This is a genomic window from Nocardia wallacei (genome assembly GCF_029868745.1).
Taxonomy (GTDB): Bacteria; Actinomycetota; Actinomycetes; order Mycobacteriales; family Mycobacteriaceae; genus Nocardia; species Nocardia wallacei_B.
The window spans coordinates 1-57010 of the sequence record NZ_JARWOP010000120.1; the positions used below are offsets into that span (position 1 = coordinate 1).

56 protein-coding genes, 2 tRNA genes and 1 pseudogene (1 of these 59 cut by a window edge) are annotated in these 57010 nt (G+C 67.3%); 27 read left to right on the forward strand and 32 right to left on the reverse strand.

Going from position 1 to position 57010, the window contains the following annotated elements; translation table 11 throughout:
- Positions 1–332: 332 nt before the first annotated feature.
- Together QH470_RS38105 and QH470_RS09250 are read right to left on the reverse strand one after the other, a co-directional pair.
- Positions 333–845 carry a serine hydrolase gene (locus QH470_RS38105; protein ID WP_342228428.1) on the reverse strand — a complete coding sequence of 171 codons (513 nt, stop codon included), beginning with the start codon at positions 843–845 and terminating at the stop codon, positions 333–335.
- A 173-nt stretch (positions 846–1018) separates the two neighbouring features.
- The gene (locus QH470_RS09250; protein WP_280271874.1) at positions 1019–1666 is read right to left on the reverse strand and encodes a LysM peptidoglycan-binding domain-containing protein; all 648 of its coding nucleotides are present in this window, start codon (positions 1664–1666) and stop codon (positions 1019–1021) included.
- A gap of 337 nt (positions 1667–2003) precedes the next feature.
- Between QH470_RS09250 and arfB the strand changes: the two genes are divergently transcribed.
- A complete protein-coding gene (gene arfB / locus QH470_RS09255) occupies positions 2004–2432 on the forward strand; it encodes an alternative ribosome rescue aminoacyl-tRNA hydrolase ArfB (RefSeq protein ID WP_280271875.1) in 429 nt (142 codons plus the stop codon).
- 199 nt (positions 2433–2631) lie between these two features.
- Here the strand turns inward: arfB and QH470_RS09260 are convergent, their stop codons facing one another.
- On the reverse strand, positions 2632–3630 hold the full coding sequence (locus QH470_RS09260; protein ID WP_280271876.1) for an alpha/beta fold hydrolase: 999 nt from the start codon (positions 3628–3630) through the stop codon (positions 2632–2634).
- 107 nt (positions 3631–3737) lie between these two features.
- Here QH470_RS09260 and QH470_RS09265 point away from each other — a divergent pair, with 107 nt between their 5' ends.
- Positions 3738–4361 carry a TetR/AcrR family transcriptional regulator gene (locus QH470_RS09265; RefSeq protein ID WP_280271877.1) on the forward strand — a complete coding sequence of 208 codons (624 nt, stop codon included), beginning with the start codon at positions 3738–3740 and terminating at the stop codon, positions 4359–4361.
- Between the two features lie 440 nt (positions 4362–4801).
- Here the strand turns inward: QH470_RS09265 and QH470_RS09270 are convergent, their stop codons facing one another.
- The gene (locus tag QH470_RS09270; RefSeq protein WP_280271878.1) at positions 4802–5281 is read right to left on the reverse strand and encodes a hypothetical protein; all 480 of its coding nucleotides are present in this window, start codon (positions 5279–5281) and stop codon (positions 4802–4804) included.
- A gap of 363 nt (positions 5282–5644) precedes the next feature.
- Here QH470_RS09270 and QH470_RS09275 point away from each other — a divergent pair, with 363 nt between their 5' ends.
- Positions 5645–8383, forward strand: coding sequence for an AAA domain-containing protein (locus QH470_RS09275; protein ID WP_280271879.1), 2739 nt, complete (start codon positions 5645–5647; stop codon positions 8381–8383).
- 617 nt (positions 8384–9000) lie between these two features.
- Here QH470_RS09275 and QH470_RS09280 read toward each other — a convergent pair.
- The 7 genes from QH470_RS09280 to QH470_RS09310 all read right to left on the reverse strand — a co-directional run bounded on the left by QH470_RS09280 (position 9001) and on the right by QH470_RS09310 (position 12815).
- A complete protein-coding gene (locus QH470_RS09280) occupies positions 9001–9186 on the reverse strand; it encodes a hypothetical protein (RefSeq protein ID WP_280271880.1) in 186 nt (61 codons plus the stop codon).
- Positions 9187–9577: 391 nt separating this feature from the next.
- Positions 9578–10357 (reverse strand): hypothetical protein, encoded by a 780-nt coding sequence (locus tag QH470_RS09285; protein ID WP_280271881.1) that lies wholly within the window; start codon positions 10355–10357, stop codon positions 9578–9580.
- 272 nt (positions 10358–10629) lie between these two features.
- On the reverse strand, positions 10630–10863 hold the full coding sequence (locus tag QH470_RS09290; RefSeq protein WP_280271882.1) for a hypothetical protein: 234 nt from the start codon (positions 10861–10863) through the stop codon (positions 10630–10632).
- Between the two features lie 234 nt (positions 10864–11097).
- Positions 11098–11172 (reverse strand) — tRNA-Val (locus QH470_RS09295).
- Between the two features lie 65 nt (positions 11173–11237).
- Complete coding sequence (locus QH470_RS09300; RefSeq protein ID WP_280271883.1) at positions 11238–11702, reverse strand: peroxiredoxin; 465 nt, start codon at positions 11700–11702, stop codon at positions 11238–11240.
- A 99-nt stretch (positions 11703–11801) separates the two neighbouring features.
- Entirely contained in the window at positions 11802–12224 is a 423-nt protein-coding gene (locus QH470_RS09305) for a DUF3052 domain-containing protein (protein WP_280271960.1), read from the reverse strand.
- A 141-nt stretch (positions 12225–12365) separates the two neighbouring features.
- Entirely contained in the window at positions 12366–12815 is a 450-nt protein-coding gene (locus tag QH470_RS09310) for a hypothetical protein (protein WP_280271884.1), read from the reverse strand.
- Between the two features lie 354 nt (positions 12816–13169).
- Between QH470_RS09310 and aceE the strand changes: the two genes are divergently transcribed.
- The 7 genes from aceE (at position 13170) to QH470_RS09345 (ending at position 22142) form a co-directional block, all read left to right on the forward strand.
- Positions 13170–16049: a pyruvate dehydrogenase (acetyl-transferring), homodimeric type gene (gene aceE / locus QH470_RS09315; protein WP_280271961.1), complete on the forward strand. Its 2880-nt coding sequence runs from the start codon at positions 13170–13172 to the stop codon at positions 16047–16049.
- A gap of 46 nt (positions 16050–16095) precedes the next feature.
- Positions 16096–17424 (forward strand): PucR family transcriptional regulator, encoded by a 1329-nt coding sequence (locus QH470_RS09320; RefSeq protein WP_400182104.1) that lies wholly within the window; start codon positions 16096–16098, stop codon positions 17422–17424.
- Between the two features lie 128 nt (positions 17425–17552).
- Positions 17553–18467 carry an ACP S-malonyltransferase gene (locus QH470_RS09325; protein WP_280271885.1) on the forward strand — a complete coding sequence of 305 codons (915 nt, stop codon included), beginning with the start codon at positions 17553–17555 and terminating at the stop codon, positions 18465–18467.
- A 130-nt stretch (positions 18468–18597) separates the two neighbouring features.
- Positions 18598–18900, forward strand: coding sequence for a meromycolate extension acyl carrier protein AcpM (gene acpM / locus QH470_RS09330; protein ID WP_187684323.1), 303 nt, complete (start codon positions 18598–18600; stop codon positions 18898–18900).
- 12 nt (positions 18901–18912) lie between these two features.
- Positions 18913–20163 (forward strand): KasA/KasB family beta-ketoacyl-ACP synthase, encoded by a 1251-nt coding sequence (locus tag QH470_RS09335; protein WP_280271886.1) that lies wholly within the window; start codon positions 18913–18915, stop codon positions 20161–20163.
- A 129-nt stretch (positions 20164–20292) separates the two neighbouring features.
- Positions 20293–21723: an acyl-CoA carboxylase subunit beta gene (locus QH470_RS09340; protein WP_280271887.1), complete on the forward strand. Its 1431-nt coding sequence runs from the start codon at positions 20293–20295 to the stop codon at positions 21721–21723.
- Between the two features lie 179 nt (positions 21724–21902).
- Positions 21903–22142 (forward strand): hypothetical protein, encoded by a 240-nt coding sequence (locus QH470_RS09345; protein ID WP_280271888.1) that lies wholly within the window; start codon positions 21903–21905, stop codon positions 22140–22142.
- Between the two features lie 17 nt (positions 22143–22159).
- Here the strand turns inward: QH470_RS09345 and QH470_RS09350 are convergent, their stop codons facing one another.
- The 3 genes from QH470_RS09350 to QH470_RS09360 all read right to left on the reverse strand — a co-directional run bounded on the left by QH470_RS09350 (position 22160) and on the right by QH470_RS09360 (position 24736).
- On the reverse strand, positions 22160–22693 hold the full coding sequence (locus QH470_RS09350) for a DUF3145 domain-containing protein (protein ID WP_187684327.1): 534 nt from the start codon (positions 22691–22693) through the stop codon (positions 22160–22162).
- A gap of 94 nt (positions 22694–22787) precedes the next feature.
- Entirely contained in the window at positions 22788–23621 is an 834-nt protein-coding gene (locus tag QH470_RS09355) for a serine hydrolase domain-containing protein (RefSeq protein WP_280271889.1), read from the reverse strand.
- 65 nt (positions 23622–23686) lie between these two features.
- Positions 23687–24736, reverse strand: coding sequence for a phosphotransferase family protein (locus QH470_RS09360; RefSeq protein WP_400183025.1), 1050 nt, complete (start codon positions 24734–24736; stop codon positions 23687–23689).
- Between the two features lie 157 nt (positions 24737–24893).
- On the opposite strand from QH470_RS09360, the gene pabB reads away from it, so the two are divergent.
- A complete protein-coding gene (gene pabB / locus QH470_RS09365) occupies positions 24894–27044 on the forward strand; it encodes an aminodeoxychorismate synthase component I (RefSeq protein WP_425302640.1) in 2151 nt (716 codons plus the stop codon).
- Positions 27045–27201: 157 nt separating this feature from the next.
- Positions 27202–28824 (forward strand): TerD family protein, encoded by a 1623-nt coding sequence (locus QH470_RS09370; RefSeq protein ID WP_280271891.1) that lies wholly within the window; start codon positions 27202–27204, stop codon positions 28822–28824.
- A gap of 308 nt (positions 28825–29132) precedes the next feature.
- On the opposite strand, the gene QH470_RS09375 is transcribed toward QH470_RS09370, so the two are convergent.
- The 4 genes from QH470_RS09375 to QH470_RS09390 form a co-directional block, all read right to left on the reverse strand.
- Positions 29133–29963 (reverse strand): alpha/beta fold hydrolase, encoded by an 831-nt coding sequence (locus QH470_RS09375; protein WP_280271892.1) that lies wholly within the window; start codon positions 29961–29963, stop codon positions 29133–29135.
- Positions 29964–30132: 169 nt separating this feature from the next.
- Positions 30133–31170, reverse strand: a complete 1038-nt coding sequence (locus QH470_RS09380) for an NAD-dependent epimerase/dehydratase family protein (RefSeq protein WP_280271893.1) — start codon at positions 31168–31170, stop codon at positions 30133–30135.
- Positions 31167–31448: a hypothetical protein gene (locus QH470_RS09385; RefSeq protein ID WP_280271894.1), complete on the reverse strand. Its 282-nt coding sequence runs from the start codon at positions 31446–31448 to the stop codon at positions 31167–31169. Before QH470_RS09385 ends, QH470_RS09380 begins: the two co-directional genes overlap by 4 nt.
- On the reverse strand, positions 31445–33121 hold the full coding sequence (locus QH470_RS09390) for a fatty acid CoA ligase family protein (RefSeq protein ID WP_280271895.1): 1677 nt from the start codon (positions 33119–33121) through the stop codon (positions 31445–31447). The genes QH470_RS09385 and QH470_RS09390 overlap by 4 nt, the downstream gene beginning before the upstream one ends.
- Positions 33122–33640: 519 nt before the next feature.
- On the opposite strand from QH470_RS09390, the gene QH470_RS09395 reads away from it, so the two are divergent.
- The 10 genes from QH470_RS09395 (at position 33641) to QH470_RS09440 (ending at position 41975) form a co-directional block, all read left to right on the forward strand.
- Positions 33641–34642, forward strand: a complete 1002-nt coding sequence (locus QH470_RS09395) for a 3-oxoacyl-ACP synthase III family protein (protein WP_342228429.1) — start codon at positions 33641–33643, stop codon at positions 34640–34642.
- Between the two features lie 2 nt (positions 34643–34644).
- Complete coding sequence (locus QH470_RS09400; protein ID WP_280271897.1) at positions 34645–35586, forward strand: hypothetical protein; 942 nt, start codon at positions 34645–34647, stop codon at positions 35584–35586.
- A gap of 196 nt (positions 35587–35782) precedes the next feature.
- Positions 35783–37903 (forward strand): LuxR C-terminal-related transcriptional regulator, encoded by a 2121-nt coding sequence (locus QH470_RS09405; RefSeq protein WP_280271898.1) that lies wholly within the window; start codon positions 35783–35785, stop codon positions 37901–37903.
- A gap of 422 nt (positions 37904–38325) precedes the next feature.
- Positions 38326–38676: a hypothetical protein gene (locus QH470_RS09410; protein WP_280271899.1), complete on the forward strand. Its 351-nt coding sequence runs from the start codon at positions 38326–38328 to the stop codon at positions 38674–38676.
- The gene (atpB, locus tag QH470_RS09415; protein ID WP_425302641.1) at positions 38673–39437 is read left to right on the forward strand and encodes a F0F1 ATP synthase subunit A; all 765 of its coding nucleotides are present in this window, start codon (positions 38673–38675) and stop codon (positions 39435–39437) included. Before QH470_RS09410 ends, atpB begins: the two co-directional genes overlap by 4 nt.
- 57 nt (positions 39438–39494) lie before the next feature.
- Entirely contained in the window at positions 39495–39752 is a 258-nt protein-coding gene (locus QH470_RS09420; protein WP_280271900.1) for a F0F1 ATP synthase subunit C, read from the forward strand.
- Between the two features lie 6 nt (positions 39753–39758).
- Complete coding sequence (locus tag QH470_RS09425; RefSeq protein ID WP_280271901.1) at positions 39759–40268, forward strand: F0F1 ATP synthase subunit B; 510 nt, start codon at positions 39759–39761, stop codon at positions 40266–40268.
- Positions 40265–40840, forward strand: coding sequence for a F0F1 ATP synthase subunit B family protein (locus QH470_RS09430; RefSeq protein ID WP_280271902.1), 576 nt, complete (start codon positions 40265–40267; stop codon positions 40838–40840). Before QH470_RS09425 ends, QH470_RS09430 begins: the two co-directional genes overlap by 4 nt.
- Positions 40841–40997: 157 nt before the next feature.
- Positions 40998–41414: a group I truncated hemoglobin gene (locus tag QH470_RS09435; protein ID WP_280271903.1), complete on the forward strand. Its 417-nt coding sequence runs from the start codon at positions 40998–41000 to the stop codon at positions 41412–41414.
- Positions 41415–41555: 141 nt separating this feature from the next.
- On the forward strand, positions 41556–41975 hold the full coding sequence (locus tag QH470_RS09440; protein WP_280271904.1) for a hypothetical protein: 420 nt from the start codon (positions 41556–41558) through the stop codon (positions 41973–41975).
- A gap of 19 nt (positions 41976–41994) precedes the next feature.
- Here QH470_RS09440 and QH470_RS09445 read toward each other — a convergent pair whose 3' ends face one another.
- The 3 genes from QH470_RS09445 to QH470_RS09455 are packed head-to-tail and all read right to left on the reverse strand — an operon-like array spanning position 41995 to position 45288.
- Positions 41995–43200 carry a DUF8176 domain-containing protein gene (locus tag QH470_RS09445; protein ID WP_280271905.1) on the reverse strand — a complete coding sequence of 402 codons (1206 nt, stop codon included), beginning with the start codon at positions 43198–43200 and terminating at the stop codon, positions 41995–41997.
- The gene (locus QH470_RS09450; RefSeq protein ID WP_280271906.1) at positions 43193–44965 is read right to left on the reverse strand and encodes a hypothetical protein; all 1773 of its coding nucleotides are present in this window, start codon (positions 44963–44965) and stop codon (positions 43193–43195) included. Before QH470_RS09450 ends, QH470_RS09445 begins: the two co-directional genes overlap by 8 nt.
- Positions 44962–45288 (reverse strand): hypothetical protein, encoded by a 327-nt coding sequence (locus QH470_RS09455; RefSeq protein ID WP_280271907.1) that lies wholly within the window; start codon positions 45286–45288, stop codon positions 44962–44964. The genes QH470_RS09450 and QH470_RS09455 overlap by 4 nt, the downstream gene beginning before the upstream one ends.
- Positions 45289–45581: 293 nt before the next feature.
- On the opposite strand from QH470_RS09455, the gene QH470_RS09460 reads away from it, so the two are divergent.
- The gene (locus tag QH470_RS09460) at positions 45582–46352 is read left to right on the forward strand and encodes a hypothetical protein (RefSeq protein ID WP_280271908.1); all 771 of its coding nucleotides are present in this window, start codon (positions 45582–45584) and stop codon (positions 46350–46352) included.
- Between the two features lie 51 nt (positions 46353–46403).
- Here the strand turns inward: QH470_RS09460 and QH470_RS09465 are convergent, their stop codons facing one another.
- From QH470_RS09465 to QH470_RS09475, 3 genes are all read right to left on the reverse strand, one after another.
- The gene (locus QH470_RS09465) at positions 46404–46832 is read right to left on the reverse strand and encodes a type II toxin-antitoxin system VapC family toxin (protein WP_280271909.1); all 429 of its coding nucleotides are present in this window, start codon (positions 46830–46832) and stop codon (positions 46404–46406) included.
- Positions 46829–47083: a FitA-like ribbon-helix-helix domain-containing protein gene (locus QH470_RS09470; protein WP_280271910.1), complete on the reverse strand. Its 255-nt coding sequence runs from the start codon at positions 47081–47083 to the stop codon at positions 46829–46831. The genes QH470_RS09465 and QH470_RS09470 overlap by 4 nt, the downstream gene beginning before the upstream one ends.
- A 419-nt stretch (positions 47084–47502) precedes the next feature.
- Positions 47503–47579, reverse strand: a tRNA-Ile gene (locus tag QH470_RS09475).
- A 106-nt stretch (positions 47580–47685) separates the two neighbouring features.
- Here QH470_RS09475 and QH470_RS09480 point away from each other — a divergent pair.
- Positions 47686–48117: a nitroreductase family deazaflavin-dependent oxidoreductase gene (locus QH470_RS09480; RefSeq protein WP_280271911.1), complete on the forward strand. Its 432-nt coding sequence runs from the start codon at positions 47686–47688 to the stop codon at positions 48115–48117.
- A 5-nt stretch (positions 48118–48122) separates the two neighbouring features.
- Here the strand turns inward: QH470_RS09480 and QH470_RS09485 are convergent, their stop codons facing one another.
- Complete coding sequence (locus tag QH470_RS09485) at positions 48123–49145, reverse strand: zinc-binding dehydrogenase (RefSeq protein ID WP_280271912.1); 1023 nt, start codon at positions 49143–49145, stop codon at positions 48123–48125.
- Between the two features lie 238 nt (positions 49146–49383).
- On the opposite strand from QH470_RS09485, the gene QH470_RS09490 reads away from it, so the two are divergent.
- Positions 49384–50406 carry a TerC/Alx family metal homeostasis membrane protein gene (locus QH470_RS09490; protein WP_280271913.1) on the forward strand — a complete coding sequence of 341 codons (1023 nt, stop codon included), beginning with the start codon at positions 49384–49386 and terminating at the stop codon, positions 50404–50406.
- An 81-nt stretch (positions 50407–50487) separates the two neighbouring features.
- On the forward strand, positions 50488–50949 hold the full coding sequence (locus tag QH470_RS09495) for a glycine-rich domain-containing protein (RefSeq protein ID WP_280271965.1): 462 nt from the start codon (positions 50488–50490) through the stop codon (positions 50947–50949).
- A 413-nt stretch (positions 50950–51362) separates the two neighbouring features.
- Here the strand turns inward: QH470_RS09495 and QH470_RS09500 are convergent, their stop codons facing one another.
- The 7 genes and pseudogenes from QH470_RS09500 to QH470_RS09530 form a co-directional block, all read right to left on the reverse strand.
- Positions 51363–51500: a hypothetical protein gene (locus QH470_RS09500; RefSeq protein WP_280271914.1), complete on the reverse strand. Its 138-nt coding sequence runs from the start codon at positions 51498–51500 to the stop codon at positions 51363–51365.
- 50 nt (positions 51501–51550) lie between these two features.
- Positions 51551–51742: a hypothetical protein gene (locus tag QH470_RS09505; protein ID WP_280271915.1), complete on the reverse strand. Its 192-nt coding sequence runs from the start codon at positions 51740–51742 to the stop codon at positions 51551–51553.
- A 9-nt stretch (positions 51743–51751) separates the two neighbouring features.
- Positions 51752–53583: pseudogene (locus QH470_RS09510) on the reverse strand (SDR family oxidoreductase).
- Between the two features lie 20 nt (positions 53584–53603).
- A complete protein-coding gene (locus tag QH470_RS09515) occupies positions 53604–54713 on the reverse strand; it encodes a PDR/VanB family oxidoreductase (RefSeq protein ID WP_425302642.1) in 1110 nt (369 codons plus the stop codon).
- A complete protein-coding gene (locus QH470_RS09520; RefSeq protein ID WP_280271917.1) occupies positions 54710–55615 on the reverse strand; it encodes a metal-dependent hydrolase in 906 nt (301 codons plus the stop codon). Before QH470_RS09520 ends, QH470_RS09515 begins: the two co-directional genes overlap by 4 nt.
- A gap of 123 nt (positions 55616–55738) precedes the next feature.
- Complete coding sequence (locus tag QH470_RS09525; RefSeq protein ID WP_280271918.1) at positions 55739–56185, reverse strand: hypothetical protein; 447 nt, start codon at positions 56183–56185, stop codon at positions 55739–55741.
- Between the two features lie 97 nt (positions 56186–56282).
- A complete protein-coding gene (locus QH470_RS09530) occupies positions 56283–56603 on the reverse strand; it encodes a winged helix-turn-helix transcriptional regulator (protein WP_280271919.1) in 321 nt (106 codons plus the stop codon).
- 52 nt (positions 56604–56655) lie between these two features.
- Between QH470_RS09530 and QH470_RS09535 the strand changes: the two genes are divergently transcribed.
- Positions 56656–57010, forward strand: partial view of an SDR family oxidoreductase gene (locus tag QH470_RS09535; RefSeq protein ID WP_425302643.1) — the start only. The gene runs 383 nt beyond the window's last position; 355 of the gene's 738 nt are visible here — the first part of the coding sequence; it begins with the start codon at positions 56656–56658; the stop codon falls past the right edge of the window.

Here is a 57010-nt window from a genome sequence, read left to right on the forward strand (position 1 = left end):
ACCCACCACTGATCCGGCCGTGCCGGTTTCGACCAGGCCCGCCCCAACAAAAACGGATACCGTGCAGGCAGGTCGCGGTGGCGGTAGGTGGTGGGATTGGTGGGCCCCCCCCCCCCCCAACCCCTAACCCCCCCCGCCCTAATTGCCGGGGGGCGATCACGCTGGGAAGCCGACGTCCAACAAGCGCCTCTCGGCGAGTGGTCGCTCGAAGCGACAAATGGGGTGCGGCCCGGGGCTGTCCGGACGCCGACAAGTTCTTCAACGGCGGTACCGTCCCGACAATTCCACCGAACGCTGTGACTCACCTCATCCCGAGGCGCGGGACAGCGCACTCAGGTGAGCGCTTCGTAGGCGGCAGCGCGGAAGTCGCTGTGTACCTGCGGGAGTCCCGGCGAGTCGAACAACCGTTGGGTCAGCACGAGCACCGTGAGGTCGTGCCGAGGATCCGCAATCCACGAGGTACCGAAGCCGCCGTCCCAGCCGTACGCGCCGCTGTCGGCGACCGACACGCCATATCCCCAGGAATTGCCGGTGAAGAAGTCCGGCAGCAGACCGCCGTACGACCGTTGTTCCGGAGTCAATTGGTCAGTGGTCATGGCACGAACCGACGCGCCGGACAGCACCGGCGCCCGCCGCGCAACAGCATGCGGGAAAGGCGAGCATGTCGTCGGCCGTCGACACCAGCCCCGCTGCGCCGTCGCCGAAGGCCGGAGGCCGAGACCACGCCCCGTCGGGTGGATCGGCCACGTCGAGTCCCTGACCGTCGGCCCGATCGCGACCACAACGGACATCCTCCACCGCATCGCAAGCGGCGAGGTAGTCCACCCCACCTCAGCATCTTTCATCGACTACTACCACCACCCCGACGTGACATACGTTCCGCTGCAAGGCAATCCGCTGGTGGAGGGGGCGCTGGTCTGGGTCACTGCCATGGAGAACGCGGCGATTCGGGCTTTCGCGGAGGGTTGCGGGGGAAGTGGTCGAACTGCCCCCGCGAGCGAGTGATTCGGACCCGCAGTCACGACGGGAAATGAATCACCTGACGGGAGAACAGTTTGTCCACGTTCGAGAGATAGTTGGCCGCGGCGACCACCCCGATCCGGGTGTCCAGGTCCGCGGGCCCGTACTCGTCGCGGCACATCGTGCGCAGGGTGTCACCCGAGACGGCACGGCGCCGGTTGAGCCCCGGCTGGACGAGCACCTGCCCGGGAGCCGGTTCGGTCCCCGCAGGTAGCCGGTTCGCCAGCGCGATCACCAGCGCGAGGTGCTCGTCGCCGTACCAGCGCCCGGCGAGGACAGCGAGAAGCTCACCCTCCACCACCGTGTGATGCCCGACATCACCCAGCTCCGGCATGAGCAACCACGCACCCTGCTGAATCTCCCGCTGCGCCACACCGTTGACGACTTCCCAGGTCAGCTGGACATCGCCGTCCTCGGTCCCGTAATACCGCCGAGTGATCTCCTTGCGCGCCGCGGTGGAGTCGGGACCACCGACCAGGTGCCGCCGGGTGATGTACGGAAGCAACAGCTGCTGCCCGACATCGATCCGATCCGGATCCGCAAGATGATTCTGCCGCGCGATCGCGGGGAACAGCCGGCTGTCACCGTACTCGCGCTCCGCGATCCCGGAGAGCGTGTCACCCGCCCGAACTTCATACTTCTTCATGTCTTCCGCCATTTCGAACTCCGGGATTCGTTGCGGCACATACGCACTCATCAACAGCCGACGGGCATCTCACGTGCCGCACCCGCACTACCGATCCTCGTCCCTACCGCCCCGGCGGTCGCGGGTAGACCACTACTCGTTTCCGATACCGCACAGCGACAACCCGGGCTTGCGATTCGCGACGGCGTTGATCAGCGAATCCTGACGACGCCCAGACAACCGTGATGTCGCATCGGGAATGGGCATCGCTATCGTGAATGACAAGGTCACCATTCAGTCGCGGCTGGACCAACGTAGTCGCGGCGACTCCCGAACCGGGAAGAAACGGCGTCGAATCATGGCAGAAGACCTGACCGTGACCCGGATGCTGGTGATACCCGCGTCCGAGTTGCGTGAGCGGTTCTCGCGGTCGTCCGGGCCGGGAGGGCAGCACGTCAACACCACCGACAGCCGGGTAGAGCTGTCGTTCGACCTCGCACACTCACCCTCGGTGCCGCAGTGGCTGCGCACCCGGATGCTCGACCGCCTGGCCACCCGCCTGGTCAACGGAGTTCTCACGGTCACCGCATCGGAGCAGCGCGCACAGCTACAGAACCGCGCGGCCGCTCGCGAACGCCTGGCCTCGCTACTACGTGACGCCGCTGCCGCCCCGCCACCTGTGCGCCGCGCCACCAAGCCCTCGCGCGGGGCGAAGGAACGTCGTATCTCCGCGAAGAAGCGGCGCGGCGTCACCAAACGCAACCGGCGCGTCTCCCCCGACGATTAACCGACAACAGCGCCACAGGTTCAGGTATCGGCGGCACAATCATTGTCGAAGAACGCGCGCCCCGAGGTACGCGTCCGCATCCTCTTGTCGCCGGCCGCAGCCTGAGCATAGGCACACGCCTTTCGACCGTGCCAAGCCCGAACAGCGCTACATGCGACACGTGCGGAAACCCTGAGCCGCAACACCTCTCGCCCAGCGGCTAGTTCCCAGACATCGACCGACCCGGCCTCAGGTCGGGCGTGTCCGAGTCGAGGAAGTCCAGCAGTAGAGCCGTGACCTCGGCCGGGCTGTCGACGTGGGCGAAGTGGGATGAGTGGTCCAGCTGGTGAAGTTGCGCACCGGGGATGAGCGCGGCCAGTTTCGGCCCGGTGGCGGGCGGCACCATCGGGTCCTGCCGAGAGTAGATGAGCTGCAACGGCATCGGGAACGGCTGCCGCGCACCCCGGCGCCGGTCGAGTTCGGTGGCGAAATCGGCAAACCCGCGCGGCGACATCACGTCTCGTAGGTAGCTGACGAAGGTTCTGATGCCCTCGACGGAGTCCAGCGGTGCGCCGTACTCGCGGGCCTCCTCGAGCGATTTGAGCGTGTCGTCGTAGTAGTGCACGATCCGGTGCGCCCATCGCACGGTGTCACGCCGGACCCACCACCCGAAAGCCGTTGCCGCGCCGGGAAGTAACAGCGCTGCATGCAGTGCGTGCATCCGTGCGACCGGGAATGTCGGGGCGTGGATATTGACCAGCCGGGAGAACGCGCCCGGGTCGGCGAGTGCCTGACGCATGACCAGATACCCGCCGAGGGAATTGCCGACGGCAGCGCAGCCGCGCAACCCGAGTGCCGTTTGGAATTCGCCGATCCATGCCGCCATCGCCGGAGCCGAAAGCCGCACGCCCGGTTGGCTACTGCGGCCGTTGCCCGGCAGGTCGGGGACGATCAGGCGGAAGTGTGCGCCGAGACCATCGAGCACATACCGCCACGAATAACTGGTGGTCATCAAGCCATGAATCAGCAGAAGCGGTGTCCCACTGCCGTATTCGCGGTAATGCACCCGGATCCGACCCAGCGATGCCGAGTCCATCTCCAGGTCGTGTGGCGTCGACGCGAAGTAGGGGTGCGGCCGCGCCGGCAACTCCGGCAGTCGAGCGAACCGCTGCTGCTGGAACGGACGCAACGTTCGTGATGACGCCTGGCCGACGGTCATGAGCTTCCTCCCCGATTCCGAGTTCTTGCAACGCTTGCATGAACCCTCGGGCGGTACGCTACGCACCGACCGAACTTATTGCAACGATTACAAGAGGCGGACCGACTGTGGATCCTCGGAAGCAGCGCACCATCGACGCGCTCCTGCAGGCCGCGGGTGAGATTTTCAGTGACCGCCCGGCAGACGAGGTGACCGTGGACGAAATCGCCGATCGCGCGGGGGTGGCGGTCGGCTCGATCTACAACCACTTCGGATCCAAGGCCGGCCTGCACGCCGCGGTGGTCGAGCGCGTACTCGACGTCGACCGCCGTTTCATGGACCTCGCCTTCACCGCGGATCGAAGTCCCGCCGAACAGATTTATGCCGTAGCCGAGCAATACTTGCAGTTCTATCTGCAGTACCCCGAGTACTTCCGCATGCTGGCCTTCCCAGCCGATCCGGGCCGCTACTCGGCCGGACGCGAGCTCACCGAACGCCTGGCACGAAACATCAAGCGACAGAACGACCGCCTGGCCGAAGCCCTCCGCGCCGGGATCGACGCAGGCATCGCCCGCCCCGTCGACCCATCGAACGTCGCCGCGATCCTGCTGGCCACCTGGAACGGCATCATCAGCCTCAACTGGCGCCCTGACCAACTCCGCAGGACGGAAGCGGAATTACGAGACCTACTCGAGTCCGCCGCCGACGTCATCGCCAACGGGCTCTTGCAAGACCGAAACGACCGTGCGTGACCACACAGAACATGGCGAGTAGATGCGATAGTCGGCCGCACTCAGCGGCATGCGCGCAGCGGGATCGTTTGTCCCCCAACGACTGAACCCCAGCCTCCACAAGCAGAGGGGGCTCGAACCCCGGTGCGTAAGGCGGGTGGGGACTTCTGCGGGTCCGGGTGGTGGTGGTCCGTCCGATCGGGCCTCGTTCGTCCGAGTCCTTGCCTGTTCTTGGCAATCTCAAACTAGCTGGTGGCTTGTTCGGCGAGCCTCAGGTACACCGATACCTCGGCAGGCAAGCGGCACCGCGTACGAGGCATGCGCTCCCCCAAACCACCGATGGCCGCCTCCACGCAATCCTTCCCTGACACAACGGTGTTGGGACAGCGCAACGCTCATCACAGCCGCGCACCGTCGGGATGAACGGACATGCGGTCGTCCGGAAGTAGCGACCGGGCCGCTTATCTGTTACGGAGTCTTCCGCGGGCATCGTTCAACTGCTGCATCAGCCTGGTATCCCCGGTCTTCACGTCCGGATGCAGGCAGCGTGACATGGCCTTGAACACAGCATCGATTCGGGACTCCCCGACAGCGGTGAACAGCTGTTCGGCCCAACTCCCCGACGCCGGCGGGGCACTGGCCTTGGCTGCAACTTCTTTTAATTTCCGCAGCGTCTCCTCGTGCTCTTCCTGGAGTTGCAACTTCTCCTCATGCATCCGCTTGGCAGCCTCGGCCATCGCCTCGAATTTGCGTCGCCAGTGGTCGACGCTCTCGCGTTCGTCAGGTTCCCGCTTCGCCTGGCCACGCTCGCCGACGACGGTGACCGGCACACTGCGGCGGCCGAATTCATCATGCAGTTCCGCGATGTCGCCGACGATGCGCCATTCGACAGCGTCGTTGTTCCACTGGCGTCTGTCGCTGGGAATGATCGACTTGAGCACCCTGAGTAGTTCCGGATCACGCCTGCTGAAGGCGACCGCCCAGTACTGTCCCCTGGATGTGATGGTAACGGTAGTCCTCACTGGTCGCAGTTCCTCGTCATGGATTCCCCCATACAGTTTCGGCCGGAACGTGTGGTACCGAGTGGATCGGCGACGTGCGAAACATGTTCGCACACAACCCCTTCCATTCGCCCCGGACGGAGCAGACGCGAGTTTAGCTCTACCGTCGCCGCACGATCCAGCGGGTGACCGGGCTCAACTCGCGATAGGCTCGCCGTGCCTGTTATCGGTGAAAGGGGTTGGGGAGTGATCGATCCACGTCAAGTGTCGATACTGATTCATGATCGAGGGAGCGGGGTCTTCGTGAACCGCACGAAGGACATCACAGGACTACAACAGGGGACAACAGGGGTGCGCGTCACTTTCAAACGCGGTGGCCCCTTCGAGTACGGGTGGGATCGCGTGCTTACGCTGAACAATCCCCATGCCGTATCGCTCGGCCCTCAGATGAGAATCCTGGTGGATGGCCAACTGTGGGAGAACGCGCGCGAGGCTTACTACTTCGCCGGGCCAGAGCTGGGATGGTGGCACATCTTCTATGGCGATGACGGGAAGTATTCCGTGCGGCCCGCGGAGTCTGTCGAGGTCATACCGAACGCGGCCGGCGAACCACGTGCAGCGCAGGTGCTGACGTACTGGAGTGCTGTGGCGAGCCTCCTTCCTGAGAGCGGCCGATCACTACGAGAGGCGTACGGACAGTCGATATTTGTTCACCCAGAGAGCGCGCTGTACCGGTATCTCCACTCCGTGCCGATCGAGCCTATCGAACGACCGGCATCGCCACCCCTGTATCCGTTCCACACCAACCTCAGCCAACGCGCTGCCATCGAAAACGCTCTGCGACATCCGATTTCGGTAATCGATGGCCCGCCCGGAACCGGGAAGACGCAGACGATCCTCAATCTGATCGCCAACCTCATCGTCGACGAGTCGAAGACCATAGCCGTGGTCTCCTCGAACAACGCCGCGGTGGACAATGTCCACACCAAGCTCGCCGAAGCGGGATTCGGTTATGTAACAGCGAACCTCGGCCGGAAGACAAAGCGGGAGCGATTCTTCGCGGAGCAAGATGAACGGAATCGTAGAATCGAGGCATTGCAGGCATCGACTCCGATCCCGCTGCCCCGAGCCGAAGAGATGGACCGGCGGGACAACCAGCTCGTTGGCCTGCGAGAAATCGAACGGGAAGTCGCACAATTACGTTCGAAGGTGGCTGCGTACTCGCTGGAACGTAACCATTTCGTGGGATACCTCGATCGACACGAACTGCCTGATCAAGAACGGTTGCCGGTACTGCGGTGGGGTTCGGACAAGATCCTCGCCTTCATCGCCGCCACCGATCCGGAGCTGGCTCCAACCAGCGGCATCGCGCACTTGGTCGAACGAATCGGCAACTACTTTCGATTCCGATCGATGCGCTCGATCGATCCGGGTGATGTAGATGTCGTCCTGCGTCTGCAGCAGCTGTACTACGACACGAGGATCGCCGAACTCGAGCGACGAATTACCGAACTCGAGAAGTCCCTGGATCGATCGAAGTTCGAGAAGCTGGTAGAGGAACAACGCACGCTGTCCGTGGACTGGCTCACCGAGCATCTGCGACGCCGCTACGCAGGGCGGCCAATACAGCGGTACGGCAACGGATTCCGCGGCAAGTGGGACGAATTCAGCCGCGACTACCCTGTCGTCTTGAGCACCTGCCATTCACTGGAACGCAGCATCGGCAACGGGAAACTGGTCGACTACCTCGTCATCGACGAAGCCTCACAAGTCGACCTGCTCGCAGCCGGAGTGGCACTGGCATGCTGTCGCAACCTGGTAATCGTCGGCGACCTCCAGCAGTTGCGGCCCGTCATCGAGGATGGGATCCGAGAATCCTCCTGCCCACCCGCACCCGCCGCCGAGTATCACTACCACGGGCACAGCATCCTGTCCTCGGTGATCGAACTGTTCGGAGATCGACTCCCGCGCGTCATGCTGCGGGAACACTACCGGTGCGATCCGACCATCATCGGATTCTGCAACCGGAAGTTCTACGAAGACAACCTCGTTCCCTACACCCGCAGCACATCCGGGTACCCGGCCATGGTGGTGGCACGTACCGTGGAAGGCAATCACATGCGTCAGTTCGACATCGGGGGCGGGCGCATCAATCAGCGAGAGATCGACGTCATTCGGCAAGAGGTATTCCCGCGATTCTGCTCCGACTTCGAACCGGAAGAGATAGGGGTGACCACTCCCTACCGCAAGCAGGCGGACAGAGTTACCGACGCGCTGATCGCGAGTATCGAGGCCGATACCGTGCACAGTTTCCAAGGCCGCGAAAAGAAGGCCATCGTGATGACCACGGTCCTGGACGAATCGAAAAGCGGCCATGTGGGCTTGAGATTCGCTGACGCCGCGGAGCTGGTCAACGTTGCGGTCTCCCGTGCGATGAGACGTTTCGTCCTGGTGACGAACCACGCCATGCTGCCCCGGAGCAGGAACCTTCGTGATCTAATCGGCTACATCCGGTACCAGAATCCCACCGAGGAACTCTTCGACAGCTCAGTGGTATCGGTCTTCGATCTACTCTACCGGGACTATTCGGCTCGCCTGCGTTCGCGGGCCACCCGGCTGCGGGGGAAATCAAGTTACAAATCCGAGGACATCATGCGGACAGTCCTCGAAGATCTACTGCAGGAGAACCATTTTCAAGGACTCTGGTTCAGGGAACAGGTATACCTCAAGAACTTGTTGCCGCACACCGACCGCCTCACCCCGGAGCAACAGCGGTTCGTCCGGAACCGCTCATCAGTCGACTTCGACATCTTCAACCGCGTCACCAAGGACCGCATCTGCGTAATCGAGGTGGATGGATTCAAGTACCACGAGAACAGGCCCGACCAACTCGCCCGCGACGCACTCAAGGACGCGATCTGCGACACCTACGACATACCGCTACTCCGGTTCCCCACCACCGGCAGCGGGGAGATCGAACGTCTACGCACCGAACTGATCTCGCTCGTGGACAATCAACGCACATCGACGAGCAGCATGTGACGGCATGCGTTCGGCGAGGTTCCTGCGGCCGCGCGAAGACACGGTCAAATGACCAAGAGCAGTAGAACAGCGACCGCTCCGGCGACGACAACGGCCGTAGGCCATCGCCGCCGTGCACGAATCTCACTTAATCCGCTGCTCGGCGGCAGCTCCGGTCTACTGGACTCGGGCAGAGCCCAATATCGGTTCGCCCGCCGGAGCGTTGTCGAATCAACGACCGCGAAGACTCCCGACCCGCCCTCGGTACCGACGTACAACACGTCGTTCCTACCCGTATGCGGACCGTATCCTTGGGACACTCGACCCGCGATCAACGACCCTGACTGAGCTGCCGTCCACCAGAACCAGGCGTCACGGGACAAACCGGTAACGCCCAGGCGCACACTGGCTTTCGTTCCCCTACGTCCGCTTTGATAGACCCGATCGATCGGACAGAATCGAAAGCCCTTGCGAGGCAGCGTAGTTCCGAAAATCATCCAGAATTCTGGCTGCTCGGGCGTCCTTGCGCCGCAGCCACCTCATCAAACTCCCCACCGTAGCGAGAATACTCGGCTCGGGCACGGGCTCTCCGATATCCACGGCCGATCCGTCGCCACCGAGGGCGCTCTCCGCAACAGTTAGTCGATGTCGCCTAGGTAGTCGAGGTAGTCTTGATCAGCTTCGTCCAGATGGTCCAGATGGTCCAGATGGTCCAGATGGGCTTGATGGGCGTCTTCACGCTCACGATCCAGATCATCCTGGTAGTCCTGATGATCGTCCTCATCCAGACGATTCAAATACTCCAGATACTCTTCGTAGTGCATACGCTCCCGCTCCCGTGCAGTCACCACTTACGACGGACCGCGCAGGTTCGGCCCACACCTTGGCGCCGCTGTCGACATCAGCCATCTCGGCTGCGAAGGTCGCCGTTGTCAGCCGCTTCGGCAACGCATCGCTGAACTTCAAGCTCACCATCGATCTCTCGGTTCGGACGAGCCGGGGTCTACACGGATGTCTCGGACACTTACGGTTGGGACATCACCAGACGAGCGAATGGCCCGGACTCTGCCGAATGCGCGAACTCATGCTCATCACCAGCGTCTTGCCGGGGCTCGGACAGCGGCCGGAGATCGCGGCCGAACTCCGGTACTGTCCCCACGTTGCGACGTGAAACGCATGGTCCTCATTGGCATCCCGACCACTGACCATCAACCCTCAGCACCACCAGTGGCGGCGGCAGAGACGACTTTCACCGCCGCCCCCGCCGCTACTGCCTCCATTGTTCGAATAGTCGTGGGGCGGATCATCATCGGTACCGGGTTTCCTGTCCGCTCCCCACCTCTGGCGGCGCTGCTCGTCTTCACGATCCACACGCACACGGCAGTCGGCGATTGCTCCGACGCGACTGTTCCACGCGGCGATGTCGGCGGCAGACAATGCGTCGATGTATGCGGCGGTCTCAACCGTCGCGCCGGCGCGGACCGTCAGGACTTGCTCGGCAACCGGTGGCGCTTCCTCACTTCGCCGAATCGGCGGATCCAGCACAGCGTTGCCTTCCGCGACGAGTTGTTCGTTGAGGCTGATGCCGTATGGGTTCTCGGTGGCGTCCTTGCCCGGCTCTGCCAGATGGATGTATGCCTGTTTAGGGCCGGACGGCGCGGACTGCGGTTGCGACCACACCACAGTCACCGAGGCTCCGATGGGAAGCGAAGCTGCCAAACGCGATTCGAAAACCCGCAAGAGCTCGGAACCGCAGCTGCCATGCGAGGCGGTATGCGCCAACTTGACATCAATCTTCTTAGTGCCGACCTTCACGGTGATCCGGTACGACGTGGGCGAGCCATCAATGGTTGCCACGAATCGGGCAAGCGCCGTGGGGTCTTTCGGCGCTGCGCTCGTGGACACGGTTCGCCCCGTCGACGTGGTGGCCTGCATCTTGCCCTTGTCCTGATCAGTCATCGAGCTGACGCACCCGCCGAACAGCAGCAGCACCACCGCACCGACGATCCATGGCCATTTCTTCTTGCTTGGGTGCCGGGGTGCCCCCGGGGCCCTCTGCGGGCCGCGGTAGAGCGGTGTTCCGGGATGTCGGTTCGGGCGTTGATAGGTCACTCGTGGCCCCTTTAATTAGTGCGGATATCACCCCCCTGCGACACACGGATCGATGGCACGCCTGACCCACTCGATAGCAGATGAGCACGGAAGTACCTGCGCCTCAGAGAAACTCGAATTCATCTACCGCTGCGCAATGAGCGGTTGCTCGACGTCTAGTAGGGCGGAACATCAACGCCCCGCGTGTTCGGCTGGGATCGAAAGAGCGGGGCTTCGGGCAGGCCCGAACCAAGCGCGACAAGACAATAGATCTCGAAGAGCAGCGTGTAGACGAACACCATCGCCATCGAGTAGAGCAGGGCGAGAATCAGGCTTCGGGGCGGCCGGTAGGCCGGGAACAAGCGCCGCGTACCCGTGTCGATACGGAACGTCCCCAGTTCGACTTGCATGACCACCTCGATCGTGAACCAGATTCTTAGGCGCCACCCACCGTGATGGATCGAGGCGTCGCTGTTCTCCGGATCCCTGACGGGATCCCACAGCGCTCAATGATCAGACGGCCACGATCTCGAAGACAGGGTCGGAAGTCCCGAAGGAGCCCCAGTCAGCGGCCGCAATTCGCGACCGGGCTGTGCCCACCCATATCAATCCGCCCGAGAAGAGCGAGAGACCAGAAAACTTACTGGTGGGCGCAGAGGGGTTCGAACCCCCGACCGCTGGTGTGTAAAACCAGTGCTCTACCACTGAGCTATACGCCCGAGTCCGCGCCCGCCGGACGAGAGCGGGGACGGAAGTGCTGGTTGCCCCGAGGCAACCCAGCGGGTTAAGAATCTAACGCAGCGAGGGCTTTCTCCCAAGCTGCCTGGTCACGGGGTTCGCCGGGGCCGTTCATTTCGGAGAAACGGATGATGCCGTCTTTGTCTACGACGAAGGTGCCGCGGTTGGCGAAGCCGGATTTGTCGTTGAAGACGCCGTAGGACTGGGCTACGGCGCCGTGCGGCCAGAAGTCCGAGAGCAGGGGGAAGGTGTAGCCCTGCTCCGCCGCCCAGATCTTGTGGGTGGGCGGCGGACCGACGGAGATCGCGAGGATCTCGGCGTTGTCGTTCTGGAACTTCGGCAGTTCGTCACGGACCTTGCACAGCTCACCCTGGCAGATACCGGTGAACGCCAAGGGGTAGAACACGATCAGGACGTTCTTGTGCCCGCGGTAGTCCGAGAGGCTGACGTCCTGGTTGTTCTGGTCCTTCAGCGTGAAATCCGGTGCGGCCGTGCCCTCTTCGAGTGGCATGCGCGGTCCTCCTGTGATCGATGCGGCGCCTACGATCCCGGCGTGGGCGCACCGGCGGGCAGCACGGGCCCACCCCCACAACCTTAATCGAGCCGCCGGTCAGCGCTGCTTCGAGGGCGTCTTGGGCTGCGTGAGTTTGGTGCCGGTCCAGTCCCCCAGACTCACCGGTGTGGTGGAGGTCAGGCCGGCCGTGGGGGCCGACTCGGCGATCTCGCTCGGATCCACGTGGCCGGGATGTCCGGTCTTGGGGGTCAGCACCCAGATCACGCCGTCGTCGGACAGCGGGCTGATCGCGTCCATCAGCTCGTCGGCGAGATCACCGTCACCGTCTCGCCACCACAGCATGACGACGTCGACCACCTCGTCGGTGTCCTCATCGACCAGCTCGGAGCCGACCACCTCCTCGATGTCCGCCCGCAGGCCGTCGTCGGTGTCCTCATCCCAGCCCAGTTCTTGGACCACCATTCCGTGTGAGATGCCAAGCTTCTGAGCGTTGTTCTGCGCGTCCGCCGCGGCGACCACGGTGGTGTCCTCCTCAACTGCCGACAATAGATAGGTGCAAGCGAACATGGTTATCGGCCGCAGCGCAAGCCGATCGGCCCAACTACATTCCGAAATGTCGCGTAATAAGACGCATCGTCCGAGGTCGGACCGGTAAGCCGGTCACCGTGCGGGACAAGCATTCCGCACCGTGTTGAGCGCGTCGTTGACGCGCTTGCTGGCGTCGTTGAGCGGTCCGACGGGTGCGGTGTAGGTCATCTTGCGCGATTCCTCCGCCAGCGCCCGCGCGGCCACGACGTAGTCGGTGAACTTCTGCCCGAGGTCCGCGGGTAGGGCCTCGCCCGAGGCGGTCACGCGGCTCTCGACCGTGCGGGCCGCGTTCTCCAGCGTCTCCGCCGCGGCGTCGCGCTTGGCGTCCTGATCGGGCGCGTTGGCGTCGTGGGCGTCGACGAATTCGTTGTACTTGGTCACCGCGACGCCGGACAGATCGCGGAACGGGCTGCAGTTCTCGGAGACGGCCTTGTCCTGCGCGGCCGCCTTGGCCGAGGACGTCGCCGCTGCCGACGACGCCGCCATCTCCGACCGGAACGATGCCGCGTCCGCCTCGTTCACGGTGGCGGTACCGTGGACTGAGCTGGAGCATCCCGCTACCACCAGTCCTGTGCCGACCGCAAGGGTCGCGCACGCCAACCCGAACCCGCGTGGGTTCAGCAGTTTCATCATCCTCCCCGCTTCTCGACCTCGGCGGTGTCCATCGGGCGTTGTTCACGGTGCGCACACCGCAGTTGCCTGGAGAACGGTACTGGATTTCCGGCTGACATGATGACCTGGGACGCATCATCGACAAGGATGTGAGATGCGCCCCACCGTGAGGCACGGACAACCCGCCCACCAGCGCGGCTGTCCGGGGTTAGAGCCATCCGCTTGTCCACCCCTGTACGAGGAGCTTTGATTTTGACAGACGTGATGCACCCGAAGTCGTCGAGTTCCACCGCCAACGGCGCAGCCGCCGATTCGGAGTCGGCGCCCGCGCGTCCGGCCGGTGCCCGTGTGCGTGTGATCCGCGAGGGGGTGGCATCGTACCTACCGGACATCGACCCGGAGGAGACCGGCGAATGGCTGGAGTCCTTCGACGAGATGCTCGACCGCGAGGGACCGGGACGTGCGCGCTACCTGATGCTGCGCCTACTGGAACGCGCCGGTGAACGCCATGTCGCCATCCCCGCGCTGACCTCCACCGATTACGTCAACACCATCCCCACCGAGAACGAGCCGTGGTTCCCCGGCGACGAAGAGGTGGAGCGCCGCTACCGTGCCTGGATCCGCTGGAACGCCGCGGTCATGGTGCACCGCGCGCAGCGGCCGGGAATCGGTGTGGGCGGCCACATCTCGACCTACGCGTCGTCGGCGGCGATGTACGAGGTCGGCTTCAACCACTTCTTCCGCGGCAAGGACCATTCCGGCGGCGGCGACCAGATCTTCATCCAGGGGCACGCCTCCCCGGGCGTGTACGCCCGCGCGTACCTCGAGGGCCGGCTGTCGGAGGATCAGCTCGACGGGTTCCGTCAGGAGTACAGCCACGGCGGTCCGGGTCGCGGGCTGTCGTCGTACCCGCACCCGCGCCTGATGCCCGACTTCTGGGAATTCCCCACGGTCTCCATGGGTTTGGGCCCGATGAACGCCATCTACCAGGCTCGGTTCAACCACTACCTGCACGATCGCGGCATCAAGGACACCTCGGACCAGCATGTCTGGGCGTTCCTGGGCGACGGGGAGATGGACGAGCCGGAGTCGCGCGGCCTGATCCAGGTGGCCGCCAACGAGGCCCTGGACAATCTGACCTTCGTCATCAACTGCAACCTGCAGCGCCTGGACGGCCCGGTGCGCGGCAACGGCAAGATCATCCAGGAGCTGGAGTCGTTCTTCCGGGGCGCGGGCTGGAACGTCATCAAGGTCATCTGGGGCCGCGAGTGGGACACGCTGCTGAGCGCCGACCGTGACGGCGCCCTGGTGAACCTGATGAACTCCACTCCCGACGGCGACTACCAGACCTACAAGGCCAACGACGGCGCGTACGTGCGCGAGCACTTCTTCGGTCGCGACCCGCGCACCAAGGAATTGGTGAAAGGCCTGTCGGACCAGCAGATCTGGAACCTCAAGCGCGGCGGCCACGACTACCGCAAGATCTACGCGGCCTACGCGGCGGCGCTGGCGCACCAGGGCCAGCCGACGGTCATCCTGGCCAAGACCATCAAGGGCTACGGCCTGGGCAAGCACTTCGAGGCCCGCAACGCCACGCACCAGATGAAGAAGATGACGCTGGACGATCTGAAGGCATTCCGCGACGTGCAGCGCATCCCGTTCACCGACGAGCAGCTCGAGGCGGACCCGTACCTGCCGCCCTATTACCACCCCGGCCAGGACGATCCGGCCATCCAGTACATGCTGGACCGGCGTCGCACCCTGGGTGGTTTCCTGCCCGAACGGCGCACGGCAGCAAAGCCTCTGCAACTTCCCGGCGACGAGCCGTATCGCTCGGTGCGCAAGGGGTCGGGCAAGCAGAACGTGGCCACCACGATGGCCTTCGTGCGGCTGATGAAGGAGCTGTTGCGCGACAAGGAGATCGGCAAGCGGATCGTGCCGATCATCCCGGACGAGGCCCGCACCTTCGGGATGGACTCGTGGTTCCCTTCGTTGAAGATCTACAACCGCAACGGCCAGTTGTACACATCGGTCGACGCGGAGTTGATGCTTGCCTACAAAGAGAGCCAAGTGGGCCAGATTCTGCACGAGGGCATCAACGAGGCCGGATCGACCGCCTCCTACACCGCGGTGGGCACCTCCTACGCCACCCACGGCGAGCCGATGATCCCGCTCTACATCTTCTACTCGATGTTCGGTTTCCAGCGCACCGGCGACGGACTGTGGGCCGCGGCCGATCAGCTGGCACGGGGATTCATCCTCGGAGCAACCGCTGGGCGAACCACCCTGACCGGTGAGGGCCTGCAGCACAACGACGGTCACTCGCTGCTGCTGGCGTCCACGAATCCGGCCTTCGTGGCCTACGATCCGGCCTTCTCCTTCGAGATCGCCCACATCGTGCGCGACGGCCTGCGCCGGATGTACGGCGGCGGCGAACCCGCGCCGGAATCGACCGTGCTGCCCGGCACCCACCCGAAGATGGCGAACGACACCTTCGGCGGCGAGAACCTCAGCTACTACATCACCATGTACAACGAGCCCTACCCGCAGCCGGCCGAGCCGGACGACCTCGATATCGAGGGCCTGCTCAAGGGCATCTACCTGTACAAGCGCGGCGGCGAGGGCGAGGTGCGCGCGCAGATCATGGTCTCCGGCGTGACCGTGCCCGACGGGCTGCGCGCGCAGGAACTGCTGGCCTCGGAATGGGGTGTGCAGGCGGACGTATGGTCGGTGACCTCGTTCAGCGAGTTGCGGAAGGAGGCGCTGGCGAAGGAGATCGCCGCACTGCGCGACCCGAACGCCGATCCCGGCATTCCCTATGTGACGCAGGTGCTTTCGCGAGCCGAGGGCCCGTTCGTCGCCGCCTCGGACTGGCTGCGCTCGGTACAGGACCAGATCCGCAAGTGGGTGCCCGGCGACTACGTCACCCTCGGCACCGACGGCTTCGGCTTCTCCGATACGCGCCCGGCCGCGCGGCGCGTATTCAATGTGGACGCGCAGTCGATCGCGGTCGCCGCGCTGCAGGCGCTGGGCCGGGCGGGCAAGGTGGACCAGGCCAAGGTCGCCGAGGCCGAGGCCCGCTACCGCATCGGCGACGTCGATGCCGCGGAGAAGTCGACCAACACCGAAGACCAGCCGGCGTGAGCGCATCGGGCGCGGGGGCACGGCCGCCGCAGGAGAGTATGGAGTAGTGGAACGTAAACCGCCGCGGCCGCGCCGGATCACCGACACGTCCTCGTCACACGAGGTATATCTGCCGACCGGCGCCCTCTCGCCGTATCAGCAGACCCGCGATCCGCTGCCGGACACGCTGCTCAAGCGGGTGAAGCAGTTCTCCGGGCGATTGTCCACCGAGGCGATCGCGTCGATGGAGGACCGGCTGCCGTTCTTCGGTGATCTGGACGCCGCGCAGCGGGCCGGCGTCCAGATGCTGGTGCAGACCGCGGTGGTGAACTTCCTGGAATGGCTGCAGGACCCGGAGAGCGATATCCGCTTCAGCCTGGACGCCTTTCAGGTGATCCCGCAGGATCTGGCGCGGCGGCTCACCCTGCGTCAGACCGTCGACATGGTCCGGGTGGCCATGGAGTTCTTCGAGCAGTGGCTACCGGCGCTGGCCCGCAACGACCGGCAGCTGGTGGCACTGACCGAGGCGGTGCTGCGCTACGGCCGCGAACTCGGTTTCGCCGCGGCCTCGGTGTACGCCAGCGCCGCCGAGTCCCGCGGCGCCTGGGACACCCGGCTGGAGGCGCTGGTCGTCGACGCCGTTGTGCGCGGCGACACCGGGCCCGAAATGCTCTCGCGCGCGGCCACATTGAACTGGGACGCCACCGCGCCGGCGACGGTGCTGGTGGGCATACCCCCTAGTGACCAGGTCACCGTGGTCGGCTCGGTGCACACCCTCGCCGCCCGGCACGGCCGCGCGGCGCTGGCCGTCATCCAGGGATCACGGCTGGTCATGGTGGTCAGCGGGAATCTCGGCGATATCGGCTACCCCTCCCCGTTCCTGGTCGATCTCCTGGCCGAATCGTTCTCGGAGGGCCCGGTGGTGATCGGCCCGACCACCCGCACGCTGTCGGCCGCGCACGTCAGCGCGGTCGAGGCGATGGCCGGAATGGAGGCGGTGGTGGGCTGGCGCGGGGCGCCGCGACCGGTACACGCCTCCGAGTTGCTACCCGAACGAGCCCTGCTCGGAGATCGTGCTGCGGTCGAGGCTCTCAACGAGTATGTTGTGCTACCGTTGGCCGCCGCCGGGTCGGCCTTGGCCGACACCCTCGATGCCTATCTCGATTGCGGCGGAGCCGTCGAGACGTGTGCACGCCAGCTGTTCGTTCATCCAAATACGGTCCGTTATCGGCTGAAGCGAATCGCCGACATCACCGGCCGTGATCCGATGAATCCGCGGGACGCGTACGTGCTCCGGATCGCTGCGACAGTAGGTCGCCTGACACGAACTCGTAACGAATCGCCAACTTCTGCCCCAGAAGCCTCTTCGGGCACCTTTTACGAAGATGGGGTGTAACGACTCCGGGCAGGGGGTCGATCCCGGCGAGCCACATGCCGTTTTGTGGGGTCCACACAAAAGCGGTCCGAAACCTTCATCGGCGTCGACATCTCGCCGGAGGCCCTCCACGGTGTTTTGTTAGAGGCGTGATCGCGTTGTACGCCCCAGGACAGGGCTCCCAGACACCCGGCATGCTCGCGCCTTGGCTCGATCTTCCCGGCGCGCGTGACCGTCTCGAACTGTGGTCCAAGGCTTCCGGCCTGGACTTGGTGCAGCTCGGCATCACCGCTACCGCGGACGAGATCAAGGACACGGCGGTGACTCAGCCGCTCGTGGTCGCCGCGGCGCTGCTCGCCTACGCGGAGATCTCGGACGCCTCGGTTCCGGCGGACACCCTCGTCGCCGGCCACTCGGTCGGCGAGTTCGCCGCCGCGGCCATCGCGGGGGTCATCACCCCCGACGAGGCCGTCACGCTGTCGGCCATCCGTGGTGCGGAGATGGCCAAGGCGTGCGCGCTGGAACCGACCGGCATGTCCGCCGTGCTCGGTGGCGACGAGGCCGCCGTGCTCGACCGGCTCGCCGAACTCGACCTCGTCCCGGCCAACCGCAACGCGGCCGGCCAGATCGTGGCGGCGGGCCGGCTGGACGCGCTGGCCGAGCTGGCGGCGAATCCGCCGGAGAAGGCACGCATCCGCGCGCTGCCCGTCGCCGGCGCCTTCCACACCGCGTTCATGGCTCCGGCCCAGGACGCCGTGGCGGAGGCCATCGCCCAGATCACCCCGGGCGAGCCGACCCGGACCCTGCTGTCGAACTTCGACGGCAAGCCGGTCACCTCCGGGCGCGACGCCGTCGACAAGCTCGCCGCGCAGGTCACCCGACCCGTACGGTGGGACCTGTGCACCGAGACGGTGCGCGCGGCAGGGGTCTCCGCGGTGGCCGAGCTGCCACCGGCCGGAACCCTGGTCGGCATCGCCAAGCGGGAGCTGAAGGGCACCCCGAATCTGGCCCTGAAGACCCCCGAAGACATCCCCGCGTTGGCCGAACTGTCGGCAAACGGTTAGCTTTCCACGCGGTGCGCAACGATGCGGCCGCGAATGAGACGGACGGAAACGCCCGGGCGTCTCGGATCGACAAAGAAAACAGACCGAAAACCATCGGACCCCCCGAGAGTAATAAGAAGGGAGCCACCAAGTGGCCGCTCTGACCCAGGAACAGATCGTCGAAGAGCTCGGCAAGATCATCGAAGAGGTGACCGGCATCGAGCCCTCCGAGGTGACGATCGAGAAGTCCTTCGTCGACGACCTGGACATCGACTCGCTGTCGATGGTCGAGATCGCGGTGCAGACCGAGGACAAGTACGGCGTGAAGATCCCCGACGAGGATCTCGCCAGCCTCAAGACCGTCGGTGACGCGGTCAACTACATCCAGAAGCTCGAGGCCGAGAACGCCGACGCGGCCGAGGAGCTCAAGGCCAAGTTCGGCCAGGGCGAGTAAGGGCCCGATACCGTGACCACTCCTTCCACCTTGAACGGGAACTTTCCCAACGTCGTCGTAACGAGCCTGGCGGCGGCCACGTCGATCGCGGGCGACGTCGATACGACGTGGAAGGGTCTCCTCAACGGCGAGAGCGGCATCGACGTTCTCGACGGGGACTTCATCGAGGAGTACCAGCTCCCGGTGCGCATCGGCGGCCGGATCAAGCTCAATCTCGAGGATGAGATCCCGCGCGTCGAGCGTCGGCGCATGTCCTACGTCGAACAGCTGGCGTTCGCCCTCGGCAAGAAAGTCTGGGAGAACGCCGGTGCGCCGGATGTCGACAAGGAGCGTCTCGGCGTCGCCATCGGCACCGGCCTCGGCGGCGGCGACGCGCTCATCGACTCGGTCGACAAACTGAAGAACGGTGGCTACCGCAAGATCTCGCCGCTGGCAGTTCAGATGGTCATGCCGAACGGGCCGTCCGCCGTGGTGGGTCTGGAATTGCAGGCCCGGGCGGGAGTGGTCACACCGGTCTCGGCGTGTTCGTCGGGTTCGGAAGCCATCGCGAACGCATGGCGGATGATCGTCATGGGCGACGCCGACATCGTCGTCACCGGTGGCGTCGAGGGCTACATCGACGCGGTGCCGATCGCGGCGTTCTCCATGATGCGGGCGATGAGCACGCGCAACGACGATCCGAAGGCGGCCTCGCGGCCGTTCGACAAGGACCGTGACGGTTTCGTCTTCGGCGAGGCCGGCGCGCTGATGGTCATCGAGACCGAGGAGCACGCCAAGGCGCGCGGGGCCACCATCCACGCGCGGCTGCTGGGTGCGGGCATCACCTCGGACGGTTTCCACCTCGTCGCACCGGATCCCACGGGTGACGGCGCGGCGCGGGCCATGCAGCGCGCGATGCGTTCGGCGGGGCTGTCGCCGCAGGACATCACGCACATCAACGCGCACGCGACCGCCACACCGATCGGTGACACGGCGGAAGCGAACGCGATCACCAAGGCCGTCGGCAACCACGCCTCGGTCTACGCGCCCAAGTCCGCCCTGGGCCACTCGATCGGCGCCGTCGGCGCCCTCGAGTCGGTGCTCACCGTGCTCAGCATCCGGGACGGCATCGTGCCGCCCACGCTGAACCTGGAGAACCAGGATCCGGAGATCGACCTCGATATCGTGCACGGCGAGGCCCGCCGGCAGGAGATCGAGTACGCGATCAACAACTCGTTCGGTTTCGGTGGGCACAATGTGGCGCTCGCCTTCGGCCGGTACTGACCCGTATCGGTCAATTCCACAGCGATCCCGGTGGGGTTTCCGGTAGCGGACAACCCGCGAAAACCCCACCGGGGCTTCCACATTCGCAGCCGCGTGAGCGACTCCACATTCCCTCGAGGAGAGAACGCGATGACCATCATGGCCCCCGCCGCGGCGGACGCCACTACCGATCCCCGGGATCCACTGGGTCGGTTGCAGCGCTTCTTCGACCCCGGCACCGTTCTCCCGCTACATCCTCGTGACAAGTCCGGCGTGCTGGCCGCGATCGGTGAGGTCGACGGTGTCCGCACCGTCGCCTACTGCTCCGACGCCACCGTCATGGGCGGCGCCATGGGCGTCGAGGGCTGCAAGCACATCGTCGACGCGATCGACACCGCGATCGAATCCAAGATCCCCGTCGTCGGCATCTGGCACTCCGGCGGCGCCCGGCTGGCCGAGGGCGTCGAGGCGCTGCACGCCGTCGGCACCGTGTTCGAGGCCATGGTCCGCGCGTCGGGCCTGGTCCCCCAGATTTCGGTGGTGGTCGGCTTCGCCGCCGGCGGCGCCGCCTACGGTCCGGCACTGACCGATGTCGTGATCATGGCGCCCCAGGGCCGCATCTTCGTCACCGGCCCCGACGTGGTGCGGTCGGTGACCGGCGAGAACGTCGACATGGAGACGCTCGGCGGCCCGGTCACGCACGGCAAGAAGTCCGGCGTGTGCCACATCGTCGCCGACGACGAGGACGACGCCATGCACCGCGGCCGCCGGTTGGTCTCGATGTTCGCCGAGCAGGGCGAGTTCGATATGACCGCCGCCCAGCACGGCGACGTCGACCTGAAGGCGATGCTGCCGGCGTCGGCCAAGCGCGCCTACGACATCAAGCCGGTCATCCACGAGCTGCTCGACAATGTCGACGGCGAGTCCTCCTTCGAGGAGCTGCAAGGCGGTTACGCGCGCAGCATCGTCACCGGCCTGGGCCGGCTCGGCGGTCGGACCGTCGGTGTGCTCGCGAACAATCCGCTGCGCATGGGCGGCTGCCTCACCTCCGAAAGTGCCGAGAAGGCAGCGCGTTTCGTGCGGCTGTGCAATTCCTTCGGCATTCCGATGGTGGTCGTCACCGACGTGCCCGGTTACCTGCCCGGTGTCGGCATGGAGTGGGAGGGTGTGGTGCGCCGCGGCGCGAAGCTGCTGCACGCCTTCGCCGAGGCGCAGATTCCGCGCGTCACCCTGGTGACCCGCAAGATCTACGGCGGCGCCTACATCGCCATGAACGCCCGCTCGCTGGGCGCGACCGCGGTGTATGCCTGGCCGGAGGCCGAGGTGGCCGTCATGGGCGCCAAGGCCGCGGTCGGCATCCTGCACAAGAAGGCCATCGCCAAGGCTCCGGAGGAGGAGCGCGAGGCGCTGATCGAGCGGTTGACCGCCGAGCACGAGGCCATCGCCGGCGGTGTCGGCCGGGCCTTGGCCATCGGTGTCGTGGACGAGGTCATCGACCCCGCCAAGACCCGCTCCACCATCGCCGCCGCGCTGGCCTCGGCGCCGGCGAAGGCCAGTAACAACAAGAACATCCCGCTGTAAACGGTTGTGCCGCAAGGGGCGGGCGGTCCGGTGCTCCGGGCCGCTCGCCCCTTTGTCGTATGCCCTGTGGACTACTCGCGGGCTGTGGACAACCTCCGTCGCGAGCCGGGTCGCTGTCGCGTTCGGCGCGTAGGCTCCCAGACGTCCGCACACACCGCGGCACTATCGAGGGGGATCACATGGACGCGGAAGAACAGCTCGCCGAGATGCGCACCGACCTGCTCGCCGCGCAGCACGCGCTGGAACAGGCGCACGACGACTACCGCCGCCTCCGCGACGACTACGTGCTCATGCAGTACGAGCAGATCGCCATCCGGCACGAGGTCATCGAGCTGGAACATCTGGTGCGCGAGAAGATGCGGGCTATGGCCGAGGAACTACGCCTACTCCGGGGAGACGAGGGCTCGCCGGACAGCTGAGGGGCAGTGGCCTCCGCTCAGCCCACGTCGCGCCGCAGCCAGGTGACCTCGGCGCCCTCGCCGCCCCAGCGGAAGGGCTCGAGGTCGTCGTCCCAGGGGGTGCCGAGGGCGTTGTCGATCTCGGCGGCGATCTCCGCCGGGGTGTGCCGGCCGCGCTCGCGCGCGACCCGCACTATTTCCCGCAGGCGGTTTTCTCCCACCATCACATCGCCGTTGGCGCCCGTGGCGCCGCGCCACAGACCGAGGCCGGGAGCGAAACTGTAGCGTTCGCCGTCGACGCCTTCGCTGGGATCCTCGGTGACTTCGAAACGCAGTACCGGCCATGCCCGCAAAGCGGTAGCAATCCGAGATCCGGTGCCCACCGGCCCGACCCAGTCGGTGGTGGCGCGCAACTGGCCCCGTGCGGCGGGCTGCGATGTCCAGCGCAATTTCGCGGGGGCCTTCAATGTCGACGAGAGCGTCCACTCGATGTGCGGGCACAGCGCCGCCGGCGACGCATGGATGTACACCACACCAGACGTCGCGTCAGCGAACTGATTCGATGCGCGCACCTGTACCTCCAGCTTCGACGTAGGACGTCTTCCCCAACATCCCGTCGAGCCGGTGCGTTGCCCGAGTTTACTGGAGTGCCCGGTGTTACGGGTGTTACTTTTCGGCCGTGTCGCGTGACGTCGTGATTTCGTCGATCACCGCGTCGCTGAACGTCGGCCACACCGCGCGGGCCCAGTCGCCGAAATTCTCGTCGCTGAGGGCCACGCAGGCCACCCCTAGCGCCGGGTCCACCCACAGGAACGTGCCGGACTGCCCGAAGTGCCCGTAGGTGCGTGGCGAGTTGGCGGCACCGGTCCAGTGCGGAGTTTTGTGGTCGCGGATCTCGAATCCCAGACCCCAATCATTGGGGCGTTGCGTGCCGTACCCGGGCAGCACCCCGTTACGGCCGGGAAATTGCGTCTCGGTGGCCTCGGCCAGCGTTTGCCCGGAAACCAGTGTGGGTCGCAGCAACTCACCGGCGAAACGCAACATGTCGTGTAGCGAGGAGCGCGCCGCGTGTCCGGCAGAGCCGGTGAGGACGGAGGATTTCATTTCGAGTGGTTCGAATACTGCCTCGTGCAGATAATCCGCGAAGTCGATTCCGGTCTGGTCGGTCACGAACTGCGCGAGGCACTCGAATCCGGAACTCGAGTAGATGCGCCGATCCCCCGGCTGGGCCATGATCACGTTGGTGTCGAAGGCCAGCCCGGAGGTGTGCGCCAGCAGGTGACGCACCGTCGATCCCGGCGGCCCGGCCGGCTGGTCCAGTTCGATGGCGCCCTCCTCCACGGCCACCAGAACCGCGTATGCCACAAGCGGTTTCGTCACCGAGGCGAGCGCGAAGACCCGCTCCCCGTCGCCCTCCACCCCGATGCTGCCCTGCGGGGCCACCACCCCGGCGGCGGCATGCCGAACCGGCCACTCCCGAATCTGTTCCAGCGCTCGCACCCGCACGAGCCTACGACCCGCCTTCCCCGCCCCCACAACGGGATCGGCGTGTCCCGCTGAGATTTTCACTCCATGAGGTCGCGCGCCATGTCGAACAGCTCGAGGGTGACGGCGTGCAGGAAATCACCGACCTGCTTGGGCGCCTTGCCCGCGAAGGCGCGAGCGTGCGTGCCCTCCAGGACGATGCCGAGCTTGAAGCAGGCCAGCACCGTATACCAGGTGACGTTGCTCAGATCGCGGTCGGAGAATCGCCCGTAGTGCTCGATCATCTCCTCCGGCGTCGGCAGCCCGCCGACCTCGCCCAGCTTGCCGATCAGCGTGCTCCTCGTGCCGCCCGGCTCCGGCCGGGTGGCGATCTGCCAGCCCAGGTCCAGCAGCGGATCACCGATGGTCGACATCTCCCAGTCCACCAGCGCCGCGACCTCGGGCCGGTCGTAGGAGAACATGATGTTCGCCAGATGGCAGTCGCCGTGCAGGATGCCCGGCCGCCAGTCGGCGGGCCGGTTGCGGTCGAGCCAGTCGCCGACCCGCTCGACGCCCGGAATCTCCGGTCCCGGGTAGCCCTCGTTGGTGCTGTAGGACTCGAGTTCGCCCAGCCAGCGCGAGACCTGCCGCTCCAGGAAGCCTTCGGGTTTGCCGTAGTCGGCCAGTCCGAGCGCCCGATAGTCCAGCGCGCCGAGACGCGCGATGGCCTCCACCGCCGACAGCCCCATCTGCCGCCGCACCTCCGGATCGTCGGCGTACAGCGCGGGCAGCTCGTTCTGCGGATTGAATCCGGTGATCGGTTCCATCAGATAGAACACCGCGCCGAGCACCGATTCGTCGGGACACGCGGCGATCACCTCGGGCGCGCGCACCCCGGTGCCGGTCAGCGCCCCGAGCAGCCGGGCCTCCCGCCGGATCACCTCATTGCTCTTGGGGCGCAGGTGTTTCGGGCCGCGGCGCAGTACGTAGTCGCGCCCGCCGCGGGCGAATCTCAGCATGATGTTCTGGGTGCCACCGCCCAGCGCCGTCACGTGCTCGAACTCGCCGCCGGGCAAGCCCTGCTCATCCATCCATTTTCCGACGATGGTGAAGTCGACGACGTCACGGTCCACTTCGGCCGGTTGCACCACAGACATGCCCCACATTCTGCACCAACGACCACAAGCAACTGAAGGCATCCGCCATCAATGCGGTGTGCGGGCGGTTCGCCCACACCGGATACGGTGACATCATGAGCACGACCCGCTCCCATCGGTACGGGAGCCGCAGCATACGGCGGTCTTGTCGGTGACCGTTCCACCCCTGCGCACGCTGCTCGTCGACAACTACGACTCGTTCACCTACAACCTCTATCAGCTCATCGCCGAGGTGAACGGCCTCGAACCGGTCGTGGTCCGCAACGACGCGGCCGAGGTGCCGGCGCTGACCGGCTTCGACAACATCGTGATCTCTCCCGGCCCGGGCCGCCCGGACGTGCCTCGCGATTTCGGCATCTCGCGACGCCTCATCGCCGAGGCCGACCTCCCGCTGCTCGGAGTGTGCCTGGGACACCAGGGCATCGTGCTGGCGGCGGGCGGGACGGTGACCGCGGCCCCGTCCGCCCGGCACGGCCACCCCGACCGGATCACCCACGACGGCCGGGATCTGTTCGCCGGGGTGCCCGCCGGATTCACCGCGGTGCGGTATCACTCGCTGTGCGCGGCCCAGCCCCTGCCCGAGGCCCTCGAGATCACCGCGACCTCTCCCGACGGCGTCGTCATGGGCGTCCGGCACCGCGACCGGCCGCAGTGGGGTGTGCAGTTCCACCCCGAATCGGTCTCCAGCGAGCACGGCGCCGCGCTACTCCGCAACTTCGCCCGGCTCACCCGCGACCACGCCGTCCGCCACAGACCCGGGCGACGCCCCGATCGTGCTTCGGTCGAGGCGTCGCGCGGGAGCGTTCCGCGAGCAGAACCCGCGGAACGCGTGGAGTTGCGGGTGCTGCACGAGGTGGTGGGGCGGGCGGTCGACGGCGAGGCGGTGTTCGGGGCGCTGTACTCGGCCTCGGCGGACGCGTTCTGGCTCGACAGCGCGCATGTGGAGCCGGGGCTGGACCGGTTCTCCTTCCTCGGCGACGCGGCGGGGCCGCTGGCCGAGGTGGTGCGGTACCGGGTGGGCGACGGATGCGTGGAGGTGCGGTCGCGGGCGGGGCGGCGCGTGGTCGCCGGAACGGTGCTCGACTATCTGTCGGACGGCCTACGCCGGCGAACGGCCCGATTACCCGATGTGCCTTTCGATTTCGCGGGCGGATACGTCGGCTACCTGGGTTACGAGGTGAAGGCCGACTGCGGGGGCGCCGCCGCGCACCGCTCCCCCACTCCCGACGCGCAGTGGATCTTCGCCGACCGCCTGATCGTCATCGATCACCTCGCGGGACGCACCCACCTGATCGCCCTCACGGACTCGGATTCCCTTGCGGCCAACCAGCATTGGCTTGCCGAGACCCGCGCCCTGCTCGGCACGCTGCCCGCCTGGTCCGAGCCCGAGCCGTTGCCGCTGCCCGCCGACGAACAGGAGATCGCCGCCGGAGCCGGGCGCGGCCGCGAGCGCTATCTGGCCGATATCGAGGCCATCCGGGCACAGTTGCGGGCCGGGGAGACCTACGAGGTCAATCTCACCGACAACGTGCGCGTCGCCGACGACGCGGACGGCGCGGCGGTGTATCGCCTGCTGCGCCACCGCAACCCGGCCCCCTACGCCGCGTTCCTGCGCTTCGGCGACCTCGAGGTCGCGTGCTCGTCGCCGGAGCGGTTCCTGAAGGTGAACCGCACCCGGATGGTGGAAAGCAAGCCGATCAAGGGCACCGCACCGCGCGGGCACACCCCGGCAGCGGACGAGAACCTGCGCCGCGCATTGGAATTGGATCCGAAGACCCGCGCCGAGAACCTGATGATCGTGGACCTGCTGCGCAACGATCTGGGCCGGGTCTGCGAGATCGGCAGCGTGCACGTGCCCGAACTCATGACCGCCGAGAGCTACGCGACCATGCACCAGCTGGTGTCGACGGTGCGCGGCCGGTTGCGCCCGGAGGTCGACGTGATCGACTGCCTGCGTGCGTGTTTCCCCGGCGGGTCGATGACCGGTGCGCCCAAGCTGCGCACCATGGAGATCATCGACGGGCTGGAAACCGAAGCGCGCGGGGTGTATTCGGGCACCATCGGCTTTCTCGGGCTGAACGGCACGGCCGATCTCAATATCGTCATCCGCACCGCGGTCCGGTACGGCGGGCAGTGGCGGATCGGGGCGGGCGGGGCCATCGTGCTGGACTCCGACGCGCAGGCGGAATACCACGAGATGGTGCTCAAGGCCGCCGCCGCGCTGCGAGCGGTCGCGGCGGCCCGGCGGGGGAATACCCCCGGGGGGGGCGCCTTGGGGCGCCACCCCCCCGCCCCTCCCTAATCCCCCCGGTGGGGGCCCCCGCCCCCCGCGGCGGGGGGCGGGGGCGCGGCCCCACGGCGGTCGAATCCCGCCGTGGCGTCCTCCTGAACGCGCGCTCCACCAGCGGAGGCGTCGAGTTTCCGGCATGTCGGCACCCCCTGGCATAGTTCGGATCACGATGACAGCCACCCACAGCGGCTCCACGCCGGTACCGACCTCGCTGCTCACCGTGCTGCTCTCCTGGCGGTCGGGGCACACGGTGGACGCGCACGCCCTGCTGCTGTCGGACAGCGGGCGAGTCCGGTCCGAGCGTGACGCGGTGTACTTCAACGCGCCCCGGCATCCGTCGCAGGCCGTCACGCTGGATCAGCAGCCGCTGCCGGGGACCGCGCGGCTGTCGGTGTCGCTGCCACGCACACCGGCCGAGGTCACGCGCATCGTGGTCGCGGGTTCGATCGAGGAGGGCGAGCTGGCCGCGGTGCCGGGGCTCACGATCAGCGTCGAGGACGCCGCCGGGCTGGTGGCGCGGGCCGATATCGCGGCCTCGACGGGCGTGCGGGCGATGGTGCTCGGCGAGTTCCATCGAGGCGAGGATCGCTGGTGGTTTCGCGGCGGTGGCCTCGGAAAGGCCGGGCTCACGGAGCTTTTCACCGATTTCGGCGTCCCTCCGGGCCGGTCCGTCTCACTGCACCGCACCACCGTCGATGATCGAGTGTGCGAAATCTTCTCGCCCCCAACGGATTCCGACCGTCCCGACTGGCATCCGGATCCCGGTGGCAGCGCCGCGCTGCGCTGGTGGGACGGCACGGCGTGGACCGAGGAAACCGCACCGCCGCGGCCGTCGGACCCGCGCGCCTGCAACCGATGCGGGCGGCGACGCGGCTGGCGGGTCCTCGGCCCTCCGTCACCGTGCCGGGCCTGCGCCGCCGAGATAACGGAGTACCTGCGCGGCTGGCGCGCCCGAGCCTGGCGCGTCCTGACCGGCGCCGGCCCGCGCTCGCCCGAGTGGGCGGACCTGTGGACCGCGCTGCGTTATCGGCACATCCCGCCCGACACCGGCCGAGCGGCGCTCCGGGATCCGGGCCTGGCCTGGCTCGAGCGGCTCACCGCGTTCGCCGGGGCCGACGGCGAGGTCACCGCCGATACCGTGGACGACTTCGAGACGGTCGCCGAGTCGTTGCGGCTCACCGGCCCGACGGTCGACGAACTGCGCCGCCGCCTGCATCGCGGCCGCGCACTGTCGCGGTTGCGCGCCGGCATGCTGCCGTTCGTGCGCGCGGCCGACCTGCATCTGGACCCGGAGGAGCGGGTCCACGTGGACGTCGCCGCGGTCCGCGTCCGGCGGCTGGCCCGCGGGCCGAAAACCACTGCGGGACGGCTGATCTGCTCCAACAAGAAGCTCCGGTTCGTCGGCCCCGAGGCGGGCGTGGAACTGCCGTGGGCGCGCATCGTGTCCGTCACCGCCGCCGGGGGCACCGTCTCGATCTCGGCGACCTCCGCGCGCGGCGGGGCCGACTTCGAGGTCGACGACGCGGAACTGGTGGCCGCCGCGATGGAGGGTGCGCTACGGGTGGCCAAACGGCTCGCCCTCGCGCCCGGTCGCCGCGACCGCCGCTCCATCCCGCCGGAGATCAAAGCCGAGGTCTGGCGCCGCGACGGTGGTCGTTGCGGCGAGTGCGGCGCCACCCACTACCTCGAATTCGATCACGTCATCCCGCTCAGCCGCGGCGGCGCGACGAGCGCGGCCAACCTGCAGATTCTGTGCCGCGCCTGCAACCGCACCAAGGGCTCACGGATCTGAACGACTATCAAGTTGTCCAGGCGGGTTCCCGGTGGACGGCCCAGGTTGATCGGTTGCGCGCCGCACGTCGTTGTCCGGCACCACCTCCGACACGTGCGCCGTTGCACGCGCCTGCCGTCTCGACACCCGCCTGGTACCGGGATTCCCCGTCTTCGCCCCTGAAACCTCTCGCTGCTGACGAAATCGTTCCCACGCGGACCGCCCCTGATCGCAGCCTCGGCCCCAGCTGACGTTCCCGGCAGCGGCGGGCCGATCCGGTTCAGGAGATCGTCATCGAGCTGACCCGATCTCGGGAAAGATGTGCCCGGTCAGCTGGCGAGCGCGGCACGGTTCGCGGAATGGATTGCGGCGGTGACCGTTTCGGGGGATTCCAGCATGACCAGGTGGCCGCAGGACGGCACGCTGAGGGCCGCGACCGGATTGAGCGTCTCGTTGAGCCGGGCGCCCGCCGCGGGCGAGAGGATGCGGTTCTGCTCGCCCCAGATCGTGGTGATCGGCGGAAAGGCCGGGCCGGGCCGGAATCGGTCGAGTTCGCCGAGACGGTGCAGGTCGCGGGCAATGGCGGCCGCCGGCAGCAGGCGCCGGGGTTCGGACCAGCGCCGGCGCAGCCCGGCGGCGAACTCGGCGCCTTGTTCGCGCCCGACCGAACCGAACTGCTCACGCACCACCAGACCGGCGACCGCCCCGGGCAGCCGAGTCATTCCGGCGAGCGACTCGACGCGCAGATACCGCGCCGCACGGGCCGTCCAGCCGGTCGGGGTGGGCCGCAGCGTGGCCGCGGTGAGCGGGCTGCTCAGCACCAGCGCCCGGACCCGCTGCGGATTGCGGCGGGCGTACAGCAGCGACAGCGCGCTGCCGAAACAGTGGCCGACCAGGGTGATGTCGCGCAGCCCCTGGGCGTCGACGAATTCCGACACCATGCGCAGATAGTTGTCGATGGTGTATCCCGAGTCGGGCAGGTCGGAGTCGCCGTAACCGATCAGGTCCAGGGCATACACCGAATGCGTCTGCCGCATCGCCCGGAACTGTTCCGACCAGATGGTGCGATCGCCACCGATGTTGTGCAGGAACAGAATCGGGTCGCCGGATCCCGCGTGGTCGTACGCGATGGACACGCCGTGGTAGTCGAACACCGGCATCGGGCGCTCTCCTCATTGAGTAGCGATGCTGCATTGCCTCTCCGGCCTCGGGCCGTCGGTATCGACATACCCCCTGCGCGGCTGTGGCACCCATACTAGCCGGTACCCCGCGTAACACGAGAAGCCCCTACAACCCCTGGCCTGCGGGGCATTCTCGATGGTCACCAGGCTAATCCGCTGTCAACCCGGGCAGCACGCCCTCGTCGCGCAGCCATTTCTGCAGTTCTGCCATCCCCGTGTCTCGATCTACCACCGGCCGGTACCCGAAATCCCTTGCGGCAGCGGAGGTGTCGTAGGTCCCGGTGCGTGTCATGACGGCGACCGTGTACCGCGACAGCGGCGGTGTCCAGCGGGCCGCGACGAACGGCACGCGCCGGAACGTCTCGATCACCGCGACGGCCGAGCGCACCAGCCGTGGATCCGGCTTCCGCGACGGCGGCCGGTAGCCCAGTTCGGTGGCGACCCGCGCGAGGAACCGCCACACGTCGGTGCGTTCGGCGTCGGCGACGAAGTAGGGCTTGCCACCGACATCGTCCGAGGCAGCGGCCTTGACACAGGCATCGACGATATTGTCGACGTGGCACAGCGACGCGTACACGTCCCGGCCGAACGACAGGTCCGGCAGCGTTCCGGCGGCGGCGCGTTCCAGCAGCCGCACGATCGGGCCCGACCGGTCGCCCGCACCCCAGATGGCCCGCGGCCGGAGCGCGCAAGTGGTGAAGCCCGGCGCGTTCGCCGCCAGCACCAGCCGTTCGGCGGCCGCCTTGCTCTCGCAATAGTGGTTCAGATAGTGGCGTGGGTACGGCACCGACTCGTCGATGTCCACCTGATCGCCACCGTCACGGTCCATCAGTGCGCTGGGGCTGGAGACGAAGACGAACCGCGACGCGCCGCCCGCCCGTGCCGACGCCAGCAGCCGCTCGGTCGCGCGCACGTTCGCCGCCCAGAACTGGTCCCGGGTGCCGCGCTCGTCAACCCTTGCGGCGCTGTGGAATACGACATCGACGCTCGATGCGGCCCGGTCCAGCGAACCCGGATCGGTCAGGTCACCGGTGATGCGCTCGACCCGGTCGGCCGCCGTACCGAGATCGCGAAGATTGCTGGTCGGCCGCACCAGAATCGCCACCTCGCAGGCCCCGTCCCGCACCAGCCGCCGGACCAGCGCGCCGCCCAGAAATCCGGATGCCCCGGTCACCAATGCCTTCATCGCGCCTCCTCGGCAGGCGGCCGGGCCCGCCACCAGGTCAGCCCGAAAATCTGGGTCATCGCGGCGGTTTCGAGCCGTGGGCGGCCGGCGAGTTCGTCGGCGGCCAGCGCGATCGGGATCTGCGCGGCGTGCCCGACCGTGCTGAGGAACATGTCGGCCCACCACAGCGCGCGCAGCACCCGGCTGGCCGGGGCCCGGCCCGTGAGCGCCGCCACCAGTCCCGCGAAAATGTACAACCAGCCCAGCACCGGAACTGCCCGGAGCGCAAGGGTTTTCACACGTTCTCCTTCCGTAGCCGCCGCTGTGCCCAGACCGCGAGCCGCTCGCGCCCGATCTTCGCGTTGTGCCGGACGTCGACCGGGAAACCCGGGTGGAAGAGGAACTCCCGGACCGGCGCGACGACCTCGAATCGTTCTCGGCGGGAGCGCAGTTCGGCTTCCACCTGCCCGGCGTCGGCGCCCGGCTCGAGTTCGACGCACAGCACCGGCCGCTGCGCGCCGCGAGCCCCCACTCCGACCAGCGCCGTGCGCGCCACTCCCGGCGCCGTGTTGAACACCTGCTCGAGCTGCACGGTGAACAGCGGTCCGGCGGCGGTATGGACGCGCTGGCTCTTGCGCCCGCAGAACCAGATTCGCTGCTCCTCGTCGATCCAGGCCAGGTCGCCGGTGCGGTGCCAGACCGTGGGACCGTCGACGATCTTGCCCATCGTGTTGGCCGCTTCCGGCCAGAAGTAGCGGGTGCTGACATTCGGCCCGGCCACCACGAGTTCCCCGACGCCGCGCGAGAGGGCCGAATCCGACTCCCGCGCCCGGACGTCCGCCCACGTGGGCAGCGGCTCGTCGGTGATCGGGACGATACGGGCGCGCACGTCCTTGGCCGGGCGGCCCACGCACACACCCGCGCCGCGGTGCGCGCGCTCCACCAGGCCGCCCAGCAGTTCCCGCGACTCGACCGTCGACATGGGCAGCGCCTCGGTCGCCCCGTACCCGGCGTACACGCGGACATCGCTGGGCAGCACCCGCCGCAGACCCGCGATGCACCAATCCGGTACCGGCGCACCGCCGGAATAGACGCTCCGCAGGCTCGGCAGCGCCACACCGCGCTCCTCGACATGGCGCAGCAGCGGGATCAGCACCGCCGGCGAGGCGAACATCGTGCGTACCCCGAACCGGTTCACCGCGTCCACCACATGCGCCGGGTCGGTGGAGCCGACCTGCGAGGGAATCAGGGGCGGCAGGACACAGCGCGAGCCCAGCAGCAGTTCGAGAATGCCCGCGACGGGCGCGGTGATCAGCGATGTCCCCGGGGCGATCCGCTCCCGCGCGGCGTCGACCTGATCGATCATCGCGCTGATGTTCCCGTGCGTGAGCACCACCGCCTTCGCCGGGCCGGTGCTGCCGGTGGTGTATGCGATCAGCAGCGGATCGTCGTCCGGCGCAGGCTCCCGAAGTGGTTCCGCCGCAAGCGGCTCGCGTCCCCAGCTCGCCAGTGTGGGCCCGCATCGGAACCACCGGCCGCCGACCGTGACCGTCACGCGCACCCTGCGGAAGTAGGGGCGGAACAGCACCCGCACCGCCTGCGCCTGCGGCACTCCCACGAACGCCTCGGCATCGGCGGCCCGCAGGCAGCGCAGCATCTTGCGCAGGCCCATGCCCGGATCGATGACCACCGGCACCGCACCGACCTTGAACAGGCCGTACAGCACGGCATACAACTCGGGACCGGGCGTCACCAGCACGATGGTCCGGGTACCGCGCGCCACGCCCGCGGCGGCGAAGCGCTCCGCGATCGCGGCGGACCAGTCGTTCAGTTCCGCGTAGGACAGCCGTCGATACTCCGGCAACCCGCCGGGCCGGGTGCCGGCGGGATAAATCACGGCCTCCCGTTTCGGATGTGCCGCAACGATTTCCCGGAATCGGTCCAGTGCGCGCCAGTAGACCGTGGCGCTCACGGCGCCGCCCGGTGCCCGAGCGCGGGAATGGCGAATACATATTTCGGCACAGCGGCCCCCTGAAATTATCGCGGAATGCGAGAAAGATACGGAGAGATTACCGCAGCGCGGATCCGCTCGCTACCGTAGTCGGCGTTCGAATCGCTTGCCACACCGGAGATTACGTGTGTCGCACGGTACCGTAACAAGTTTCGAGATACCCCCTATATCCCCCTATCGCGCCGCCGCGCGCGGTTACCCGGCAGTCACCGCCCACCTGATCTTTTGCTCCACGTGGACGGGAAAATCGCCGGTTACCAGCTGGATTCGAGCGCCGGCCCCCCCGGTCCGCGGTCGGCCGGTCCTGGTAACGTTCGTTTCGGCATCGGGGCTACTGGACAACCACGGCACCCGGTATCGGAAATTCTTCCGAATACCCATTCGCCGCACCAGAATTCGACCGCATTCGCTGAACAATCCTGAGAGTAGGGGGCCATGCGTACCCGTTTCGAGTCTCTGGGGGCATACACACCCAGCACCGTGCGATCCACCGAAGACGTGATCTCCAGTCTGTCCGTTCCGCGAACACTGGACTTGGAACGAATTACGGGGATCAAGAATCGCCACGTCCACAATTCCGATCCGGACGACTACGAATCGTCGTTCGAACTGGCACTGCGGGCGATCGACGACTGCCTGCGACATTCCGATTATCGCGCCGACGAACTGGACGTGGTGATCTCGGTGTCCATCACCCGCTTCCGCGGGCCCGACAAGTTCTGTTACGCACCGTCTTTCGCACTCATGCTGCGCAACGCCATCGGCGCCACCCGCGCCCTGCACTTCGACGTCTCCAATGCCTGCGCGGGCATGGTGACCGGCGTCCTGGTGCTGGATCGGATGATCAAGGCGGGTGTGGTCCGCAACGGGCTGGTGGTCAGCGGCGAGCAGATCACGCCCATCGCCGACACCGCGGCCCGCGAGATCAGCGAGCCGTATGATCCCCAGTTCGCGGCGTTGACCGTCGGCGACGCCGCGGTGGCGGTGGTGGTCGACGACCGCGGCGACGACCACGACGAGATCCACTACATCGAACTCACCACCGCGGCCTACGGCGCCGAATTCTGCCTGGGCATGCCCAGCGACAAGACCACCGGTATCGCGATGTACACCGACAATCGCCAACTGGCCAGCGAGAAGAGGTATCGGCAGGCCCTGGACCGGATGTCGGATTTCCTCACCGAGACCGGACGGACGTGGGAGAGCGAGAAATACGACTACTGGATCCACCACCAGTTCAGCGGCCCCGCGATCGAGCACATCAGTCAGCTCGCCGCACAGCATTTCGACACCCCGATGCCGCAGGCCCTCAACGTCTACGACGAGTACGGCAACACCGCCTCCACCTCGCACTTCCTGGTGCTACACGAACATCTTGCGCGGCAACGGATTCCACGCGGCTCGAAGGTGCTGATGATTCCGGAGGCATCCGGCATCGTCTCCGGCCAGCTCGCCGCGACCATTTCCCGACTGGAGGCCTGATCGTGAGTACCGCCATCGTTTCCGCCGCCACCTGCTTGGACCCGGACACCGGCAGCTACTTCGAGCTGGCCACCCGCGCCGGGCGGTCGTGCCTGGATCAGGCCGGTGTCTCGCCCGATCGGGTGGGCGTCCTGGTCAACGCCGGAGTCTTCCGGGACAGCAACATCTCCGAACCCGCGGTCGCCGCGCTGATTCAGCAGCGGCTGGGAATCGGACTGGAGTACCGGACCGGGCGGGTGCCGACCTTCTCGTTCGACCTGATGAGCGGAGCCTGCGGCCTGGTGCACGCCCTGCTGGCCACGCATACCTTCCTGGCGCCCGGCGAATTCGAGTACGCGATGGTCGTCGCCGGTGACGCGCATCCGTCCACCGAGCGCGTGGTAGAAGGCTTTCCCTATACCCCCGGTGGGGCGGCGGTGCTGCTGCGTTCGTCGCCGGGCGCGGGCGGGTTCGGCCGCCTGTACACCGCACAGACCGAGGGGGCCGCGGAGCCGACCGCGTGGGTGGATCTGACCGCCGCGGGCACCGCGGGCCGCACGGCCCTGACGCTGCGCGCCGGATCCGGCGACTCGCTGGCGTACGCGGTCGAGGCGGTCCTGGCCTGCCTCGCCGGCGAGGGACTGGACCGGGGCGATTTCGCCATCGGCAGCGCCGTGCTGCTGGCACCCGCCGCGGAGCCGGGCTTCCGGGAGCGGCTGGCGTACCGGCTGGGAGTGCCGTCGGTGGCGATCGCCGGAGTCGATCCGGACATCGGCGACCCGTGCACCGCGGCCCCGGTGCACGCCTATCTCGACGCGGCCGCGGCGGGCCGGCTCGACGCCGCGCGCGCCGTGCTGTTCCTGGCCGCCGACGACAGTTCCGCGGCCTGCCTGGCGTATCGGCCGCAACCACTCGAACCGACCGGTAATGCGGACTCGCTTCAGACCAAACACATTGACGTGTAGCATGATTCACGCGGTGAGCCGCCACCGGCCAGGGTGGGCGAGTGCCTCGGCGGCCACCATAGATCTGTGCACCGGCTGAATCCGGATGTCCACGAGACATCCACCGCCGCAATGATGCCGCTTCTCCAGACCCGGTCCCCGACGGGGCCGACACTCCCTTCAGTCGGGCACATCCGACCGATGAAGGGACTGGAGTATGCAGAGGTCGGTCGCTCGGGACCGAGTCCGGACATCGATCGTCGCCACACCGCGCGAGCAGCACGCCGCGCGACCGCGACGAGTCGACGGGGACGAGACAATCACCGCGCTGCTGCAGGGGGACGATCCGGAGCGGCTGCGGGCCGCCTCGGCGGTGGCGGTGCTCGGTGGCGCCGCCACCGTGCAGCTGTCGGCCGCACTGGCCGAGCTGGCGCCGGACCGAATACGCAGTGTCGTAGCGGATTTCACGGAGGCGGGCTGGGTCGAGCAGGAGCGCTTCGCGCATCCGGCGATCGCGGCGCGCGTCCTGCGGGACATTCCGGACGAAGAGCGCCGCGAATTGCACGGCCGGGCGGCGGAACTGCTGCATCGCAGCGGGTTTCCCTGTACGGTCGTGGCCGGGCAACTACTGGCGGCCGGTGACGCACGCAGCACCTGGGCCGCCCAGGTGCTGGTGGCCTCGGCCGACCAAGCCCTGTCGGACGATGAGATAGACAGTGCGGCAAAGCAACTCGAACTCGCGTACCGAGCCAGTCGGCGCGCGGGTAATCGCGCCGCGATCGCGGGGCGGCTGGTCTCGGTCGAGTGGCGGCTCAATCCGTCCACCCGCACCCGCAACTTCGGTCGCCTCAAGGCGGCGCTCTACACCGGCCGGGTGCCCTATGCCGAACTACCCGCGGCCGTACTGCACATGCTGTGGCACGGCTATCAGCAGCACGCCGACCACGCGCTGTCCAGGCTGGCCCGTGGACCGGCAGGCACGCTGACCTTCAGCCCGCGCGTGGATTTCCTGTGCGCGTGGCTGCGCTACACCCATCCGACCCATCTGGAGCGACATCACCGGCTGTTCGCGGACCGGGTCCGGATCGGCGCGGGCAGCACCGCCGACCGGGAATCGCCCCATCGGCAGGCCGCGGACCTGCTCACCGGGCTGCACGTGCAGCACCCGCCCGCCGACCTGGCCGCCGCCGCTCAGCGCATCCTGGCCTGTCACCGGCTCGGCCCCGCCACCGTGGAGACGCTGGTCGCCGCCGTCGACTGCCTCATCCACACCGACCGTCTCGACACCGCCGACGCCTGGTGCGCCTCGCTGCTCGCCGAGGCCGAGGCCCGGCACGCGCCGACCTGGTGCTCGATCTTCGCCGCCCTGCGCGCGGACGCCCTGCTGCATCGCGGGAATCTCACCGCGGCCGTCGAATTCGCCACGCTGGCGCTGAATCTGGTGCCGTCGGAACATCTCGGGGTGTGGGCGGGCCGGCCGATCGCGGTGCTGGTGCGCGCGCTCACCGCGCAGGGCAATCACCTCGAGGCGGCCGCTCAGCTGCGCCGTCCGGTGCCGCGCGCGATGCTGGAGTCGCGGTTCGCGCTGTCGTATCTGCGGGCCTCCGGCCAGCACTGCCTGGCGGCCGGGCGGCCGGCGGAGGCGCTGCGGCACTTCCGCCAGTGCGGCACCCTGATGCGGCAGTGGGGACTGGACTTCGCCTGGCTGATCCCTTGGCGCAACGACATGGCGACGGCCTATCTCGACCTCGGCGAGCGACGCCGGGCCCAGGCGCTGGCGACCGTGCACCTGGAGCTGATCGGCGGGCCGGAACGCCATCCCAGCGGCGGAGTGTCGCTGCGGGTGCTCGCCGCCACCGGCGACGCCCATCGCCGCGTACCGCTGCTGCGCCGCGCCGTGGCGGTGGCCCGCACGGGCGCCGACGGCCTCGAACTGGCCACGGCCCTGGGCGAACTCGGCCGCGCCCATCGGTCGATCGGCGACGCCGACAAGGCCAGGCCGCTGCTGCGGGAAGCGGTCCGGCTGGCCGAGTCGTGCGGGTCCGGCGTCCTGGTCCGGCGCCTGCGCGGCGACCGCAACCCGCCCAGCGCCGCGCCGCAACCGCCGGTGCGGGCGACGCCCGGCCGCGTCGACGCGCTGAGTCCCGCCGAGCGGCGGGTGGCCGAACTGGCCGCGCTGGGCAAACGCAACCGCGAGATCGCCGACCTGCTCGAGATCACCACCAGCACGGTGGAACAGCACCTGACCCGGGTGTACCGCAAGCTCGGCGTCGCCCGGCGCGGGGAGTTGCGTTTCGTCCTGGCCGTGCGCGAAACAGCCGAATCGGCCGCCGGATAGGGGCGGCGGAGGCCCGAACGCACCGCGCTCGCGAGCATTTCGAGAATATGATCCCGATTGTCCGCAATTCTCCGTTGATTAGCTTTCTCGGCACGGTCTCGATTCGCGGTGCGGTAGCGAATTATGCCGGTTCGCAGCCCTTTCCGATCGCGGCGGGAAGGGCAGGGCCACCGCAACAAGCCACAACGGATTCTCGACACGAGTGCTGCGACGTTGCTATTGATTTACACGGGGAATGTTCCGTAATGGTAGCGGAACAGTGGCTGTAGAACACTTCAAGATCAACTGAAGTAAAGATCAAAAAGCGTGCTTCCCAACGAACTTCGCCTGTGTATGCTGATATCGATCGAGTTCCCATAACGGAATGGGACGACGCGAGGGCGGTGTCGTAGGTGAATGTCGACAGGATCCGGATACGGCGTGTGGCCATCGTGGCGATTGCTGTCGGCGTGCTGGCTCTGATGGCGGCGGGCGTATTGGATCATTTGTTGCTGGGTGTATTCACTTGCGTCGGCCTCGGATTGGGCTGGGCGAATGCACGACTCACCTGGTCTTCGGTCACCCGCATAACCCGGTCGGAAGCGCCGAGCAAACAGGCTCTGACGGTATCCACCGCCGGGCGGCTGTTCGGTATCACGGCGCTTTCCCTGCTGGTGGCGTTCCTGGCGCGGCCCGACGGAATCGGAATCTTCTTCGGGCTGGCCGTATTTCAGGTCGTCCACATTCTCTTCACCGTCGTGCCCGAAGTGAAAGGGATCCGCCAGCTGCCATGACGACTCCCGCTGTACTGCTCGCCCAGGAAGGCGAATCCGAACCGAAGATCAAGGTCGGTCACCACGCGGTGGCGCACGCCTTCGGCATGGAATTCAATGTCGACACCGTCGTGTCTACCTGTGTCGCGGCGCTGATCGTCATCGCACTGGCGATCGCCCTGCGAATCAAACTGACGTCCGGCGTGCCCAACGGCGTGCAGCTGTTCTTCGAAACCGTCACGGTCGGAATGCGAAATCAGGTGGAGAGCGCGATCGGCATGAAGATCGCGCCCTTCGCGCTGCCGCTGGCGGTCACGCTGTTCACGTTCATCCTGCTGTCGAATTGGCTGTCGGTGTTGCCGGTGCAGTACGGCGACGGTGAACTGATCGCGCCCCCGGCCTCCGACGTCAATTTCGTCTACGCGCTGGCGCTGTTCGTCTTCGCTTTCTACCAGGGCGCGGGTATCGCCCGGCGCGGGCCGCTCACACACGGCAAGCTGCTGCTGAAGGGCCATACCGGGTGGGGGCCGATGGTATTCGTGAACATCATCGAGGAGATCGCGAAACCGATCTCGCTTTCGCTGCGGCTGTTCGGCAACATGTTCGCCGGCGGCGTGATGCTGTCGGTGATCACGCTGTTCCCCTTCTGGATCAGCTGGGGCCCCAACGCCGTGTGGAAACTGTTCGACATGTTCGTCGGATTCATTCAGGCGTTCATCTTCTCGCTGCTGACCGTCCTTTATTTCAGCCAATCCATGGCATTGGAGCACGAGGACCACTGAGCCACACACCCTGATCGGCGCCGCCGGTCGACCAATGTTCGAGAACAGGAAGTGAAAATGGCAGATCCAGCAACCGCGACCATCATCCAGGGCGCTCTCATCGGTGGCGGTCTCATCATGGCCGGCGGTGCCATCGGCGCCGGGATCGGTGACGGTCTCGCGGGTTCCGCGCTGATCGAGGGGGTCACCCGGCAACCGGAGGCCGAGGGCAAGCTGCGCGGCAACTTCTTTCTGACCGTCGGTCTGGTCGAGGCCGCGTACTTCATCAACCTGGCCTTCATGGCGCTTTTCGTATTCGCCACTCCCGGTAAGTAATTCATCATGTCCCCGCGCACCGATGTGGCCGCCGAGGGGAATTTCCTCATCCCCAACGGCACCTTCTTCGCCGAACTGATGATCTTCCTGATCGTGCTCGGCGTCATCTGGTTCCTCGTCGTTCCGCCGATCCGGAAGGTGCTGGCGGAACGCGAGAACCGGGTCTGCGAGACCGCGGTCAACAGCACAGCGGCGAAGGAGACCCTCGCCGAGGCCGAGGCCCGTTATCAGACCGCGCTCGAAAAGGCCCGCGCCGAAGCCGCCGACATCCGCAACGAGGCCCGCGCCGAAGGCCGGGCCATTCTGGAGGAGATGCGCGGCGAGGCACAGCGGGAGGCCGACGAGATCGTCGCCGACTCCGCCGCGCAATTGCGCGCCGAGGCAGACCAGGTGGCCGCGGAGCTTCGTCATGAGGTCGAGCCACTGGCTCAGTCGCTGGCCGCGCGTGTGGTCGACGGTGATGATCGGCACGCCGGAACGGGTTCCGGCCATCAAACAGGACGGGCGTCGTCATGAATCATCCCAGTGGCGTGCTCGCCGAGGGCATCTACGACATCACCATCGACTGGCCGGTGTTCCTCAGCCAGCTGTTCGGTTTCGCGGTAATTGTGTTCGTGGCCGTGAAATGGATTGTGCCGCCGGTGAAAACGCTGATGGCCCGATCCCAGGAGACGGTCCGCAAACAGCTCGAGGAAAGCGAGCAGGCCGCGGTCCGGCTCACGGAGGCCAAGCAGGCCTACGACAACGCGCTCGCCCAGGCGCAGGCCGAGCTCGAGACCTTGCGAGCCGACGCGCAGACCGACGCGAAGTTCATCGTCGCGCAGATGCGCGAGGCGGCCGCCGCCGAGGTCGAGCGGGTACGCAAGCAGGGCCGCGCGCGGATCCTGCAATTGCGCCGCCAGATGGTCAGCGACCTCGAGACCGACTTGGCCGCCGCCATGCTGGAGCTGACCGAGGAGAAGGTCCGCGATCGGGTCAGCACCCCGCAGGCCAAATCGGACAGCATCGAGCGCTTCCTGGAAGATTTGGAGGCCCTGGCCAATTCGGGCAACGGTGTCCAGCGCCGAGTGCAGCCCCGCCGGATCTGACCACCACCCCGCCGGGAGCGGCTCCGTGCCTTTCCGTGCGATCTCACAGCCTGCTGTTCGGCGCTGTGAGTGTGGTGCAACGCACAGGCCATAACCCGACAACGGCCCGCGACCTTCGAATAACCGTTTCGCAATCAACGGGTGGTGTCCTTGAACCATGAGCATCACGTCATGGTTCAGGTCCAAGTCCGAGCCGACCGCGGTGGTCGAGCCGGGCACGATCTACGAGCAGATCGGCGGCCAGGAGGCGCTCGAGGCAGTCGTCGAGGATTTCTATGTGCGCGTCCTCGCCGACGCGGAACTGGCGCCGTTCTTCACGGGCACCAACATGTCCCGGCTGAAGGGCCGGCAGGTCGAATTCTTCGCCGCCGCACTGGGCGGACCCGAGCCGTACACCGGCGCGCCGATGAAGCAGGTCCATCAGGGCCGCGGCATCACCATGCACCACTTCGGCTTGGTCGCCGGGCATCTCACCGATTCCCTGAAAGCGGCAGGGGTACCGGACGATCTGGTAGCGCAGATCATCGGCGCGGTAGCCCCATTGGCCGACGACATCGCCTCGGACGCCAAGTAGCGGTCGCGGGTGGAGTCCAGCCCGAACACTCCACCCGCACCGAACGCCGATCGGCCCCAGCGCTGGGAATCGGGCGCTGGCCCGCCGAGCTGTCGCGAAGTACCGTTGCCGGGCCCAGCCACCCGTCACCGGAACGAGGACATGCTCTACCTGAAGATTGTCGCGTGGGGCTTGGTCGCGGGCCTGGTCAATTCGGCCGCAATGGCGATCCTGTACGGAAACCCGTGGGTGGCGCGCATTCATGCCGCGGACCACAGGGCGAATGTCGCCGGACCGAGCACACGCTCCGGCTCGAGGAACTTCAGCGCTCATTTCCTCGGTACCCAGCTCGAGGTGTACGTCGTCACCATCGGCTACGCCTGGCTGCATCCACTCCTTCCGCTGCACGGACTGATCGGCGCGCTGGCCCTGGCTCTACTCTTCGCGGCACTACGAACCTGCGCGCCGGTGTGGGCGCTGTGGCTGCAGGCCACCCACTCCGTCCGCTACCTGGCGGTAGAGGTCGCGGCGGGCATTCTCAGCAGCATCGCTGTCTCGCTCACTCTGTATCTGCTCATGTGAAGAACTCACCCCGGAGTCGCTAAGTACCGTCGACGATGGCGTTGATCAGAGTGCGGCCGTCGTGACTGCTCACGGTGACCTTCTGGACGAATTGCGCCGGCAGAGTGCCGGGCCATTGTTCGAACAGATCCAAGCGCCACAGTGTGCCGCGACCGTCGGGCAGCCGGGTGATCCGGGTGCAGTATCGGGTGCCGGCCGGGGTGCGGTCTATACCCTGCTGGATCACGTCGGCCGACGGAACGGTCGCGTCCGGGGCAACCACGCCGCGGGCCGCGGCGCCGGAACGCTGCACGTAGTAGGCGTGTTCGAAGGCCAGGATGGCGCTGGGCGCGTCGGCGGTGCCGCCGGGGCCGGTGCCGGTGGCGAAATCCGAGCCACGGGTGTCGCGGCAATCCGCGATAGCCATCGCGTCCGTGGGTGGCGCGGGGTCGCGACCGATCGACGGCGCGACCGGGGCGCCGATCACGGGTACCTCGGTCGCCCGCGCGCTGTCCTCGCTGGAACTGCCGGGCGTCAGCACTACGGCGTTGATCAGCATCGCGAGGGCGATCATGACCAGGCCCGACCCAGCCACCAGCGACAACATCAGCGCGCGACCGCGGCGACGCCGCGCGGTGCCCGTCTCGCCGCGACCACGTCGTGACCGGCGGCGCGCCGCTGCGCCGGAGGACGGATCGACCAGTGCCGCGACCGCGGTATCCGGAATGGCCCAGCCACTCTGCGGCGGCCGGTCGTCGGACGGCTTCTCGTCGTCGCCGCGCCAGGTTTTCCACACTTGCGTGTCCGCGACATCGGGGTCGAAATCGTCGTCGTACGCCGGGGGCAGCGGTTTCTCGTAGCCGCGCGCGTCGGCGCCGAGGTACGTGGCGACGTCGATCTCCTCGATACCGGTGCCCACCGCTGCCGCCGCGACCTGGGTGGGCGTGGGGGTCGGCGGGCGGCGGGCGGCGTTCAGGTGCTCGGTGCCGTCCTTGCGCGCTGTGCTGTTCCGGCGCACGGCGTCGATCCAACGCGGTTGGGAGCCTTGATGTTCGGCGTCGCCCTGGCGGACGCCTTCATGTTTCAGGCTCGGTGGCTCGACGTCGTCGCCGCCCATCGCCGCTGGTGGCTGTGGCGGGGAGCTGCCCGCACGCAACAACGGCAGCGGAGGTGCGAACGGGTTGGCTCCGGCACCGCCGGTCTGCTCGGCGCCCGCCTTTTCGGGCCCGGTATCGCGGTCACTCATCGGCGTCGAAGTCGGCAGGGAACGATCCGAGAGCAAGCACCGTCTCGCCGGCATCCGCAGTGATCTGCTCCCCCGTCGGGATCACGGTGACGCCGAGCTGCCCACGGCGCGGCACCTCGGTACCGGGTGGTGGTGGCGGTACTTCCCCACCAGGTGGTGGTAGCACAACATCGGACGACGGTGGCACCTCACCACCAGGCGTCGGCGGCACCTCAACACCGGACGGTGGTGGTACCCCCGCACCAGGTGTCGGGGGCACTTCCGCGCCAGGTGCCGGGGGTACTTCCACGCCAGGTGCCGGCGGTACTTCCGCACCAGGTGCCGGCGGTACTTCCACGCCAGGTGCCGGGGGTACCTCCACACCAGGCGGCGACGGTGGTGGTTCCGCACCAGGTGCCGGGGGTACCTCCGCACCAGGCGGCGACGGTGGTGGTTCCGCACCAGACGGTGGCGGTGGTTCCGCACCGAGCGGTGGCGGCGGTTCCTCGACGCCGGGGCCTGCGGGCGGGCGGTTGGTGGATGGCGGCGGCAGCGAATCGTCCGGGGGGACAAGCGGTTCCGACGGAGGCGGAGCGGACTGCGGATTCGGCCCGCCTCCGGTATCAGGCGATGGAACCGGGATATCGCTGTGTCCTGCCTCGGGCGAGGGCGCCGAATCACCACTATCACCAGCCTCGGGCGACGGTACCGAATCATCACCCTCACCGGCCTCGGGCGACGGAACCGGACCACTACCCTCACCAGGCGACAGCGCCGAATCACCACCGTCACCGACTTCAGGCGACAGCGCCGAATCACCACCGTCACCAACTTCGGGTGACGGCTCGGAATCACCGCCCTCACCAGCATCAGAGGACGGTGCGGGGGTGTCGCCCGCGGCGGTGCCCTGGCCATCCTGTCCGGCCTGATCTGGACCAGCACCGTCCCCCGGCTGTAGCCCGAGGACGGCCGGGAGACCCTCCTCGATCGCCTTCTCGGCGACCTTGCCGCCCTCTTCGACGCCGTACACGACCGCCTCGGCCACGCGCTCGACGAGGCCGGTCCCGGCCTGCACCGCCGCGTGTAGCGCGGTGGTGCCCAACTGCACCGCCGTTTGCAGAGCTGCGATTTGCACTTGGGCCTCAGCGAGTTTCGTCATAGCGGGCGATGTCGCCGCGTTGGCGCCGGGGCCGGAGGCCTCGGGCTCGGCAGTCGTGGAGGCTTCGGGGGCGGGAGGAGCGACGGCGGCCAGGCGGCGGCCGTGGTCGTCGAGTTCGGTACGCGCCGCACTGATCACCACGAGGGCTTCGCGCAGTGCCAGCGCGCCGCGGTCGATCACCGCGTCGGTGTCCGAGAGCGCGGTGGCGACCGACATCATTCCGTTTGCGTCACTGCGGAATTCCGCGATGATGCGGTCCATCCGGGCGCGGGCGATGCTGGTGGTGGTGTGCGCGGCGGCCAGCAGATCCAAATAAGTACCGGTGCGGTCGTGCAGTGCGTTCACGTCGGCCGCCGCCGCGCGCATCGCCGGGACCGCGGTGTCGGCGGCCGAACCGAGGGTGGTCGACTCCACCGCGGCGATACCGGCACGGTGCACGGCCTCGGTTCCGCCGATGTGGGCGGACACGTCACCGAGAGCGCCGGAAATGGCGGCGGACGGCACACTCGCACCCGATCCGAGCGCGGCTCGCAACGCGTACAACGGACCGACCAGAGCGGCCACCATCGGCGGATCGGGGATCTCGACGCCGGTCTCGTCGGCACCCGTGGAAGTCAGGCGTCTCATGCGAGCACCCACCCGGCGTGTCCGATCTCGGCCGCGGCGTCCGCATCGGTCGCGCCGGTGACGCCGACCAGGCAGGACAGCGCCTCCCCGCAACGACCGACCTGCCCGGAGGCGGCGGTCAGCGCATCGACATGGCCACCGACCGCGGCCACCCAGCGAGCAGCGAAATCGCGGCCGATCTCGCCGAGATCATCGGTCAGACCATCGATGTCGGTGGCGCCCGCGGCGGATCGCGCCGCGATGTTCAATATGGCGGCCACGTCGGCGGCAGCCGCGGTGTATGTGGCCACGGCCGCAGCATCGACGTGTAACTGCTGCTGCATGCGGTCTCCCTCACCCTCGCATCTGTCGAATACTTGGACGGCGGCCGGAGCGGATCGGTTCCCTCTCCGCTGATTTGGCGGAAAGGCCGACGTCACCGCAGGTCGCAGGCGCAGCAAGGGCGACCGTCCGCCCGACTCGCATTCGCGCAGTTAGAATCTCGGCCATGCCTCCAAGTTCAAGGCCTTCGGTTCGCGATAGTCTGGTTATTTGCACAACAGTTCTGAACCCGGGCCCGAACTACCAAAGTTGGATCGATTACCACCTGCGGCGAGCCGACCTGATTCTGATACTCATGGACGATGCCGCCGAGCGGCCGAAGTTCGAGCCCTTCATAAAAGATCCGCGAGTTATTTTGCTACCGGGAAATCCCGACCGCAGTGATATGACACCGTCGGGCCTCATGGATCGAATCAACGACAATACGCAATTCGTCGTCAATTTCGCCGCGAAACACGGGATCGACTGGGTCATGGCGTTGGACCAGGACGAGATCCTGTTCGACCGCGGCGACAGCAGCTGGCGGACCATGGACGACGTCGGCCAGGTCACGTTCATGAACCACGAAGCGGTACCTGTCGCCCACGAGATCGATAATTTCTACGCCGAATGCACGCTGTTCCGGGTCAACGGCCGAAACGAATTCATGGCCTACGGAAACGGCAAGAGCGCCGTGCGGGCCGCCCCCGGCGTCCGCGCGGGAGCCCACGAATTCTCCGGCCACCGCGGAGAGCGACGCATCATGGAAAGCCCCGCCATCCTGCACTACCCGAACCCGACATTCGAGAGCTGGGTAGCAAAGTTCAAGAACTTCACCACCTTCTCCGACCACTGGCGAGACAACCCCGAAGACCCCATCCTCCTGTCCTTCATGCTCCGCTCCCGCGACCTGGTACACGCCGCCCTCGAAAGTGGCGACTGGAACGAGGCCCGCACCTACTTCCACTCCTGGATACCCGACAACAAGACCCGCGACCAACTGCTGGCAACAGGAGCCTTACAATACTTCGACCCCATGGCGGAACTATCCAGCCCTGAAACCCGGTCGGTCACGGTCGGTGAGTAAGAACTCGAACTCATACCCCTGGTGAGGTGAGTGGGACGGGTGGGGCGGTGTTCAGCTCGCTCCGGCTGTCCAGGGATCGATGACTGAAACACGTGCCGCGCGAAACGGCGCTGTGTCTCGTGTCGCCACGGTCATACCCGCCGCGGTGGCGGTCGCAGCGATCTGGCCGTCGGCGGTACCGATCGCCGATCCAGCCGTTCGAGCTGCTGCCATTAGTTCGACATAGGCCCCGGCAGCGGCGAGGTCGAACGCGAGCACGCGGCCGGCGAACAACGGCAGCACGCGGGCCTCGAGCCGGTCGTGCAGCAGGTCCCGCCGCTTGCCCGCTGGCAGAGTTGCGACGCCGAACCGCAGTTCTGCGATGGTGATCGCGGACAGGTACAGCGTGCGTAGCGGCTGGCGGTCGATCCAGGCCACCACGCCCGGATCCGGCGCTTTGCGCATGGTCTCGGAAATGACGTTCGTGTCGAGAACGATCACGAGTCGAACTCCACCGGTTGTGCCGGAATGCGATCCCGCGCGGTGAGTGCCGCGTGCTCGGCGTCGGTTAGCTCAACCTCGCGGCCGATATCGGCCAGCAGCGACCCCAACCTCACGTCCGGGGCCGGCATGACGGCCTCGGTGAGGATCGCCCGGACTTCGGCCTCGGTACTCCGGCCGTGCTCGGCGGCACGGCGGCGCAGTGCTTCGCGAACGTCGTCGGGTAGGTCTCGCACCGTCAATCTGGCCATGGTCAATCACCTACTCCTAGGATGTGACGCCAACGGCGTCACTGCCATCAATGACGTCATCGCCTGCAATAATACGACAGGTTCCCGATGGTCAGGTCGATTCCATACCGCCGTTTGAAGCACTCGTCTGCTGCCACCCCCTGTAGCACTCGACGTAAAGAGCACCGTATTGGTTCCGCTGCATATCTCCTTGGTTCAGCTAGGAATGCCTTACGCCCCGGACCCTGCAGAGACCGTGACACAAGGCATCGAATGCACGAAAACTACTGCGCAAGAAGGGAACTCACGATTTCCGCCGCTTAGGCAACAACACCACCGCCTGTTCGCTCGGGAAACCGGACGATGCGCGATCGGCCCCCATAAGCGCTGTTCTGGATCAACTCGGCTGCAAGATTCAGTGTTTCTGCTGGTGAAGTGGATGGTGGGACGGGTGGGGCTCGAACCCACGACCAACGGATTATGAGTCCGCGGCTCTAACCGACTGAGCTACCGTCCCCCGGGCGCCGCGTGGTTGGCGGGCGTTGCGATGGTACCGGGTTCGGTGGGGCGGTTCCTAGTCGGATCGCCGGGATAGGGTGGGGGCGACGGATGGGAGGTCGGTTGTGGCGGGATTGTTGGTGAAGGTGCTGCGGGGGCATCAGTGGGTTTATGAGAAGTCCGGTGGGGTGGTGGGGCATCGGCTGTTGTTCGGGAATCCGACGTTGCTGCTGCGGACCGTGGGGCGGAAGACCGGGCAGGCGCGGACCAGTGCGCTGACCTATGCGCGGGACGGGGAGGATTATGTCGTCACCGCGTCCAACGGTGGGTCGCCGCGGCCGCCGGGGTGGCTGGCGAATGTGAAGACGCGGCCCGACTGCGAGATCCAGGTCGGGCGGCGACGGATACCCGTCACCGCCCGCCCCACCTACCCGGACGACCCGGACTACGCCCGACGGTGGAAGCTGGCCGACAAGGTGAACGGCGGCCGATACACCCAGTACCAGACGATGACCGAGCGGCCGATCGCGCTGGTCGTGCTGAGCCCGCGGACCTGACGCGCTCACACGGTGAGAATCGTGCGCCCCACCGCCTGCCGGGCCTCGATGGTGGCGTGCGCCTCGGCGGCTCGTTCCAGCGGGAAGGTCTGGCCCACAACGACTTCCAGGCTCCCCTCGGCGGCCAGGACCAACGCACGGGCACCCAGTGCGTGGAAATCGGTGCCCGCGGCGGTGATGTCCATCAGCGTCGACACGGTGATGCCCTGTGCGGCAGCGTGTTCGGTGTCGAGTTCGGCGAATCCGCCTGCGGCATTGCCGTATCCGAAGAAGCGCCCGCCCGCCGCGACAACGCCGAGGGCGTCGCGGCCGATGGGTCCGCCCGCACCGTCGAGCACCACGGCCACGCCCGCACCGCCGGTCCGCTCCAGCACGCTGTCGGCCCAGCCGGGTTCCTCGTAGTCGATCACCTCGGTCGCGCCGAGTCGCCGCGCCAGGTCGAGCTTGCGCTGTCCGTGCGCCGCGGCGATCACCCGCGCTCCGGCGGCCCGCGCCAATTGCGTGAGCAGTATGCCGAGACCGCCACCGGCCGCCGTGATCAACACGGTTTCCCCGGCTTGTATCGCCGCCTGCTCGGCCACCGCCAGCGCGGTCGTGCCGTCGTGGACCAGGGCCGCGGCGGGCACGAAGTCCAGGCCGCCGGGCAGTTCGGCGAGGGTCTCCGCCTTGGCGAGCGCCTGCTCGGCGTAGCCGCCGATGGGCAGCCCGCCGCCGATCCCGCTGGCGGCCGTCGCGCTCGCTACCCGTTTGCCGAGCCACGCCGGATCGACGCCCTCCCCCACCGCCGACACCACGCCCGCGACCGCGCCGCCCGGCACGTACGGCGGCCGCAGGGGGAAGAAGTCGGTGCCCCAGCCGCCGCGCAGCCGCGCGTCGAGGAACATCACATCCGCCGCCGCGACGTCGATCACCACCTCGCCCGTTCCGGCCACCGGAGCCGGCGCCGTACCCGGCACCAGGACATCCGGTCCCCCGAAAGTCTTCGCCTCGACCACTCGCATCCTCGCCACGTCCCTTCGATTCGGCATTGCGGAACCCAGCCTGTTACCTGAAGCGTGGTTCAGGTCAAGGGGCGGGATGCCAGAATTTCGCCACGCGGCCCGCTCGGTTGGTGATCGCACAGGAACTCCGTTACTCTGGTCTGCGAGGGGAGTACTTCCCAAGTGCCATGCCGGTCAGTACGGATTCCGCCGTCGGAATCCCCGGGTGGCCACCCGAGTGAGGGTGAAGGAGACCTCGGGTGAGTTGCCATGCCCGAGGAGACTTATGAACCCCACCGATACCGTTCTCGCAGCCAGTGCGCTGCACACCATCGGCACGCCGTGGCTGTGGGCCGCGACCATCGCCGGTGTGCTGGCGCTGCTGGCGCTCGATTTCGTCGTCACCCGGAAACCACACGAGGTGTCGATGCGCGAGGCGGTCGGCTGGTCGGTCTTCTACATCGCGCTGCCGGTGATCTTCGGGCTCGTCCTCTGGATGGCCTACGACGGCACCGTCTCCACCGAATTCTTCACCGGCTATCTGCTGGAGAAATCGCTGTCGGTCGACAACCTGTTCATCTTCATGCTGTTGCTGGCGGCCTTCGCGGTGCCGGCGGCGCTGGCGCAGCGGGTGCTGTTGTTCGGCATCGTCGGGGCGTTGGTGTTGCGCGGCATCTTCATCGCGCTGGGCGCCGCCGCGCTCGCGTCGCTGGACTGGGCGTTCCTGCTGTTCGGCGCCATCCTGCTGGTGACGGCGGCGAAGCTGCTGATGGACGCGGCGAGCGGGCACGAACAGGAGGTCGACATCTCGCGCATGCGGTCGGTGCGGCTGATGCGCAAACTGATGCCGGTCACCGACGACTACCGCGGCACCCGGATGACCGTGCGCGAGGCGGGCAAGCGGGCCCTGACCCCGCTGGCCTTGGTCGTGACAGCCGTGATGGCCACCGATGTGGTGTTCGCGGTCGATTCGGTGCCCGCGGTGTACGGCGTCACCGGCGATCCCTACCTGGTGTTCGCGACCAACGCGTTCGCGCTGCTCGGCCTGCGCGCGCTGTACTTCGTGCTGCAGGCGGCGCTGTCGCGGCTGGTCCATCTCGCCTACGGCCTGGCCGTCATTCTGGCGTTCATCGGGGTGAAGCTGGTGCTGCACTGGGCGCACGGCATCTGGGACTGGCTACCCGAGATCCCGACGGTGGCGTCGCTGGGCGTGATCGTGGTGGTGCTCGCGGTGGTGACGCTGACCAGCCTGCGGGCGACGCGCGGGCCGCGCGAAAAGGATTCGACCACCACGGCGGCGTCGTCGTAAGGCCGACTTGCCTGCTCGAATCGGCTCGCCATACTGGAACTCGTGCTGCTACAACGGTTTCGTCGCGTCGATCTGAACCGCATGCACCGGGCGGTCGGCGAATTGCGGTTGCCGGAGGCGGTGTTCAAGACCTGCCCCTGGCAGCCGCGCGAACTCGTGGAGACCGGCCTGCGGCAGTGGCTGCGCTGCTGCGGCGCGGCCATGCGTGACGATCAGGTGATCGGAATGCCGTCGCATGCCGTCGACGAGGCGTGGCACGGGCTGATCCTGTGCACCGCCCGGTACGCCCGGTTCTGCGAGGCCGCGTACGGCCGCTTCCTGCACCACTTTCCCGAGGGCGACGGCTTCGGCGGCGGTTCCGGCGATTCCATGGAGACCCACCTCGGCCGGACCGTCGTCGCGTGGTCCATGGTGGCCGAGCCCGGCGAGCGGTGCGTGCTGTGGGATCTCGACAGTGCGGTGGGCGTCGAACATCCGTGGGGCGTCGCGCGCGAACGTGTCGAGGGCATCGAATCGGCGCTGCGGGCCGGGGAATCTCCCTAACCGCTGCTGCCCCCGCCACCACAGCTGCTGCCTCCACCACCACAACTGCTCCCGCTACCGCCGCCGCAACTGCTGCCGCCGCCACAACTGCTGCCGCTACCCCCGCCGCAACCGCTGTTTCCCCCACCACCGCAACTCGGCCCGCTGTGGCCTCCGCCGGAGAAATCAAGGCCCGAGTAATAGACGCCGTTGTACCCCGAGTCACCGGAACCTCCGCCGCCGTATCCCGGTCGCCCGTGCCGCCATTGGTTTTGCCGCCGAGACTTGTTGCCCGCCAAGACAACCAGCGTGATTATCGCCGCGAAGAATCCGATCGCGATCACGAGGACACCGATCAGCAACAGAATTACCATGCCCCGGACGGTAACCGGTCGGCATGAAGATCGGCTGAAGAACTCCTTGCATACTCGGCGTCAGCCGGTCCCGCCGTCACCGGAGTCGCCGTTGTTCCAGCGGTGACGGCCGCGGCGCGGACCGGCGACGGTGTGCTTGACGACGATGAGCACGAGCCAGAGCAGGTAGAGCACGGCCGCGACGAGCATGACGTTCATGGACGCAGGCTATGAATCCGCGCCAATGATCGGCCAAAGATCTGGTTGCCCTAGCTGGTACCGCAGGTCTGCGGGCGCAGCACTCCGGGTGCGTCGTCACAGTCGTAGCCCGGGTCGTCGTCTTCCCCGGAACCGGTGTGTCCCCGATCGTTCGGATCCTGGGCATCGGCCACAGCCTGGATGATGAGTGCGATACACCCGCAGACCAGAACGACGGCAGCGACGAGGGTCACGGTCTCCATAGCCGCAACCTAGGAACGTCTCCCTATGACCCGCTTAAGGTTCGGTTGGAGACGGACCGCTACGTCAGCTTCACCCGAGCGGCGACGAAGCGGGCCAGCGCCGGCGCCAAGCGGTGGAAGTGGTACTGGAGGTGGGCCTCCGGGGTCACCGGCACCACCGCGCGCCCGCGCTCGACGGCGCGGACGATCTGCGCCGCCACCTTCTCGGGTCCGTAGCTCCGCATCCGGTAGAGGTTGTCGTACTTGGCCTGCTTGCGAGCCTCCTCCTCGGCGGAGACGCCCGAGAACTTGGTGGTGGCAACGATATTCGTATGGACGATGCCGGGACAGATGGTGTGGACGGCGATGCCCTTGCCCGCCAGCTCGGCGCGCAGGCAGTCGGAGAACATGAACACCGCCGACTTGCTGGTGGAGTACGCGCTGAACCCGCGCTGCGGCGTATAGGCGGCCATGCTGGACAGATTCACGATGTGCCCGCCGAGTCCGCGCTCGGCCATGGCGGCGCCGAAGGTGCGGCAACCGTTGATCACACCGCCCAGGTTCACCCGTAGCACCCGGTCGAATTCGCTTGCGCTGGTGGCGAAGAAGTCACCGGCCTGCCCGATGCCCGCGTTGTTGACCAGGATGTCGGGCACCCCGTGCGCGGCCAGCACGGCGGCGGCGTGCTCGGCCACGGCGGCCTCGTCGGAGACGTCCAGCGCGTAGGGATGCGCGAGACCGCCTGCGGCCGTGACGAGTTCGGCTGTTTCCTTGGCCGCGTTCGCGTCGATGTCCGACAGCACGATCTCGGCCCCGCGGCGCGCGAACTCCAGCGCCGTCTCCCGGCCGATCCCGCTGCCGCCACCGGTGATCACGACGAGCTGATCCTCGAACGGCCTACGCTCCCTGCCCACTTCGGCCCGCCGCAGCGCCCGCGAGGCCGTACCGCCGCCGACCGAGTCCACGAGTTCGGTCGTGGCCGTGGCCAGCAGTTCCGGGTGCGAGAAGGGCAACCAGTGGCCGCTGCCCACCTCGCGACGCCACAGCCGCGGCGCCCACTGCTGCGTATCGGCGTATCCGGCCGGTCGCACCGCCACGTCACGGCGGGCGATGACCAGTTGCACCGGAACCTCGGTGCGGCGTTCACGCGGACTCAGCAGGCGCTGCACGATATTGGCGCGGTAGATCCGCATCCCGTCGAAGAAGTCGGACCGGAACGTCGGGCCCAGTTTCACGTTCCGCGGTTCGGTCTCGTTCATCAACCCGACGAAGCGCTGCCAGACCTTCTCCGCCGACAGCGGCCGCAGCACCACCCGCGGGACGCCCGGCGTCATGAACAGGAAAGTGTACGCCGAGGACAGCACCTGGGTGAACGGGCCCCACACCGCGCCCCGAGACAGCTTGTCGCGCATCCACTTTCCCAGATGGTCCAGGTTGGGCCCGGATACCGAGGTGAACGAGGCGATCCGGTCGGCGGCCTGCGGTTCGCACACCGCCTCCCACATCTCGACCGAACCCCAGTCGTGCGCCAGCACGTGCACGGGCCGGTCCGGACTGACCGCGTCCGCGACGGCGAAGAAGTCGGCGGCGAACCGATCCAGCCGGTAGTCCTCGGTGCGGCTGGTCCGGGTGGACCGGCCGTGCCCACGGGTGTCGTAGGCGACGACGTGGAATCGCTCGGCCAGCAACGGGATAACCCGGTCCCACAGGTGGTGGTCGTCGGGCCAGCCGTGCACCAGCACAATGGTTTCGGCATCCGGCTCGCCGTATTCGTAGACGGCCAGGTCGAATTCGCCGCTGCGGACGGTCCGTTCCACTTCCGGAACGGGAATCTGATCGGTCACGATGTTCTCCTTCGGCACGTCGCCGGGCGGGTGGGAATTCACAGATCCAGCACCAAACGGTCACCGTCACAACGGGATACGCAGATCAGCATGTCGCCGTCGGCGCGCTCGTCCGGGGTGAGCACGGTGTCGCGATGGTCGACCGTGCCGGACAGCACGCGCACCTTGCAGGTGCGGCAGAACCCCTGCCGGCACGAGTACGCCGTGTCGGGGCGCGCCGCCAGCACCTGTTCGAGCGCCGTCCGGTCGGCGGAAACCGTCACGACCTCGCCGGTGCGGGCCAACTCCACCGCGAACGGCTTGCCGTCGACGACGGGCGGCGCCGAGAATCGCTCGGAATGCAGTTCCACGCTGGGCATCTCGCGCACGGCGGCGGCGATCACGGTGGTCATCGGCACCGGGCCGCAGCAGTACACCGCGGTGTCGGGCCCCACTCGCGGCAGCAGGTCCGCAGCGGTGGGCAGGCCGTGCTCGTCGTCGGTGCGCACGCTCACGCGCGCACCGAAACTCTCGATCTCGTCCAGGAACGGAATGGTGTCGCGGCTGCGCCCGGTGTACGCCAGCGTCCAGTCGACGCCGAGCCGGTGCGCCATGCGCACCATCGGCAGAATCGGGGTGACACCGATCCCCCCGGCGACGAAATGCACTCGGGTGGCGTCGGATCCGTAACCGGGCAGGACGAACGGAAAGGCGTTGCGGGGGCCGCGGACGGTCACCCGCGCACCGGTGCGCAGGGCCTCGTGCACCTCCCGCGAACCGCCGCCGCCGTCCGGGATGCGCCGCACCGCGATCCGGTAGTGACGCCGGTCGGCCGGGTCGCCGCACAGCGAGTACTGCCGCAGCCTGCCGGAGGGCAGTTCCAGATCGAGGTGCGCGCCGGGCCGCCAGTTCGGCAGCTCCCGGCCGTCGGGTGCGGTGAGCAGCAAGCTGATCACGTCGGTGTCGCGGGCCTCCACCCGGCGCTGCACCACCGTCAGCTCCAGCCGACGGTCGTCCACGCGACCCGCGGGGCTGCGTCGGTTGATCAATGTGGACCAGCGGAAGCGTGTTTCGGCGACGGTGTGGAACACCCGCATCGCCCGATCCGCCCGGCGGCGACCGTACAGATCGGCCGGTGGCTGGACCGGCGCGGGTCGGTGCGTCGTCACGACGACAGTGCCTGTGCCGCAGGAGATTTCGCCAAGTACGCCACGGCCTGCGCGGTGGACCCGACCGAGGCCGGGGTGTAACCGGGCTGGAACACCGACAACGCGCTCCACAGCAGCGACGGCACACCCGGCAGCGCGCCGCGCCACATCGCGCCGAAGATCTTCAGCGTCAGCCGCGGATAGCGCATATCGGGCAGCGAGTCATCCTGCTGCACAAGGTATTTCGTGCCGCGTAGGAGCAACGAGATGAAGATCGGGAACGTGATGAGCATCAGCGCGCAGCGCCGCAGATAGCCGATATCGAAGTACTCGGCGACCTCGTGCGCGACGAAGCGGTGCTCCACCTCCTCCGCCCCGTGCCAGCGGAACAGGTCCAGCACGTTCGGGTCGGCGCCGAACCGCTCGAGGTCGGCGTTGAGCACCCAGTCGCCGAGGAAGGCGAAGAAGTGCTCGAGGGTCGCGATGAAGCCGAGGCGCTCGACCAGCGCCTGGAATTCCGCGCGGGCGGTCCGGCCGGCGCGGGGGCCGAGGGTCGTGCGGAACAGGAATTCCATCTGGCGCACATACGGTTCGACATCGATCCCGTGCGCCGCGAACACCTCGTCGAGCACGCCGTTGTGGGTTTCGGCGTGCATGGACTCCTGACCGATGAACCCGAGCATCTGCTCACGCAGCTTCTCGTCCTTGACCAGCGGCAGCGCCTCGGAGAACGTCCGGCAGAACATCCGCTCGCCCTCGGGCAGCAGCAGGTTCAGCGCATTGATCAAATGCGAGCCGATCGGCTCGGCGGGCATCCAGTGCAACGGGGTGTCGCGCCAGTCGAAGTGCACATTCCGGGCCTGCAGAGCCACCTCGCCCGGATCGATCGTCGCGCGACCTGCCCGAAGAGGAAGTAACTTCATCGGTACTCCTGGTGTTCCGGTCACAGCGGCCGGTGTCGGCCGTTGCTTCATGACCGTAGCAACAGTGTACCTATATCCGCTACCGGGAGTTACATGTAGCGCTACGCCCCGCGAACCCGCCGGTCAGCGGCGTGTCATCGGGCTGGTCAGCGTTTTGCCGTTCGGGTCGGTGGTGGTGGCGGTCGTGAAGACGTGCCCCGGCTCGACCAGGTCGGACAGCACGATGTGGACCGGTTCGCTGACGAAGTTTCCGGCCGCGCAGTTGGGATCGCAGGTGTTGAAGTGCTGCACGCCGTCACCCTCGGCCCGGTCCGGGCCCCAGGACTTCCAGTCGATCTGCTCGACCCGCAGTCCGAGATCCGCGCACGCCATGATGACATTCGGCGGACGGACGGCGGGCTTGCTGAACGAACAGTCGATCACTTCCGGCACCGAGTTCGCCGCCGGCGACTGACCCGCCGCGGCGCCGGGGTCTTCCCCGCCACAGCCGGCCAGCGCGAGCGCCGCCGACACCGCCGCCGCGACGGCCAGCCGACGACGGTGACCTGCCGGGAAACCGATCTTCCGCACCGTCATCTCCATCCCACTGTGTACCGGCGTGCCGCGCACGCCGCCCCTGACCGGATCATGGCCCATCCGGGCCGCCTTCGCACGCGGCACGCGCAAATTACCGCGCCGCACCCGAGTGGTCGTCGCTCCAGCGCCGCGACCAGTCCCAGAGCGGTTGCAGCGCGACGCCGAGTTCCCGGCCGATCGGGGTGGGCTCGTAGGCCTTGTCCGGGCGCTTCACGACCAGTCCCGCGCTCTGCAGGTGCTGCAGGCGCACCGAGAGCATGCTCGACGAGCAATTGCCCATCCGGCGCCGCAGTTCCAGGAAACCGATCGGGCCGGGCTCCAACTCCCACAGCACGCGCAGCATCCAGCGCTGGCCCAGCAATTCCATGGCCGCGTGTATCGGCGCCGGATCGCGCCGTCTTGCACTTCTCATTTCGAACTACCATAGTGATTCTGAAATAGAAGCGATCGAGTGGGAGTGCATGGTGGGTTCGCAGCGAATCGTGGTGGTGACCGGGGCATCGCGCGGCATCGGGGCGCAGACGGCGCGGATCATGGCGGCCCGCGGCGACCACGTGGTGCTCAACTACCGCGAAAAGCGCAAGCGCGCACAGCAACTCGCCGACGAGATCGCGCAGGCCGGTGGGAGCGCGTCGGTCGCGGGGGCGGATCTGTCGGACGAGAGCGCGGCGCGGGCGCTGGTCGAGGAGGTGACCGGCCGGTTCGGCCGCCTGGATGTGCTGGTGCTCAACGCCTCCGGCGGTCTCGAGCACGGCGCTCCCCCGGACTACGCGATGGCGATCAACCGCGACGCGCAGCTGCGTCTGGTCCGATTCGCGT

What these genes read in the sequence shown, in the direction of transcription:
- QH470_RS38105 (WP_342228428.1), bottom strand. Translation starts at nt 845, where the DNA reads ATGAAAGATGCTGAGGTGGGGTGGACTACCTCGCCGCTTGCGATGCGG.
- QH470_RS09250 (WP_280271874.1), bottom strand. Translation starts at nt 1,666, where the DNA reads ATGAAGAAGTATGAAGTTCGGGCGGGTGACACGCTCTCCGGGATCGCG.
- arfB (WP_280271875.1), top strand. Translation starts at nt 2,004, where the DNA reads ATGGCAGAAGACCTGACCGTGACCCGGATGCTGGTGATACCCGCGTCC.
- QH470_RS09260 (WP_280271876.1), bottom strand. Translation starts at nt 3,630, where the DNA reads ATGACCGTCGGCCAGGCGTCATCACGAACGTTGCGTCCGTTCCAGCAG.
- QH470_RS09280 (WP_280271880.1), bottom strand. Translation starts at nt 9,186, where the DNA reads ATGCACTACGAAGAGTATCTGGAGTATTTGAATCGTCTGGATGAGGAC.
- QH470_RS09290 (WP_280271882.1), bottom strand. Translation starts at nt 10,863, where the DNA reads ATGCAAGTCGAACTGGGGACGTTCCGTATCGACACGGGTACGCGGCGC.
- QH470_RS09300 (WP_280271883.1), bottom strand. Translation starts at nt 11,702, where the DNA reads ATGCCACTCGAAGAGGGCACGGCCGCACCGGATTTCACGCTGAAGGAC.
- aceE (WP_280271961.1), top strand. Translation starts at nt 13,170, where the DNA reads ATGCACCCGAAGTCGTCGAGTTCCACCGCCAACGGCGCAGCCGCCGAT.
- QH470_RS09340 (WP_280271887.1), top strand. Translation starts at nt 20,293, where the DNA reads ATGACCATCATGGCCCCCGCCGCGGCGGACGCCACTACCGATCCCCGG.
- QH470_RS09345 (WP_280271888.1), top strand. Translation starts at nt 21,903, where the DNA reads ATGGACGCGGAAGAACAGCTCGCCGAGATGCGCACCGACCTGCTCGCC.
- QH470_RS09370 (WP_280271891.1), top strand. Translation starts at nt 27,202, where the DNA reads ATGACAGCCACCCACAGCGGCTCCACGCCGGTACCGACCTCGCTGCTC.
- QH470_RS09375 (WP_280271892.1), bottom strand. Translation starts at nt 29,963, where the DNA reads ATGCCGGTGTTCGACTACCACGGCGTGTCCATCGCGTACGACCACGCG.
- QH470_RS09380 (WP_280271893.1), bottom strand. Translation starts at nt 31,170, where the DNA reads ATGAAGGCATTGGTGACCGGGGCATCCGGATTTCTGGGCGGCGCGCTG.
- QH470_RS09405 (WP_280271898.1), top strand. Translation starts at nt 35,783, where the DNA reads ATGCAGAGGTCGGTCGCTCGGGACCGAGTCCGGACATCGATCGTCGCC.
- atpB (WP_425302641.1), top strand. Translation starts at nt 38,673, where the DNA reads ATGACGACTCCCGCTGTACTGCTCGCCCAGGAAGGCGAATCCGAACCG.
- QH470_RS09420 (WP_280271900.1), top strand. Translation starts at nt 39,495, where the DNA reads ATGGCAGATCCAGCAACCGCGACCATCATCCAGGGCGCTCTCATCGGT.
- QH470_RS09425 (WP_280271901.1), top strand. Translation starts at nt 39,759, where the DNA reads ATGTCCCCGCGCACCGATGTGGCCGCCGAGGGGAATTTCCTCATCCCC.
- QH470_RS09430 (WP_280271902.1), top strand. Translation starts at nt 40,265, where the DNA reads ATGAATCATCCCAGTGGCGTGCTCGCCGAGGGCATCTACGACATCACC.
- QH470_RS09435 (WP_280271903.1), top strand. Translation starts at nt 40,998, where the DNA reads ATGAGCATCACGTCATGGTTCAGGTCCAAGTCCGAGCCGACCGCGGTG.
- QH470_RS09440 (WP_280271904.1), top strand. Translation starts at nt 41,556, where the DNA reads ATGCTCTACCTGAAGATTGTCGCGTGGGGCTTGGTCGCGGGCCTGGTC.
- QH470_RS09445 (WP_280271905.1), bottom strand. Translation starts at nt 43,200, where the DNA reads ATGAGTGACCGCGATACCGGGCCCGAAAAGGCGGGCGCCGAGCAGACC.
- QH470_RS09450 (WP_280271906.1), bottom strand. Translation starts at nt 44,965, where the DNA reads ATGAGACGCCTGACTTCCACGGGTGCCGACGAGACCGGCGTCGAGATC.
- QH470_RS09455 (WP_280271907.1), bottom strand. Translation starts at nt 45,288, where the DNA reads ATGCAGCAGCAGTTACACGTCGATGCTGCGGCCGTGGCCACATACACC.
- QH470_RS09460 (WP_280271908.1), top strand. Translation starts at nt 45,582, where the DNA reads ATGGACGATGCCGCCGAGCGGCCGAAGTTCGAGCCCTTCATAAAAGAT.
- QH470_RS09470 (WP_280271910.1), bottom strand. Translation starts at nt 47,083, where the DNA reads ATGGCCAGATTGACGGTGCGAGACCTACCCGACGACGTTCGCGAAGCA.
- QH470_RS09485 (WP_280271912.1), bottom strand. Translation starts at nt 49,145, where the DNA reads ATGCCGAATCGAAGGGACGTGGCGAGGATGCGAGTGGTCGAGGCGAAG.
- QH470_RS09490 (WP_280271913.1), top strand. Translation starts at nt 49,384, where the DNA reads ATGAACCCCACCGATACCGTTCTCGCAGCCAGTGCGCTGCACACCATC.
- QH470_RS09495 (WP_280271965.1), top strand. Translation starts at nt 50,488, where the DNA reads ATGCACCGGGCGGTCGGCGAATTGCGGTTGCCGGAGGCGGTGTTCAAG.
- QH470_RS09500 (WP_280271914.1), bottom strand. Translation starts at nt 51,500, where the DNA reads ATGAACGTCATGCTCGTCGCGGCCGTGCTCTACCTGCTCTGGCTCGTG.
- QH470_RS09505 (WP_280271915.1), bottom strand. Translation starts at nt 51,742, where the DNA reads ATGGAGACCGTGACCCTCGTCGCTGCCGTCGTTCTGGTCTGCGGGTGT.
- QH470_RS09520 (WP_280271917.1), bottom strand. Translation starts at nt 55,615, where the DNA reads ATGAAGTTACTTCCTCTTCGGGCAGGTCGCGCGACGATCGATCCGGGC.
- QH470_RS09530 (WP_280271919.1), bottom strand. Translation starts at nt 56,603, where the DNA reads ATGAGAAGTGCAAGACGGCGCGATCCGGCGCCGATACACGCGGCCATG.